Genomic DNA, 52368 nt, shown 5'->3' on the forward strand with positions numbered 1-52368 from the left:
CATCTTCGGCCCGGTGACGCGCGAACTGCGCACCGAGAAGTTCATGAAGATCGTGTCGCTGGCGCCCGAAGTCCTCTAAGGAATCCGCCATGAACAAGATCCGCAAGGGCGACGAGGTCATCGTGCTGGCCGGCCGCGACAAGGGCAAGCGCGGCAAGGTCTCGCTGCGCAAGGATGCCGACTACCTGATCGTCGACGGCATCAACCTGGTGAAGAAGCACACCAAGCCGAACCCGATGAAGGGCACCACCGGCGGCATCGTGGAAAAGGCCATGCCCATCCACCAGTCCAACGTGGCTATCTACAACCCCGCCACCGGCAAGGCCGATCGCGTGGGCATCAAGGTCGATGGCGACAACCGCTCGCGCGTGTTCAAGTCGTCCGGCGAAGACATCAAGGTGGCATGACCATGGCAGACAAGCAAGCGAAAGCCGAGAAGCCGGCGAAAGCGGAGTCGCAGAAGCAGGCGGGCGGACGGCCCGAGAAGTCCGGCGTCCCGGCGCGGCTGCAGCAGCACTATCGCGAGAAGGTGGCCAAGGAGCTGAGCGAGAAGTTCGGCTACAAGTCCCCGATGCAGGTGCCCCGCATCACCAAGATCACGCTGAACATGGGTGTGAGCGAGGCGGTCGCCGATAAGAAGGTCATGGACAACGCCGTGGGCGACCTGACCAAGATCGCCGGCCAGAAGCCCGTGGTGACCAAGGCCAAGAAGGCCATCGCCGGCTTCAAGATCCGCGAAGGCCAGGCCATCGGCGCCATGGTCACGCTGCGCGGCGCGCGCATGTACGAATTCCTCGATCGCTTCGTCACCGTGGCCCTGCCCCGCGTGCGCGACTTCCGCGGTGTGTCCGCCCGTGCCTTCGACGGCCGCGGCAACTACAACATCGGCGTGAAAGAGCAGATCATCTTTCCCGAGATCGAGTACGACAAGGTCGACGCCATTCGCGGCCTGAACATCTCCATCACCACCACGGCCAAGACGGACGAAGAGTGCAAGGCGCTCCTCGCCGGCTTCCGTTTCCCGTTCAAGAACTGAAGGTGCATCGTGGCTAAAACTGCTTTGATCCAGCGCGAACTCAAGCGCGAGAAGCTGGTCGCCAAGTACGCGAAGAAGTACGAGGAATACAAGACCATCGCCAACGATGCCAAGCGCAGCGACGAAGAGCGTGCAGCCGCGCGCGATTCGCTGCAGAAGCTGCCGCGCAACGCGAACCCCACGCGCCAGCGCAATCGTTGCGAAATCACCGGCCGGCCGCGCGGAACGTTCCGCCAGTTCGGTCTGGCCCGCAGCAAGATCCGCGAGATGGCCTTCACCGGCGACATCCCGGGCGTGACCAAGGCCAGCTGGTAAGCCGGCAGGAGACACAAACATGAGCATGAGTGATCCCATTGCCGACCTGCTGACGCGCATTCGCAACGCGCAGATGGTCGCCAAGGCCACGGTGACGGTGCCCTCCTCCAAGGTGAAGGTCGCCATCGCCCAGGTCCTGAAGGACGAGGGCTACATCGACGGATTCCAGGTGAAGACCGAGGGCAACAAGAGCGAACTCGAAATCGCCCTCAAGTACTACGCCGGCCGTCCCGTGATCGAGCGCATCGAGCGCGTGAGCCGTCCCGGCCTGCGCGTCTACAAGGGCCGCGACGACATTCCCCAGGTGCAGAACGGCCTGGGCGTCGCGATCGTGACCACCCCCAAGGGCGTGATGACGGACCGCAAGGCGCGCGCAAGCGGCGTCGGCGGCGAAGTCCTCTGCTACGTTGCCTGATCGGGAGGAAATAGCATATGTCCCGAGTCGGAAAAATGCCGGTCGCCGTCCCCCAGGGCGTCGACGTGGCGATCAAGGATGACCAGATCAGCGTCAAGGGCGCCGGCGGCACGCTGTCGCTCGCCACGAACACGCTGGTGAAGGTGACGAACGAAGACGGCAAGTTGACGTTCACCCCCATCGACGAGTCCCGCGAAGCCAATGCCATGAGCGGCACCATGCGCCAGCTGGTGAACAACATGGTCGTGGGCGTGACCAAGGGCTTCGAGAAGAAGCTCAGCCTGGTCGGTGTCGGCTACAAGGCCGCGATGCAAGGCAACAAGCTGAACCTCGCGGTCGGCTATTCGCACCCCGTCAACGTCGACATGCCCGCAGGCATCAAGTTCGAGACGCCCACGCCGACGGAAATCGTCGTCAAGGGCGCCGACCGCCAGCGTGTTGGCCAGCTGGCCGCCGAGATCCGTGCCGTCCGCCCGCCCGAGCCCTACAAAGGCAAGGGCATTCGCTACGCGAACGAGCGGATCACGATCAAAGAGACGAAGAAGAAGTAAGGAGCATGACGATGTTGACGAAGAAAGAGCAGCGTCTGCGCCGTGCGCGCCAGACCCGCATCCGCATCGCCACGCAAGGCACGGCTCGCCTGATGGTGAACCGCACCAACCTGCACATCTACGCCAGCGTGGTATCCGGCGACGGCACGCAGGTCCTGGCCTCGGCCTCGACCGTCGAAACCGACATCCGCAAGGAGCTGGGTGCCACGGGCAAGGGCGCAACGACCGCCGCTGCCGCCGCGATCGGCAAGCGCATCGCCGAGAAGGCGAAGGCCGCCGGCGTCGAGAAGGTCGCGTTCGACCGCTCGGGCTTCGCCTACCACGGCCGCGTCAAGGCGCTTGCCGATGCGGCCCGTGAAGCCGGCTTGCAGTTCTAACGGACCAGGAATCTGAAAATGGCAAAGATCCAAGCGAAGACGCAGGGTGACGGTCCGGAAGACGGCCTCAAGGAAAAGATGATCGCGGTGAACCGCGTCACCAAGGTGGTGAAGGGCGGCCGAATCCTGGGCTTCGCCGCACTGACCGTGGTTGGCGACGGCGATGGCCGCGTCGGCATGGGCAAGGGCAAGTCGAAGGAAGTGCCGCTGGCCGTGCAGAAGGCGATGGAAGAAGCGCGCCGCGGCATGACCAAGGTGTCGCTCAAGAACGGCACGATCCACCACGCGGTGCATGGCCACCACGGCGCGGCTCGCGTCATGATGGCGCCGGCTCCCAAGGGCACGGGCATCATCGCCGGCGGCCCGATGCGCGCCGTGTTCGAAGTCATGGGCATCACCGACATCGTGGCCAAGAGCCACGGTTCGACGAACCCGTACAACATGGTCCGCGCCACGTTCGACGCGCTGAAGAACTCCACGACCCCCGCGGAAGTGGCGGCCAAGCGCGGCAAGTCGGTCGAAGAGCTCTTCTCGGCCTAAGGAGTACGCAAATGGCGAACGAACAACAGAAGAAGGTCAAGGTGCAGCTCGTGCGCAGCCCGATCGGCACCAAGTCCGATCACCGCGCCACGGTGCGCGGCCTCGGCCTGCGCAAGCTGAATTCCGTGAGCGAGCTCGAGGACACCCCGGCCGTGCGCGGAATGATCAACAAGATCGACTACCTCATCCGGGTGATCTGACATGGAACTCAATTCGATTCAACCCGGCGAAGGCTCCAAGAAGCCGCGCCGCCGCGTCGGTCGCGGCATCGGCTCCGGCCTCGGCAAGACCGCCGGCCGTGGCCACAAGGGTCAGAAGTCCCGCGCGGGCGGCTATCACAAGGTCGGCTTCGAGGGCGGCCAGATGCCGCTGCAGCGTCGCCTGCCCAAGCGTGGCTTCAAGTCGCAGAACCTCAAGTTCAACGGCGAAGTGACGCTGGCCCAGCTCGAGAAGCTCGGGGCGGCGGAGGTCGACCTGCTCGCGCTGAAGCAAGCCAAGCTCGTGGCCCAGATCGTGAAGAACGTGAAGGTCGTGAAGTCGGGCGAGCTGACCAAGGCCGTGAAGCTCACGGGCATCGGCGCGACCGCCGGCGCCAAGGCCGCGATCGAAGCGGCGGGCGGCAGCCTCAACTGAGCCGGATGGCTTTGACCCTCACGAAGGACTCGAGTGGCAACTAGCGCTGCACAAATCGCGAAGACCGGCAAGTACGGCGACCTGCGTCGCCGGCTGGTCTTCCTGCTGCTCGCTCTGGTGGTCTATCGCATCGGCGCGCACATCCCCGTCCCCGGCATCAACCCGGAGCAGCTCGCACAGCTGTTCAAGGGCCAGCAGGGCGGCATCCTGAGCCTGTTCAACATGTTCTCGGGCGGCGCGCTGTCGCGGTTCACGGTGTTCGCGCTGGGCATCATGCCGTACATCTCGGCCTCGATCATCATGCAGCTGCTCACCTACGTGGTCCCCACGTTCGAGCAGATGAAGAAAGAGGGCGAGGCGGGCCGGCGCAAGATCACGCAGTACACCCGCTACGGCACCTTGGGCCTGGCGATCTTCCAGTCGCTCGGCATCGCCATGGCGCTCGAAGGATCGCCGGGTCTGGTGATCAATCCGGGATTCGGCTTCCGCATGAGCGCGATGGTCAGCCTCACGGCCGGCACGATGTTCCTGATGTGGCTGGGCGAGCAGATCACCGAGCGTGGGCTGGGCAACGGGATCTCGATCTTGATCTTCGCCGGCATCGCGGCCGGACTGCCTTCGGCCATCGGCGGCCTGCTCGAACTCGTGCGCACCGGCGCGATGGGTCCCCTTACCGCGATCGCGATCGTGCTGGTCGTGGCGGCGGTGACCTACTTCGTGGTGTTCGTGGAGCGCGGCCAGCGCAAGATCCTCGTCAACTATGCGCGGCGGCAGGTCGGCAACAAGGTGTATGGCGGCCAGTCGTCCCACCTGCCCCTGAAGCTGAACATGGCTGGCGTGATCCCGCCGATCTTCGCGTCGTCGATCATCCTGCTGCCGGCCACGGTGGTGAGCTGGTTCTCGACGGGCGACGGCATGCGGTGGCTCAAGGACATCGCGTCCACGCTGACGCCGGGACAGCCGATCTACGTGCTGCTGTACGCCGCTGCCATCGTGTTCTTCTGCTTCTTCTACACGGCGCTCGTGTTCAACAGCCGCGAGACCGCCGACAACCTGAAGAAGAGCGGCGCATTCATCCCCGGGATCCGTCCCGGCGACCAGACGGCGCGCTACATCGACAAGATCCTGGTGCGGCTCACGCTGGCCGGCGCGGTGTACATCACCTTCGTTTGCCTGCTGCCCGAGTTCCTGATCCTGAAATACAACGTCCCCTTCTACTTCGGCGGCACCTCGCTGCTGATCATCGTGGTGGTGACGATGGACTTCATGGCCCAGGTGCAGAACTACCTCATGAGCCAGCAGTACGAATCGCTGCTCAAGAAAGCCAACTTCAAGACGTCGCCGGGCGGCTGAGAAGAATTCGCGCCGCGCAGGCGAAAGAGATTTAGGAGAGATAGCAATGAGAGTTTCGGCTTCCGTGAAGAAGATCTGCCGCAACTGCAAGATCATCCGCCGCAAGGGTGTTGTCCGCGTGATCTGCACCGATCCGCGCCACAAGCAGCGGCAAGGCTAAGTTTTAGAGGACGAACATGGCACGTATCGCTGGCATCAACATTCCGCCGCACCAACACGCCGAGATCGGCCTGACGGCGATCTTCGGCATCGGCCGCACGCGCGCTCGCAAGATCTGCGAAGCCTGCGGCATCGCGTACTCGAAGAAGATCAAGGACCTGACCGACGCCGAGATGGAGAAGATCCGCGAGCAGATCGGCCAGTTCACGATCGAGGGCGACTTGCGCCGCGAGACCACGATGAACATCAAGCGTCTGATGGACATCGGGTGCTATCGCGGTTTCCGCCATCGCCGCGGCCTGCCCATGCGAGGCCAGCGCACGCGCACCAATGCCCGCACTCGCAAGGGTCCGCGCAAGGCCGCCCAGGCGCTGAAGAAATAATCAGGAAGATAAGACATGGCCAAGGCTCCCGCCAATAACGCCGCGCAGCGCGTCCGCAAGAAGGTCCGGAAGAACGTTTCGGGCGGCATCTGCCACGTGCATGCGTCGTTCAACAACACGATCATCACGATCACCGACCGGCAGGGCAACGCGCTCTCCTGGGCCTCCTCCGGCGGCCAGGGGTTCAAGGGCTCGCGCAAGTCGACGCCGTTCGCGGCGCAGGTCGCCTCGGAGGTCGCCGGCCGCGCCGCGATCGACCAGGGCATCAAGAACCTCGACGTCGAGATCAAGGGCCCTGGCCCGGGTCGCGAGTCGTCGGTGCGCGCGCTGGCCGCGCTCGGTATCCGCATCACCTCGATCTCCGATGTGACGCCGGTTCCGCACAACGGCTGCCGCCCGCAGAAGCGCCGCCGTATCTGAGCCTGTCCCTGCGCGTGCAGGGATCCAGGGCTCGTTTTCGAAGCCCACCGCCGGCGGCGCATGCGCCACCGGCTCCCCCGGCACGAGGCCGGGGTAGTCATTCAAGGAAAGCAAAGTGGCACGTTATCTCGGCCCCAAGGCCAAACTCTCCCGCCGTGAAGGCACCGACCTGTTCCTGAAGAGCGCCCGCCGCTCGATCAGCGACAAGGCCAAGTTCGACTCCAAGCCCGGCCAGCACGGCCGCACCTCGGGCCAGCGCACCAGCGACTTCGGCCTGCAGCTGCGCGAGAAGCAGAAGGTCAAGCGCATGTACGGCGTGCTCGAGAAGCAGTTCCGCCGCTACTTCGAAGAAGCCGAGCGCCGCAAGGGCAACACCGGCGCCAACCTGCTTTTCCTGCTCGAGTCGCGCCTCGACAACGTCGTCTACCGCATGGGCTTCGGCTCCACGCGTGCGGAAGCCCGCCAGCTGGTGAGCCATTGCGCGATCACGGTCAACGGCAAGCCGGTGAACATCCCCTCGTACCTGGTGAAGGCCGGCGACCTGGTGGCGGTTCGCGACAAGTCGAAGAAGCAGAACCGCGTGGTCGAAGCGCTCCAGCTCGCAGCGCAGGTCGGCATGCCCGCATGGGTCGAAGTGAGTGCCGACAAGGCCGAAGGCACCTTCAAGAAGGTGCCCGATCGCGACGAATTCGGCGCCGACATCAACGAATCGCTGATCGTCGAACTGTATTCGCGTTGATTTTTCTTTAGTCCACCAGCCTTACCGGTGTAACGAGCCGGGGGTATTGAGAGGAAGCCCTGCATGCAGACCAATTTGCTGAAACCCAAAGCCATCAACGTGGAGCAACTCGGCGCCAACCGCGCCAAGGTGACCCTGGAGCCGTTCGAGCGAGGCTACGGCCACACGCTCGGCAACGCGCTGCGCCGGGTGCTGCTCTCGTCGATGGTCGGGTATGCGGCCACCGAGGTGACCATCGCCGGCGTGCTGCACGAGTATTCGTCGATCGACGGGGTGCAGGAAGACGTCGTCGGCATCCTGCTGAACCTGAAGGGTGTGGTGTTCAAGCTCCACAACCGTGACGAAGTGACGCTTTCGCTGCGCAAGGATGGCGAAGGCGTCGTGACCGCGGCCGACATCCAGACGCCGCACGACGTCGAGATCATCAACCCCGAGCATGTCATCGCCAACCTGTCCCAGGGCGGCAAGATCGACATGCAGATCAAGGTCGAGAAGGGCCGCGGCTACGTGCCCGGCACGATGCGCCGCTACGGCGACGAGCCGACCAAGTCGATCGGCCGCATCGTCCTCGACGCGTCGTTCTCGCCCGTCAAGCGCGTGAGCTACACCGTCGAGAGCGCCCGCGTCGAGCAGCGCACCGACCTCGACAAGCTGGTGATGGAGATCGAGACCAACGGCGCGATCACTGCCGAAGACGCCGTGCGCGCTTCGGCCAAGATCCTCGTCGAGCAGCTCGCCGTGTTCGCTCAGCTCGAGGGCAGCGAGCTCGCCGCCTTCGACCAGCCGGTCCAGCGTTCGAGCCAGCAGTTCGATCCGATCCTGCTGCGTCCGGTCGACGAGCTCGAGCTCACGGTTCGCTCCGCGAACTGCCTGAAGGCCGAGAACATCTACTACATCGGCGACCTGATCCAGCGCACGGAAAACGAGCTGCTCAAGACGCCGAACCTGGGCCGCAAGTCGCTCAACGAAATCAAGGAAGTGCTGGCTTCGCGCGGGCTCACGCTCGGCATGAAGCTGGAGTCCTGGCCGCCCGCCGGCCTCGACAAGCGTTAATCGATCGAATCTGAAATGGTGAACTGGCAGTACCTGACACGGCTGCCTTTGAAATAAGGAAAGGAACACACCATGCGCCACGGACACGGCCTCCGCAAACTCAACCGCACCAGCGAGCATCGCCAGGCGATGCTGCGCAACATGATGAACTCGCTGCTCCAGCACGAGGCGATCAAGACCACGGTCCCGAAGGCCAAGGAACTCCGCCGCGTCGTCGAGCCGATGATCACGCTGGCCAAGGAGCCGACGGTCGCCAACAAGCGCCTCGCCTTCGACCGCCTGCGCGACCGCGACATCGTCACGAAGCTGTTCGGCGAGCTCGGCCCGCGCTACAAGGCGCGTCCCGGCGGCTACACCCGCATCCTGAAGATCGGCTTCCGCGTCGGCGACAACGCGCCGATGGCGCTGGTCGAACTGGTGGATCGCCCCGATCCGGACGCGACGCCTGCCGCCGGCGAGCAAAGCGAAGCCTGATCGCGCTATAATCAACCTCTTGACGCGCGGTGGAGCAGCCTGGTAGCTCGTTGGGCTCATAACCCAAAGGTCGCAAGTTCAAATCTTGCCCGCGCAACCAAAAATTGGAAACGCCTACACGATCGTGTAGGCGTTTTTTTTTGCCTTCGGATAGGGGAAATCCTGCCGCATCGGTGTTGCCGGATCGGACGTGCATCGATACGATGACCCCCGGTCAGTATCAGAGGTAACAGTGATGGGGATGCAGCGAGCGAATGCGGCCGCCGGCCTGGGGTCGAGCGATGGAGGGCCGGCAGCATGGCTTCGGGTGCTGCTCGTTTTCGCCCTGTGCCAGATGTTCGGCGCCGCCCTGGCGCAAGCACCGGCTGCGCCCGCGGCGGCTCCCCGGCTTGCCGCTTCCGCCACGGCGGCCGCGCCAACGGCGGTTCCCATGGCCGCATCCTCGGCCATGCCGCTCGGCGGCCTCGTGCGCGTCGCCGATGGCCGCATGCTCGCACCGGACATCGCGCGCATCGTGCAGCGCGGCGAGCTCGTCGTGGCAATGCTCGGCGTCGACACACCCCCCTTTTTCTACGAGCGCAACGGCGAACTCGTCGGCGTCGAGGTGGACCTCGCGAAAGCCATCGCCAAGGAGATGGGGGTCAACCTCAAGTTCAATCGCCAGGCCAAGACGTTCAACGGCGTCGTCGACATCGTGGCCAAGGGCGAGGCCGACATGGGCCTGTCGAAGCTGTCGCGCACCCTGGCCCGGGCGCAGGTCATCAGCTTCACGCAGCCCTATCTGGTCATGAACCACGCGCTCATCCTCAACCGGGTGAAGTTCGCCGCGTTCGCGCGCGATCGTGCCTTGCCGGAGGTCATCCGCGGGTTCAAGGGGTCGATCGGGGTGATCGCGCGCTCGTCGTTCTCGGACTATGCGCGCCGCAACTTCCCGAGCGCAAAGGTCATCGAGTATCCCGGCTGGCCGGACGTGCTCAAGGCGCTCGACCGCGGCGAGATCATCGGCGCGTATCGCGACGAGTTCGAGGTCAAGCGCATCCTGAAGGCAGACTCCACGGCATCACTCGTGCTGCGCACGGTCACCTTCAAGGACCTCGAGGACACCCTCGGCATCGCGGTGGGCATCAACGACCACGTGCTGCTTGCGTTCCTGAACGAGTTCCTGTCCCAGCGGGCCGAGAAGCTCACCGTCAACAAAGTGCTGTCGGCACTCGAGAAATAGCCATCGGAGGGCCGTCGACATGGACGCCAAGAAAATCTACGCTTTCGTCCTGAACCCCTGGGTCATCATCGGCAGTCTGGGCTTGGGATTCCTCGTCGGCACGCTTTGGCCGCAGCAGGCCATCGGCCTCGGCGTGTTCGGCGACATCTACGTCGACCTGCTCAAGATGATCACGCTGCCCTTCATGGTGTCCGCGGTCATCTTCAGCCTCCAGCGGCTGTTCCGCGAAGGGGGCACCGGCCAGCTGCTCGGACGGCTCGCGGGTGTGTTCCTCGCGTTCTCGATCGCGGTCGCGATCATCGGCGCGCTGACGCTGCTGATTGTTCGGCCCGGTGAGAACCTGTCGAGCGAGACGATGAAGACCTTCGGTGAGATCGTGGGCAACGACCTCGCGTCGAGCGACACCGCGATGAGCCTGAAGGGGACGGACGAGCCGCGCAAGCAGGTCACCTTCTCCGAAGTGCTGCTGAGCCTCGTGCCTGCCAACATCTTCTCCGCACTCGCCAGCGGGGATACGCTGAAGGCGCTCGTGTTCGCGATGCTTTTCGGGCTCGCGGTCGGCCATGTGCCATCTCGCATTTCCGATGGCCTCACGCACTCGCTGGAGACGATCTACCACTCGTGCCAGACGCTCGTGCGCTGGCTGAATTTTCCCCTGCCGCTGGTGCTGTTCTGCATGAGCGCGGCCCAGTTGGGTAAGACGGGCGTCGGGCCGCTGCAGGCCATGATGCAGTTCGTGGTCGCCTTCTTCATCGCCTCCGTCATCATCATCGTCGCGGCCGCCATCATCATCTGGCGGCGCTCGAACAACTCATTCGGCCAGACGCTCGACGCCTTGCGCGGACCGTTCGCGCTGGCGCTCGCCACGCGCAGCAGCGCAACCTGCATGCCGGTGATGATCGAGAGCCTGGCCGACAGGCTGGGCTTCGCGCGCTCCCGCGTCGAGCTGCTCGTGCCGCTGTCCGTGTCGCTGCTTCGCGTCGGCCCGGTGGTGTACTACGTGTGCGCGACGCTCTTCATCGCTCAACTCTATGGCCGCGATCTCACCTTCGCGGACGTGTCGATCGTCATGGGCGCTTCGGTCCTTGCCGGATTCGCATCGGCGGGCATGACCGGCCTGGTCACGGTGTCGCTGGTCGGCATGACCTGTGCCTACCTCGGCCTGCCGTTCGAGGCGGCCTTCATCCTGTTCCTCGCGGTCGACCCGATCTGCGACATGCTGCGCACGCTGGTGCTCGTCATCGGCAACACCGCGGCCGTCTCGCTCATCTGTCCCAAGCCGCTGAAGATCTGACGCAACGCCAAAGGAGTCCCCATGTCCCGTATCGGAGTGTTCGGCGGCATGGGCCCGGCGGCCACCGTCGACTTCATGGACAAGCTGGTGCAACTCACGCCGGCTCGGCGTGACCAGGACCATCTGCCCGTCATCGTGGCGAGCCTGCCCCACGTCCATGACCGCTCGCGCGCCATCCTCGGCACCGGCAAGGATCCCTTGCCGCAACTGCTCGAGGGCATCGACTTCCTCAACCGAGCCGAAGTCGGCGTCATCGCGATCCCCTGCAATTCCTCGCACCACTGGTACCGGGAGATGAGCGAGCGCAGCAAGGTGCCAATCCTGCACATCGCGCGCGCCTGCGTGGCCGCGATTCCGCGCGAGGCCGCGGGCAAGGTCGCGGTGCTCGCGACACAGGGCGCGCTCGTGTCCGGCTTCTACCAGTCAGCGCTCGACGAGCGCGGCATTCCCTACGGCGTCCCCGACCAGGACACGCAGCCCTTCGTCAACGACTGCATTCGCCAGATCAAGGCGGGCGACATGAAGGACGGCGGCGAGAGCCTGGGCAAGGCGCTGGCCGTCGTGAAGGCGCAAGGGGCGACGGCGGTCATCATGGGCTGCACCGAGATCCCGCTCGCGGCACGCTACACCGACGCGCTGGGCCTGCATCTCATGGACAGCTCGCTGGAGCTCGCGCGCGCGACGGTGAACTACGCCCTCGAACGCGGTTGGCAGCGTACCGGCTGGGACGCCTGAGCGCGCCTGCGCCGACGCGTCAGCCCGACAGCCAGCGAGCCGGGACGGTCACCAGCGCCGGGAAGAGGGTCATCAAGAAGAGGATCGCGAACTCCGCGGCCATGAAGGGCAGCACGCCCCGGGTCACGTCGTCCAGCTTCATGCGTCCCACGCCGGCGACCACGTTCAGCACCGTGCCGACCGGCGGCGTCACGAGGCCGATGGAGTTGTTGATGATGAACATCACGCCGAAATAGACCGGGTCGATCCCGGCGGCCTTCACCACGGGCATCAGCACCGGAGTAAGGATCAGGATCGTGGGCGTCATGTCCAGGGCGGTGCCCACGACCATCACCAGCAGCATGATGGCCATCATCAGAATGATGGGACTGCCCAGGAGCGGCCGAAGCAGTTCGGTCACCATGCCGGGAAGGTTGGCGACGGTGATCAGCCAGGCGCTCACCATCGCGGCGGCAATCAGGAACATCACGACCGCGCTCGTCTTTGCCGCGGCCACGAACACGGGATAGAGGTCGCGCAGCTTCAGTTCGCGGTAGATGACGGTGGAGACGAACAGGGCGTAGACGGCCGCCACGACCGCGGCCTCGGTCGGGGTGAACACGCCCATGCGCAGGCCGACGAGAATGATCAGCGGCAGCAGCAGCGCCCAGCCGGCGCCCCGCGCGGCGGCCCAGACCTCCGCCGTGGACTTGCGCGGCGCCGGCTCGATCTTCTCCGCGCGAACGAGCCAGGCCCACGTGACCCACAGTGCGCCGCCGATCAGCAGCCCGGGCACGATGGCCGCGAGAAACAGCTTGGAAATCGACACGTTCGCCGCCACCCCGAAGATCACGAGTCCGATGCTCGGCGGGATCACCGGACCGATCACGCCGGTGGCGGCGATGAGCCCGGCGGCACGTTTGCGATCGTGCCCGGCCTTGACCATCATCGGCAGGAGAAGCGCGGTCAGCGCCGCCGCGTCCGCGACGGCGGAGCCCGACAGGGCCGACAAAAGGCACCCTGCCATGATCGTCACGTAGCCGAGGCCGCCGCGGATGTGTCCCACCATCGCGAGCGCCAGGTCGACGATGCGCCGCGACAGGCCGCCGACGTTCATCACCTCGCCGGCCAGCATGAAGAACGGAACGGCAAGGAGCGGGAAGCTGTCGGCCCCGCCGATCAGGTTCTGCGCGAGGATCTGGAAATCCAGCATGTCCAGGTGCCACATCAGCGCGACACCGCTCGCGAGCAGCGCGAAGGCGATCGGCATGCCGATGGACATGGCCGCCAGCAGCGCGCCGACGAAGACGACCAGCGTCATGGGCGGGTCCCCGGTCCGACGATGTCGCGCAACTGCGCGCTCTCCTCGGACTCTTGCACCATGACCAGTTCATCGTCGGCGAGCCGGCCGGTGAACAGGCGCGCCATGTCCGCGAGCAGGATCAGGCCCGCGACCGCGGCGAACACGACGGAAGCCGAATGCACGATCGCCATCGACCAGCCGGTGGTGGGGGCGCTCACGTCCCAGTTGATCTTGACCTGCTCCCAGCCGCCCCTGCCGAGCATGGCGACGATCGCGAGCATGAGCGCGTGGCTGAGAACCAGGCACACCTTCTTGCCGGCCGGCGGCAGCTTGCTCACGACCATGTCCATGCCCAGATGGCCGTGCTGGCGCAGCGCGACCAGCGCACCGAGGAAGGTGCCCCAGATGAACAGCCACCGCGACAACTCCTCCGACACGCCGATGCCGGAATTGAAGCCGTAGCGCATCACCACGTTGCCGAAGACGAGAACCACCATCAGGGCCAAGGCGGCGGCGATCGCCGCTTCCAGGACGCGGCACAGGGCGTCGATCAGGCGCTGCACGCGGCCCTCAGCCCTTCTCGCCGGCCAGGGCGGCCAGGGCCCGCAGTCCCATCAGATAGGAGTGCGGCCCGAGCCCCTGGATCGTGGCCTTGACGGCCGGCGAGATGATCGAATGCACGCGCCAGGCTTCCCGCGCGGCGATGTTGGACATATGCACCTCGATCACCGGGAACGGCATGGCCTTGATGGCGTCGTGCAGCGGCACGCCATGCTGGGTGAGCCCCGCCGGATTGACGAGCGCCCCCTGGGCCTCGTCGATGTAGCGATGCAGGAAGTCCACCAGCGCGCCTTCATGGTTGGACTGGATCGTCTCGAGCTGCACCCCGAGCTCCCGCGCGAGATCGGCGAGCCGCGCATCGATCTCGGCCAGGGTGGTGTGGCCGTAGATGTGGGGCTCGCGGCGTCCGAACAGGTTCAGGTTCGGACCGTGCAGGACGAGGAATTTCACGGGCGCCGGGTCGTGCATCAGAGCTTGGACACGCGTTCCAGTTCGGCCCGGAAGAGCGTCACCAGGGTCGGGTCGTAGGCCGCGGCGAACTTGTCGTAGACCGGGCGCACCGCGGCGCGCATCTTCGCGAGTTCGGCGGGCGCGATGTCGTTGTAGACCATGCCCTTGGCCGTCAGCTCGCCCAGCGCCTTGCTGGAGACTTCGCGGCTCACCACGCGCTGCCAGTTCTGCGCTTCGATGGCGGCGTCCTGCAGGATCTTCCGCTCCTGCGCGGAGAGGCGATCCCAGAAGCGCTTGCTGATCTGCACGGGGTTGGTCGCGTAGACGTGATTGGTGCCGCTCACGAACTTCTGCACCTCGAAGAACTTGCTCGATGCGATCACGGCGAACGGATTCTCCTGGCCATCGACCGCCTTGCTCTCGAGCGCGCCGTACAGTTCGGCGAACGGCATCGGCAGCGGGTTCGCGTTGAAGGTCTTGAAGGTCTCCAGGAACACCGGGTTGGGGATCACGCGAAGCTTCAGGCCCTCCAGGTCGGAACCCTTCGTGATCGGCCGCTTGCTGTTGGTCACGTTGCGAAAACCGAGGTCGAAGAAGGCCAGCACGATGACGCCCTTTTCCGGCAGCTTGGCGGCGAGCGCCTTGCCGAGCGGGCCGTCGACCATCGCGTCCGCCTGCTTCGCATTCGCGAACAGGAAGGGGAAGTCGAGCATGCCGAACTCCTTGACGATGCCGTTCAGCGAGGTCGTGGAGGCGACCAGCATTTCCTGCACCCCGCCTTGCAGCGCGGACTGCTGCTGCAGTTCGTTGCCCAGCTGCGACGCGGCGAATTCCTGCACCTTGATCTTGCCGCCGCTCTTGGCGGCCACGAGCTCGGCGAACTTCTGCACGCCCAGGCTGGTGGGATGGCCGACGTTGTTCAGGTGGCCGAACTTGATCGTGCGTTCCTGCACTTGCGCGCTGGCGCCGACGGCGGCGAAGAGGAAGGCGAAGGCGGCAAGGCCGCGGCGGGTCATCGGGGTCACGCGTGTCTCCTGGAGTTGTCTGTCGAAACGTCGGGCATGATAATTGGCATGTCAGAACACTGTTCCGAACTGGAAACCATTTTCATATGACGAACTCGAGCGCCGTTCTCTCGGGCACCGTCGATCGCACGCTGCGCATCCTGGAGACACTGGCGTCGCAACCCGAGGGCCTGCCGCTGACGGCGCTCGCCGACGAACTCAACCTGCCGCGCAGCGCTTGCCATCGGCTGTTGGCGGATCTGGTGCGTTGCGGCTACGTGCGCCAGTTGCGCGCGATGGGCGACTACGCGCTGACCACGCGCCTGCCCGCGCTGGGCTTGAGTTTTCTGGGCGCAGCCGGCATCCTCGACATCGCCCAGCCCATCATCGACCGGCTCGCGGAGGAGTGCGGCGAACTCGTGCGTCTCGCGCTCGTCGACGAAGACCGTCTCACTTTCGTCGCCAAGGCGCAAGGCGCGCGCGCGGGCCTGCGCTACGACCCCGACATGGGCATCGACGTGCCCCTGTCGTGTACCGCGGCCGGCCATGCCTGGCTGATGACCCTGGACGAGGAGCGCGCGACGGAACTCGTCGCGCGGCAAGGCTTCGGCACGCCGCGCGAGTACGGCCCCAAGGCGCCCACCACGTTCAAGGCGTTGATGAAGATCCTGGAGGAAGACCGCCGGCGCGGCTTCAGCATGATGGTGGAAATGTATGCGCCGGGCATGAGCGCCATGGCGGCGCCCGTGCAGGGAAGCGGCCGGGAAGTCGCCGGCGTCATCACCATCGCCGGGCCGATGCAGCGGCTGACGACCGCGGTCATGCAGGAGCTCGGCCGCCCGCTCGTCGAGGCGGCCGACGAACTGGCGGTCGCGGCGAAGAGCTCGCCTCTGCTTCGCCGACGCTCGGCGCGCGGCTGACCCCTCGCCTGCGCGACCGCATCAGTAGCGCAGCCGCGCGACGTCGCGCAGCCGATCCGCGGTGGTCGTCGGGAAGCCGAAGAACTCCAGGTACGGCGGAATCATTTCGAACAGCATGTCCGTGCCGACCTGCACGCGGCAGCCCCGGTCGCCCGCGGCACGCAGGAATTCGGTGACTTCCGCGCTCATCACGACATCGCCGACGAACGTGCTCGCGGCCAGGCGCGACACGTCGAGCGGCAGCGGATCGCCCGGGTTCATCCCGAGCGCCGTGGCGTTGACGACGAGGTCGAAGCCGGCCGGATCGTTGCTGCCGGTCGCCACGCGCACCCGCGGGAAGTGCTTGGCGAGGCGCTGGGCGAGCGCGCGTTCGGAATCCTTTTCGATGTCGTAGAGGGCAACTTCCTCCGCACCGGCCCCCGCGAGCGCCGCGGCGATGGCCGAGCCGACGCCCCCGCAGCCGACGACGAGCGCACGCGCGCCCTGCGTCGACAGCCCTTTGCTCCGCATGCCGCGCACGAAACCTTCGCCATCGAACTGCTCGCCCATCAGGCGCCCGTCCGCCAGGCGCTTGACTGCGTTGCACGCGCCCGCCACCTCGACGGCCGGAGAGGCAACGTCCAGCAGGCCGACGACGCTCACCTTGTGCGGCATCGTCACCAGCGCGCCCCGTGCGTTCTCCAGTCGGAAGAAGCTTCGCAGCACGTCCTCGAACGCTTGCGGCCTGCACCCCATCGGCACCACCACCGCATTGACGCCCGCCGACTCGAAGTACGGGTTGTAGATGAGTGGCGCCTTGAAGGCATGGGTCGGCCATCCCAGGTGGGCGATCAGCCCGGTGTTGCCGTCGATGTTCATGGCGCGTCACCCACGCCGCGACGACCCGCCCGCGGCGCGGGGAGTGCGCTCATGCGATGTCCGCGGGGACCGCGGCGTAGGCGAGCTGGTAGCGCCCGTGCAGGGCGCCCGCCGAGGCGCCGAGCGCCTCGAGCGCGGCGGCGCCGAGCTCGCCCCCCGCCAGCTCTTCGAGGGCAGCGAACTCGTAGCCGGTGATCACCAGCACCCAGTCCGCATACGAGTCGTTGCCGCGAATCTTCTGCTCGGCGGTCGCGGCGATCTGCGGAGGACTGTGCTTCAGCAGGTGCGCGCCGCCCACGCCCGGGCGATGCGGCAACGCCTCGAGCAGGGGCGCGAGTCCCTGCAACAGCGCCTCCCCCCGCGCCTCGGCGGGCGAGAGCCGCACGGTCAGCGCGTGCCGCGCCGTCACGCCTCCGTGCGAGACCAGTACGGTGCACTGGCTGCGCACCATGTTCCGATGGTGGGGCATCATCCGCGTCGACCACGGCGTCGGCGCGTTGAGGCGCGCCAGGTAGGCATCCGAGGAAAGCACGGCGTGCGTATCGAGCTCGTACAGCTGGAAGATGCCTTCGCCGCCCGTGGCGTCGCGCCACCGGCTCGCCCGCAGAAAGCCGGGAATGCCCAGCCGCTCCGGATAGTGTTCGTGCGTGTGCCAGTGCTCGAACTCCGGGCGTTGCGCCGGGGCCATGTCCCACCACATCGCAAGCGCAGCGTGTCCGAGCATCGGCGGATGATGCCAGAAGCTCAGCGCGGATTCGCGCCGATGCCGGCCATCCACAGGACGAGGGGGATGTAGAACACCGCGAACACGGTGGACTGGAGGACGACCGAGGCGGCTTCCGCGGGCCGGAGCCTGAGCTGCGCCGCGAATGCGACGACGTTCGCGGCCATGGGGACGATTCCGAAGATGAGGAGCAGGGTATGCACGCGGGGCTCGAAGAGCCCCAGCACTTCGCGGTCCAGCAAGGCCAGGCCCCACGTGCAGGCGGGCCACAGCAGGAATTTCACGCCCAGCATCACCCCCGTTAGCCTTGCGGAGGCTTTCCATACGCCGGCCTGGCTCAGTGCGGCACCGATCAGCATCATGCCGACGATGATCCATGCACCCGTCAGCCGCTGCCACCAGGTCAGCGCCGCCGCAGGCAGCGGAAAGTCGAGCGCGTTCCACGCCAGTCCGAGGATGACCGCATAGTTCGCGGGCAGCGACAGCACGCGCTTGACGCTGTCGCGTACGCTGAAGGTGCTCCGCGCGCCGAGGTAGTAGCCGACCGTCGATTCGGACAAGGAGATGCCGACGTTGCCGAGCAGATAGATCCCGGCGGCATCCGGCCCGGCGACGGCGAGGACGACGGGAAGGCCGAAATACCCGGTATTGGCGGTGGACGCCGCCATCGCGACGAGATTGCGCCGGCTGTCGGTGAAGATGCGCGCCGTCGCGGCATAGACGAAGACGCTGATGCAGCTTCCGACCGCCAGGAGCAGCAGCGGAAGGAGCAGGTACGAGGGACGGAAATCGAGCTGGGCCATCGCGCCGAACGTGACGGAGGGCGCGAGGAAATAGATGCCCAGCTTCGCAAGCGTGAGCGAGTCGACCTGCATCCAGCGGCCCGCGACGTAGCCGAGCCCGATGAGGAGGAGCAGCGGCAAGAGGCTGCCGAAGAGGAGTTCAGGGAACATGGCGGTGCCGGGCAAGCATCCCTGGCGAGAGACGAAACCTGGCGCGGCTGGCGGGGATCGAACCCACGACCCTTGGCTTCGGAGGCCAATACTCTATCCACTGAGCTACAGCCGCTTCGCATTCGGAAAGCGAGGCGCGATTATCCCTCATGTAAGCGGCCGCGCCCGGCTGCGGTGCGCGGCGGGGCGCGTCGAAGAGGGCAAAAGGGCGCCGTCTATAATCGAAGGTTGATTTTCGAATAGCCCGCGAACTCCGAGGACGTCATGAGCGACAGCACGCACGAAGAAGCCCACACCGGCCCGATCAAGACACCCAAGCAGTTGTTGATCGCGGTCTTCTTCTCCTTCTTCGTCCCGGTCTTCGCCATCATCGCGCTCGTGGCCTACGTCGTCGCCGACAACAAGCCCGCGGGCAGCACCGACGTCGCGAAGTACGCCCTCGGCGGCGTGACGGCGCAGGATATCGAGCGCGGCACGGTCGAGCGCATCCGCAAGGTGGGCACGGTCGAAATTCGCGATGCCAATCGCCCGCTCAAGAGCGGCGAAGAGGTCTACAAGGCGCAATGCACGTCCTGCCACACGGCCGGCGTGGCCGGCGCCCCCAAGCTCGGCGACGCGCCGTCGTGGGCCAACCGCCTCGCGACCGGCTTCGACGCCCTCGTCGCCTCGGCCATCAAGGGCAAGGGCGCCATGCCGGCGCAAGCCGGTGGCGACTTCGAAGATCTGGAAATCGCACGCGCGGTCGCCTACCTGGCCAATGCCGCCGGCGGCAAGTTCGCCGAGCCGCAGCGCCCCGCCGCGGCAGCCGCCACCGCGCAGGCCGGCCCATCCGCGCCCGCATCCGCGCCCGTCGCTGCGGCCGCAGCTGCAACCGCGCCGGTCGCCAGCGCCGCGCCCGTCGCGGTGGCCGCGGCGGCAGCGCCTGCACCCGCCGCCGCTGCCGCGGGCGGCGCCGGCGAAGCGCTCTACAAGACCGCCTGCGCGGTTTGCCATGCGGCTGGCGTGGCCAACGCCCCGAAGTTCGGCGACAAGGCCGGCTGGGCTCCGCGGCTCGCGGCCGGCGTGCCGGCGCTCTACGAGTCGGCGATCAAGGGCAAGGGCGCGATGCCGCCCAAGGGCGGGTCGACCGCCCCCGACGCCGATGTGCGCGCCGCCGTCGACTTCATGGTGAAGTCGGTGCGCTGACCGTTCGCCGTCCACTCTCGAAAAGCCGCTCACCGAGCGGCTTTTTTCATGGCGCGGTGCGAGCCGAGGCGTTTTCCGCGGCGGGGCTGGTGACGAAACCGAACCGCGAAGGGAGTTCCGCCGACGACACGGGCAGCGGCGTCCACCGCCCGTCCTCGATCGCATCGGCGGCCAGCGCCATGTCGAGCGTGTGCACGAGGCCGATGCCCAGGTCGGTGTCGAGATAGACCCGCCCCGCTTCGTCCGTGAAGCAGGCACGCGGCTGCGCCAGGGGCCCTGTGTGCGATGTCACCGCGCCATCGGCGGCGATGCGCCACACATGCGGCGTGCATTCGAGTTCGATGTAGACGCGCTGCGGCCCGTTCTGGAAATACCAGCGCCCCGCATCGTCGCGATCGTAGTTGCGGTGGATGAAGTCGACGAGCTTCTCGTGCCGCAGCATCGAGCCCTTGTGTGCTGGGAAGGGCCCCAGCGCCTGCACGCGGTCGTCGCGCATGTACCAGTTGCCGCGCGCATCGAGCGCGAGCCAGCCGTAGCAATGCGGAACGTTGGGCCACTTGGCCATGGCCTGGCGCACGATGTCGTCCATGCGGCCATTATCGGGCGGGCCGCCTTGCTGCGGGGGCAGGAGGACGGTTGCGTTCCGGCCTACGCATGCAAGCGGCGGCCAGCGCCCCGCTGGCGGCGGCGCTGCGCCACAATCCAATGCATGACGACGCTCAGCCTGATCGGCGCGCCGACCGATGTCGGGGCCAGCGTCCGCGGCGCAGGGATGGGACCCGACGCTTTGCGCGTGGCCGGGCTGGTGGAAGCGCTGCGGGCCTGCCGCTACGACGTGGTGGACCGCGGCAACCTCGCGGGTCCGCCCAACCCCTGGCAGCCGCCATCGCAGGGCCTGCGCCATCTCGACGAGGTCGTGGCATGGAATCGCGCCGTGTACGACTCGGTGACCGCGATCCTCGGTGACGGCCAGGTGCCCGTCGTCATGGGGGGCGACCACAGCATCGCCATCGGCTCCATCAGCGCGATCGCGCGGCATTGCCGCGCGCAGCGCAGGAAGCTGCGCGTGATCTGGCTCGACGCGCACTCCGACGTCAACACGGAAGCGATCAGTCCCAGCGGCAACATGCACGGCATGCCGGTGGCCTGCCTGCTCGGTCATGGCCCGGACGCGCTGGTCGGCTGGAGCGGCGAACGCGCGGCGCTGGGCCCCCACGACATCGACTTCATCGGCATCCGAAGCGTCGACGTCGAGGAGAAGGAGGCGATACGCCAGCTCGACCTCCAGGTGTTCGACATGCGGCACATCGACGAGCACGGAATGCGCAACACGATGACCCAGGCGCTCCATGCCGTGGACGAGGACACCCACCTCCACGTGAGCTTCGACCTCGATTGCCTCGACCCCCTCGACGCGCCCGGCGTGGGGACGGGCGTGCGCGGCGGGCCGACCTATCGCGAGATGCAGCTCTGCATGGAAATGATCGCGGACACCGGACAGCTGGGCTCGGTCGACATCGTCGAGATCAACCCGGCGCTCGACGTCCGTAACCGCACCGCCGAGCTGGCGGTCGAGTTCGTCCGCAGCCTGTTCGGGGCGAGCACCCTCGCGCGCTGAGCTCTGACCCGTTCGCGTCGGATCTTCAGCCGGTGGCGATCGACGCTCGCCGCCTGCTAGGCGACATGCTCATGCGCCCTAGTCGAAATCCCTAAAGGGCATGCGGGGCCGCGATCGAAACTTCACTCCATCGAACGCCGCAGCCTGGAGAGAACATGAACACCGCTCACATCGACCTCGACCGCGATCCCATCGACCTCGTGTGGGGCGAGCGTCCCAAGACCATCGTCCTTGCCTCCGTGCATCGCCCGACATTCACGCAGCAGCTCACCGTGCTGCGCGACAGCCTGCCGCAGGACCGGGCCCTCGGCACCGTCATATTGCCGAAGCCGCGCATCCGCGCCGTCAATCTCGCCTGACGCCGCGTCAGGCGGATGGTGCTCAGGCGCGCGGAAGAGCGAGCTCGAAGCACACACCGCCGGACACGTTGCGCGCCACGATGGTCCCGCCCATCTTGACCATGTAGGTCCGCGCGACGAAGAGGCCCTGGCCGCGACGCTCGCCCGAGGGTCCGTCGCGAAGCTCGCCGGCCTCCCCCGCCTCGCCCGCCTCGCTGCCTCCCACGCCATAGTCGAAGATGCGATCCAGCAGGGCGTTGTCGATCGGCGGACCCGCATTGCGGATGCCGGCCACGGCCCGGCCTTCGTGCAAGGACAGCGCGATCTCGATGGCGGAGCCCGGTGTGCGGTGGCGCTCGGCATTGCGCAGCACGTGCGTCACGACATCCTCCAGCGCGAACTCGTCCGCCCGCACCATGACGGACCTGTCGGCGCCCGCATACCGAACGTCGGCGATGCCCGCGAATCCCGCGTTCTGCGCGACGTGGCGCAGGAACGCATCGAGGTCCAGCGGCGCGACGTCGATTCGCGCCGCCGCCAGCGCCTCGCTCGGCGAAGCCTGTCCGTAGAGCACGCGCACGGCCTGCTGCATGCGCTGCACGTAGCGGTGTGCCGGGTCGTCGGCATGAGGATGCAGCACCATCAGCGACTGCAGCGGCGACAGGATCTCGTGGCCCACGGCCTGGAGCATGTCGCGCTCCTGCCCCGCGCGGCGCTGCTCGCGCTGCACGTCGTCCTTCACGCGCTGCAGCAGGTCGGCAAGGCCGCCGGCCAGCAGGCCGAGCTCGTCGTTGCCGCGCAGGTCGGACACGTCGAGCCGGCCGATGCGCTCCCCGCCGCGCGCGTCGTGCTGTACGTCGTGCGACACCGCCGCGGCGCGCTTCGCGAGCACCGCGATGCGCCGGATGAGCCCCACCTCGATCACGAGCCAGGCGAGCGCGATGGCGCCCAGCATGGCCGCGACGTACCACGACAGGCGCGTCGCGATCGCGCCGAGGTTGCGGTCGATGCCGCGTGCGTCCGAGGCGAGGCGCACGTCGTACGAGCCGAGCGGTGTCGCGATCGTCTCTCGCGCCTGCATGGGCGGGGGCCGCGTCGCCACCGGCAGGCGGTCGATGAGGCGCACGATGAGCGGAGAGCTCGGCTCCGTCGCTGTCGCGCCCTTGAGCACGACGGACGGCTGCGCCGAATCCATCGCGCGCACGGTGAGCGTCTCGCCCGGCAGCAGCGATCGCGCGAACTGCTCCAGCGGGGCCGCGCCTTCCGCGCCCGGCGCATTGCTGTCGAAAAGCGGCGGGCCATCGCCGGGCGCGAGCATCTGCACGTGGATGCGCGACTGCCGCAGGTCCGGCGGCGGCCACGCGGTGCGGGTGCCTTCGCGCAAGGCATCCAGCGGCAGGCGCATCGCATAGAACACGCTGCGCGCGCAGTCGGGAGGCTCGCCGCCCGCCGAGCAGGTCGCGCTCTGCCACAGCCAGCCGCGGAAATCCCGCACGGGCCGGGCCGACGCGAGGGTGGGATCGCCGGTCGTCTCGAAAGCGCTCAGCCGCCCGCGCACGAGCGGCTCGCCGCGCATCGACAACCGCTCGAACGGTGCGATCCACGAGCGCACCTCGCCGCGCATCTCGACGCGCACGCGGGCGCGGTGCGAGGCTTCGATGTCGAGCTCGCCGCCCTCGCGGCCCGCCAGTTCGCCCGAGCGGAAACTCCCGACGAGATAGAGGAAGCCGCCGGCCACCGCGCTGCTGCCCACGCCCGCGCAGAGCGTGCCGCCGTCCGGGTAGCGCACGGCGCAGCCCGCCGCGTCGACGGCCTGCTGCGCCCGGTTCGGATCGTCGAAATCGAGCGAGGGATACGGCAGCACCTTCGGCCGCAGCGGCGTCGCCTCGGACGCCTCGCTGGAATCGCCGGCATTCAGCAAGGCGAACAGGCCCGCCGGCTGCTTGAGGCGCGCGAGCAGGTCGGCCTGCGTGCGGCGCAGGGACTGCTCGTAGCTGCGGTAGCTGCGGTCCTTTTCGTCCTGCAGCAGCACGACGGCGAAAGCGATCGTCGCCAGGGCGAGCAACAGGAAGACGCCGCGAAAGAGGATGCGCAGGCGAAACGAGGCGAGCCCGAGACGGAGCCTCGGTCGCTCGAGTCCGCGCGTCATGCGCCGCCGCGCCGCGCGTCCCCGCGGGGCCCGCCGACCCAGCGGAAGCCGCGCATCGGCACGTTCTCGATCCCGTCGAAGGCGGCGTCGACCTCGCGGAACGCGTCGCGGATCGTGCTCACGTGCTTGCGCACGTTGTCGCGGTTGCGCCCGCTCTTGACGACCTCGAACAGGTCGTCGTAGCTCACGACTTCCCCGTGCCGCTGGTACAGCGTGGCGAGGATGCGCTGTGCGGTCAGCGGCAGGTTGATGCGCTGGCCCCGCCACATCGGCGTGCGCTGCCAGAGCGGGTCGAGCGAAAGCTCGCCGGGCGCATCGCCACGCGGCGCGGCTTCCTTCGCTTTGCGCTCGCGCGCGACCCGCAGCAACTCGAGGAAAGTCTCGATGAAGTCGGCCTCCTCGAACGTGGTCTTCTGCAGGTAGTCCCACGCGTCGAGCGCCTTCATGATTCCGCGGTAGATCGTCGCGGGCATCGCGGAGACGACGAGGACCGGCGTGCCCCGGCCTTGCTTGTTGATGGCATTGATGAGCGCCACGCCGGCATGACGCTCGCGCCCGAGCTCGATGTCGAGCAGGACGACGTCGTAGCTCTTGCGCGCGAGGGCGGCCTCGGCGTCGTCGCGCGTGAACCACTGGTCGACCTCGATGCCCTCGCGCACCGATCGGATCCAGCCGGCCAGCTGGTCGCTGGTGGGCGGGTCGTCCTCGATCACGGCGACACGCGTCATGCGGACGATTATCGGCGGCGTCCGCGCGGGTCCGCGTGAGGATTTCTTCCGGGGCGTGAACGAAGCCGCCCGGCGCGCGCATTGTTCGCTCCGGGCGGAATTCGAAGAATGGGTTCATCGCACACAAAAGGAGAAATGCGATGAACGCGATGAATGGGATGAACGCGAACCGCCCCCTGCGCCAGTTCTCGCTCGCCTGCGCCGGTGCGGCGCTTGCCGCCACGACCTGGGCCTGCGGCCTGAACGAGGCGGGCCTGTCGCTCGACGCGCGGCTCTGGCGCGAGGAGGCCGTCGCCAACGACGTGGCGTCGGGCGACGAGGGCTGGTATCGGCTTGCGGTCCATGGCGATGCGATCGACGTCCGACTGGCGCGCCCCGAGTGCGGGGACGAGGACGTGCCGGCCGGCACGATGTACGTGCAGCTGCCCGACGCGACGATCCTCGAGGGCACGCGCGTCAACCACCTGTTCCCGCAGGGCGCCTTCCATCCGCGCGTCGGCGACGCGTACCGGCTCGCACTTGGCAGGACCGAGGTGGAATTCCACGTCGAGAGCAGCGGCCGTGGCACCGAATACGTGATCCGCTATGGCGGGATCGATCACCGCTACGTGCTCGGCCGGCCCGCATCCGCCACGCGCCTGCATGCGGTGGCGGACCTCGACGGCGACCGCCTACCCGACTTCCTGGTGGAAGTCGGCGGCGTTACCTTCCTGCTGCTGTCGAGTCACGCCCGTGCCGGCACGAATTTCCCGAGCGCGCAGCTCTGGGCGGCGGGTTGAGCCGTCGGCGCCGCGCGTGCTGACGCGTGCCGGCTCACGCTGCCTGTCGCGGCCGGTGGCGTTGAACGTACTCCGGCAGGAAGGCGCGCCGCGTCCCGTCCGCGAATGCCACGGTCACCTGCAGCGCGGTCGCTTCCTCCACGATGCCGCGACCGTAGCGCTTGACCTTCACGATGTCGCCGCGCGCCAGGCCCGGCGCACCGGTGCCGGTTACGGGCTCGTCGTTCGCCGCCGATTCACGCGCGAGATGCTCCACCACCTTCTCGTGCGCGGCGATGCGACGGCAGTTGTCGCAATGCTCGCACCGGTCGAAGGGCGAGGTGCCGTCCAGATGTTCGAGGATGAGGCGCCAGCGGCACGTCCCCGCCTGTGCGTAGAACACCATGCGCTCCAGCCCTTCGCGGTCGAGGTCGCGCTTCTCGCCATACGCTTCCATGAGCGCCTCGATCTCCTGCGCGGTCAGCTGCCGCTTCGCAAGCCTCAGCGAGCCGTCGATCCCCGCTTCCACGATTTTCTGCCGGCGCAGCAGGCCCACGGCGACCTGCAGCTTGTTGCGCGGCCGCGCGAGGCGTCCCTGCAGCAGCGGCAGCGTCCAGGCCATGCCGTCCGGTGGAGGCTCGTGCAGCGCTTCGAGCAGCGCGACCGCATCCTGCCCCGTCGGATAGCGCCCGGCCAGGAAGAACTGCTGCACCGCCTTGTCCCCGCGCAGGAAGATCAGCGTGCAGCGCGCCGCTTCCCCGTCGCGGCCCGCGCGTCCGGCTTCCTGGTAGTACGCCTCCAGCGTCGGCGGCAGCTGGAAGTGCAGCACGAACCGGATGTCGGGCTTGTCGATGCCGAGGCCGAACGCGTTGGTGGCCACCATCACGCGCTGCGCGCCGCTCATGAACCCTTCCTGCGCCGCATGCCGCTCGGCCGCGGGCAACTTGCCGTGGTACAGGCCCGCGGATTCACCGGCGGCGTGCAGGGCTTCATGCACGGCAGTCGCGGCCTTGATCGTCGCGCAATACACCATGCCGCTGCCGTCGAGCGTGCGCACCTGCTGGACGCAGCGCTCGAGCTTCTCGTCTTCCGTCGCCACCGCTTCGACGCGCAGGTCGAGGTTGGGGCGGTGCGCGCTGGCGTTGACCACACCGGCGGCCGGGATGTCGAGCTGCGCGCAGATGTCCCGGGCCACCTCGTCGTGCGCGGTCGCGGTAAGCGCCAGCACCGTCGGCTTGCCCAGGCGCGGCAGCACCGTGCCGACGTCGAGGAAGGCGGGGCGGAAATCGTGGCCCCACTGCGAGATGCAGTGCGCCTCGTCGACCGCGAGCAGGCTCACGGGATGGCGCAGGAGCAGCTCGAGGAACTCGGCGTCGGCGAGCCGCTCCGGCGTCGTCATCACGATGCGCGCCGTGCCGTCGGCGATGGCGGCTTCGGCGCTGCGGGTCTCTTCCGAGTCGAGTGCGCTGTGCAACTGCACGGCCTCGATGCCGTGGTCGCGGAGGGACTCGCACTGGTCCTTCATGAGCGCGATCAGGGGCGAGACCACCACCGTGCGGCCCGGAAGCAGCACCGCCGGCAACTGGTAGCACAGCGACTTGCCGGCGCCCGTGGGCATCACCGCCAGGGTCGGCAGGCCGCGCATGACGCGGTCGATCACCGCCTGCTGGCCGGGCGTGAGGCGCGAGAAGCCGAACTGCTCCCGCAGCACGGCGCGGATGCGCCGGGCGTCGGGTGCGGCCGCGGCAACGCCGGAGCGGCGGGCGGCGGTCAGCGGTCCGCCTCTTCGTCTTCGATGTCGTCGGATGCGCCGAGGCCGGAAGCGTCGAGGTCGGTGAGCGCCATGCCGTCGGCTTCGTCGGCCGCGAAGACTTCGCCGTCGGCGAGGTTCACGATGCGGTCCGGCGCGATGTCGGCGCCTTCGCGCATGTCGGCCCCCGCGACCGCGCCGCGCTCGCCCGTGCCGCGCGAGTCGCTGTCCGCATGCTCCTCGTACGTGCCGATGGTGTCGCTGCCGCTGTCGGAGTTGTCGCTCGGGCCCAGGAGGTCCGCGCCGCGGCCGATGGGTTGCTCGGGCGCGGTGTCGCCGCCCAGGATGCTGCTGTACGCCATGAGATATGTCCTGTGGTTCCGTTCGCGCCAGTGTGCGGACGCTGGCGTTGCCGCCGCGTAGTCGCTCTCGGTCCCCGGCTGTCGGACGGCTCCGGCGCGGCCGGCTCAGGCTTTCGCCGGCCGCCCGCCGAAGATCGCGGTGCCCACCCGCACCATCGTGCTGCCCGCGTGGATCGCGGCCTCGAGGTCGGCCGTCATTCCCATCGACAGGGTGTCGAGCGCGAGCCCGCTGCCCTTGAGCTGCTCGAAGAGTGCGCGCGCCTTCGCATGCACGGCCATATGCGCCGCGAAATCCTCCTGCGGCTCGGGGATCGACATCAGGCCGCGCAGCCTCAGCCGGGGCAGTGCCGCGATCTCGCGCGCGAGGGCGAGCGTTTCCCCGGGAGCCACCCCCGATTTGGACGCGCCGCCGTCGATGTTGACCTGGATGCAGACGTCCAGCGGCGGCTGCTCGTCCGTGCGCTGCTCCGACAGGCGCTGCGCGATCTTGAGCCGGTCCACCGAATGGGCCCAGGCGAAATGCGCCGCCACCAGGCGCGTCTTGTTGCTCTGGATCGGGCCGATGCAGTGCCACTCCAGCGGGAGGTCCGCCAGGAGCGCCATTTTCTCGACGGCTTCCTGGATGTAGTTCTCGCCGAAAGCGCGCTGCCCCGCCGCATAGGCCTCCCGCACGGCCTCGGGCCCGAACGTCTTGGCGACGGCGAGCAGCGCCACGTCGGCCACGGGGCGTCCGGCGTCCGCGCAGGCCGCGGCGATGCGGGCATGGACGCTCTGGAGGTTGGCGGCAATCGTGGTCATAATGGAACGGCCACTTCGACAAGCAGAACAAAGAGGGATCCGTGGATATTACCCAGCTGCTCGCATTCAGCGTCAAGAACAAGGCGTCCGACCTGCACCTCTCCGCAGGCCTGCCGCCCATGATCCGGGTTCACGGCGACGTGCGCCGCATCAACGTCGACCCGATGGACCACAAGCAGGTCCATTCCATGGTGTACGACATCATGAACGATACGCAACGCAAGAACTACGAAGAGTTCCTCGAGTGCGACTTTTCGTTCGAGATCGAGGGCCTGGCCCGCTTCCGGGTGAATGCGTTCAACCAGAACCGCGGCGCGGCCGCCGTGTTCCGCACGATTCCGTCGAAGATCCTCACGCTCGAGCAGCTCAACTGTCCGAAGATCTTCGCCGACCTCGCCATGAAGCCGCGCGGCATGGTGCTCGTCACCGGCCCCACGGGCTCGGGCAAGTCGACCACGCTCGCGGCGATGGTCAATCACCTGAACGAGACCGAGTACGGCCACATCCTCACCGTGGAAGACCCGATCGAGTTCGTCCACGACTCCAAGAAGTGCCTGGTGAACCAGCGCGAAGTGGGGCCGATGACGCTCTCGTTCGCGGCCGCGCTCAAGTCGGCGCTGCGCGAAGACCCGGACTGCATCCTGGTCGGCGAAATGCGCGACCTCGAGACGATCCGGCTCGCGATGACCGCGGCGGAAACCGGCCACCTCGTGTTCGGCACGCTGCATACCTCGAGCGCCGCCAAGACCATCGACCGGATCATCGACGTGTTCCCCGCGGACGAGAAGGAAATGGTTCGCGCGATGCTCTCGGAGTCGCTGCAGGCCGTGATCTCGCAGACGCTGTGCAAGACCAAGGACGGCACCGGCCGCGTCGCCGCGCATGAAATCATGCTGGGGACCTCGGCCATCCGGAACCTGATCCGCGAAGCGAAGGTCGCGCAGATGTATTCGGCGATCCAGACCGGCAACAGCTTCGGCATGCAGACGCTCGACCAGAACCTCGCCGATCTCGTGAAGCGCAACATGATCAGCCCGGCCGAGGCGCGGGGCAAGGCGAAGATCCCCGAGAACTTCCCTGGATAAGAGTTGTAAAGGACCATCATGGAACGCGACCAGGCGAGCAAGTTCATCAACGACCTGCTGAAGCTGATGATCAGCCGCAACGGCAGCGACCTGTTCATCACGGCCGACTTCCCGCCCGCGATCAAGGTCGACGGCAAGGTCACCAAGGTCTCGCCGCAGCCGCTCAATGCCGGGCACACGCTCGCGCTGGCGCGCTCGATCATGAACGACAAGCAGGCGGCCGAGTTCGAGCGGACGAAGGAATGCAACTTCGCCATCTCGCCGCCCGGCGTCGGCCGCTTCCGCGTCAACGCGTTCGTGCAGCAGGGCAAGGTCGGCATGGTGCTGCGGGTGATTCCGATGACGCTGCCCACGATCGACAAGCTCGGGGTGCCGACCGTGCTCAAGGACGTGGTGATGTCCAAGCGCGGCCTCGTCGTGCTCGTGGGCGCCACGGGCTCCGGCAAGTCCACGACGCTCGCGGCCATGATCGACTGGCGCAACGAGCAGAGCTACGGGCACATCATCACGATCGAGGACCCGGTCGAGTTCGTGCATCCGCACAAGAACTGCGTGGTGACGCAGCGCGAGGTGGGACTGGACACGGACAATTGGGAGGCCGCGCTCAAGAACACGCTGCGGCAGGCGCCGGACGTCATCCTGATGGGCGAGGTGCGCGACCGCGAGACGATGGAGCACGCCATCGCCTTCGCCGAGACCGGCCATCTGTGCATGGCCACGCTGCATGCCAACAGCGCCAACCAGGCGCTCGACCGCGTGATCAACTTCTTTCCCGAGGAGCGGCGCGCGCAGCTGCTCATGGACCTGTCGCTCAACCTCAAGGCCTTCATCTCGCAGCGGCTCGTGCCCAAGCAGGACGGCAAGGGCCGGCAGGCGGCGGTCGAGGTGCTGCTGAATTCGCCGCTGATCTCCGACCTGATCTTCAAGGGTGAAGTCTCCGAGATCAAGGAGATCATGAAGAAGAGCCGCAACCTGGGCATGCAGACCTTCGACCAGGCGCTCTTCGACCTCTACGAGACCAACGTCATCAGCTACGAGGACGCGCTGCGCAACGCCGACTCGGTGAACGACCTGCGCCTTCAGATCAAGCTCAATTCGCAGCGTGCGAAGACGCAGGACCTGTCGGCGGGCACCGAGCATCTGGCGATCGTTTGACCCTCCCCGAAGCCACACCGAAAGATTGAAGCGAACGCCATGGCAAGTACGAATCCAAGAACCTACGAAGCGTCGGAGTCGCGCAAGGTGGCCTTCCTCGGCCTCGGCGTGATGGGCTTTCCGATGGCCGGGCACCTCGCGCTCGCCGGCCACAAGGTCACCGTCTACAACCGCAGCCCCGAGAAGGCGCTGGCCTGGTGCAAGGAATTCACCGGCGGCTATGCGCCGACGCCCCGCGAAGCCGTGGCGGGCTGCGAGCTCGTCTACGCCTGCGTGGGCAACGACGACGACCTGCGCGCCATCGTGCTCGGACCGGACGGCGCATTCGCCGGCATGAAGCCCGGCGCGATCTTCGTGGACCACACGACCGCATCGGCCAACGTCGCGCGCGAGCTGCACGCCGAAGCGAAGAAGCGCGGCCTGTCCTTCATCGACGCGCCCGTGTCGGGCGGGCAAGCCGGCGCGCAGAACGGCATGCTCACCGTCATGTGCGGCGGCGACAAGGAAGCGTTCGATGCGGCGCGTCCGGCGGCCATGGCGTTCTCGCGCGCCTGCACGCTGCTGGGCGAGAGCGGTGCCGGCCAGCTCGCGAAGATGGTCAACCAGATCGCCATCGCCGGGCTCGTGCAAGGGCTGTCGGAAGCCATCGCCTTCGGCCAGAAGGCGGGACTCGACATGAACCTCGTGCTCGACGTGATCGGCAAGGGCGCGGCTCAGAGCTGGCAGATGGACAACCGCGGCAAGACGATGATCGAAGACAAGTTCGACTTCGGCTTCGCGGTCGCGTGGATGCGCAAGGACCTGGGCATCGCGCTCGACGAGGCCAAGCGCAACGGCGCGCAGCTACCGGTGACGGCGCTGGTCGACCAGTTCTATGCCGACATCAAGATCCGCGGCGGCGCGCGCTGGGACACGTCGAGCCTGATCCGCCGGCTGCGCTGAGCGCGGCGGACGCGCCGCGCATGCGGCGCGCGGTCAGCGCGCCTGCATGCGCTTGAGCTCGTCTTCCGTCAGGTATTCGAACACGCGCACGACGCGCTGGACGCCGCTGACCGTGCGCGCGATCTGCGTCGCCTTGTCGGCCTCCCGCTGCGTCACGCGGCCGAGCAGGTACACCGTGCCGCGCTCGGTGATCACCTTGAACGCATTGATCTGCAGGTCGGCCGCATCGACGATCGACGCTTTCACCTTGCCGGTCACGAGCGTGTCCGACGAGCGCTGCGAGAGCGTGGTGATGCCGATCACGCCCAGTTCGTTCACGATCGACTTCACGTTCTCGACCCGCGACACGATCTGCTCGGCCTGCTGCTTGGCCTGCTCGCTCGGGACCTCGCCGGTCAGGAGCACGACGCGGTTGTAGCTGTTCACGTTGACGTGCGCACGGTCGCCGAAGGCCTCGCGCAGGCGCGCACCCGCGCGCAGCTCGATGCCCTCGTCCTCGATCTGGATGCCCGAGGTGCGGCGGTCGGTGTACATGAGCGCGCCGCCGGCGGCCGCGCCGGCCACGAGCAGGGGCGCGCAGGCCGAGAGGGTGAGGGCGGCCGCGCAGGCGGCGAGGACAATGCGTGCAGTGCGTTTCATGCGGGACTTTCCTGGTCGCCCAGCAACTGCGAATCGACGCCGTCGCAGATGCAGTGCAGGGCAAGGATGTGGACTTCCTGGATGCGTGCGGTGCGCTCGTGCGGCACGCAGACGTGGACATCGGTCTCGCGCAGCACGGCGCCGATGCGGCCGCCGCCGCGCCCCGTGAGCGCGACGACGGTCATCTCGCGCTCGTGCGCGGCCTCGATGGCGGCGAGGACGTTCGCCGAGTTGCCGCTCGTGGAGAGCGCGAGCAGCACGTCGCCGGACTGGCCGAGCGCGCGCACCTGCTTGGAGAAGATGCGGTTGTAGTCGTAGTCGTTGGCGATCGCGGTGAGGATCGAGCTGTCGGTGGTGAGCGCGATCGCGCCGAGTTCGGGCCGCTCGCGTTCGAAGCGGCCCACGAACTCCGCCGAGAAGTGCTGCGCGTCCGCGGCCGAGCCGCCGTTGCCGCAGGCCAGCACCTTGCCGCCGCTCGTGACGCAGGCGAGCACGGCCTGCACCGCAGCCGCGAGCGGCTTGCTCAGCGTCTGCGCGGCCTGATACTTCAGGTCGGCGCTGTCGATGAAGTTCTGCTGTATGCGTTGCTCGAGCATGATCGCCGAATGATAACGGCCCGATGCGAACGGCCAGCAAAGCTGGCTCTGCAGCAAGCGGCCGCGATCCGGTGCGCCACCGTGAGGCCCAACGGGATGTAGGCGAACGACCGACGCCCCGGCGGGCGCGGAACGACACGAGGTGCCGCATGAGGCTGACTCCGCGCAAGCGTGGCGCAACTAATCTACACGAAGCAGGCAGGAGCCCGCTTTCATCAATCAGCGAATACGCTCAAGGAGAAGTTGCAATGGCCATGAAAAAAATTGCCGGTCTGATCGCCGGTGTCGCCTCCGTCGCCGTCATCGGTGTCGCCGTCGCCCAAGGCGTTCCGCCCAACCCGTACGTGACGAACCATGCCCTCGGCGCGGGCCAGCAAAGCACGCACATGACGTCGATGGGCGAGACCGGCGTCCCCGGCTTCGTGGACAGCACCGTGACGGCCACCGTCATCACCGAGCAGCCCGTCGCCGTGGCGCCCGCGCCCGTGATCGTGGAAGAGCGCGTGGCGATCGCCGAGCCGGCCCCGGTCGTGGTGGAGCAGCAGCAGATGGGTGCCTCCCCGGCGCCTGCCGCCGAGCCGGCACCGATGCCCGCGCCCCGTCGCGACCGCGGCTGATCGCGCGATCGACCTCGGTTGAGGACCGGACGGCTTAGGCGGACCGGTTCGCATCGACCTTTGGGCCGAGGGCGCTGCCCTCAGCCCGCATCGAAGGCGGCACGGAGCCATTGCAGCGTGCCGCCTTCGATGCTCACGACGTCGAATCGACAGGCGGGCGTGCGTCCGAGGCGCATGAGCCAATGACGCGCCGCCAGCACGATGCGCCGTCGCTTCGCCAAGCCGATGCTCGCGGCCGCGCCTCCGAAGGCGCGGCTTGCGCGCTTGCGCACTTCGACGAAGACGAGCGTGCCGTCGCGCTCGCGCATGATGAGATCCACCTCGCCGCCGCCGCGTCCCGGCGTGCGGTAGTTGCGCGCGACCAGTTGCAGCCCTTCGGCGACGAGGAAACGCAGCGCCTCGTCCTCGCCCGCGTCGCCGCGGGCCTTGGTGGTAGCCTCGGGCGCTGGGGCTTTTCTGCCGGGGACCTGCATTGAGCGCATCTTTCGCTTCCGCCTTGATCGCCGCGCGAGAGGCGGCGGCCGCGCAGCATTATCCGCAAGGCGCGCTGTACGTCCTCGCGACGCCGATCGGCAATCTCGCCGACATCTCCCTGCGCGCATTGCACGTCCTTCAGATCGCGGATGCGATCGCCTGCGAGGACACGCGCCACACGCAGGCGCTGCTGCGCGCCTACGGCATCGAGCAGTCCGCCGGCCGTTGGCTCGCGGTCCACCGGCACAACGAGACGGCGTCGGCCGATGCGGTCATCGAGCGCCTGCGCGCGGGCGAGCGCGTCGTGTATGCGAGCGATGCCGGCACGCCCGCGGTCAGCGACCCGGGCGCGCGACTGGTGGCCGCGGTGCGCGAAGCCGGCTTCGCCGCCGTGCCGCTGCCGGGGGCGAGCAGCGTCACGGCCTTGATGAGCGTCGCGGGCGCGGCCTCGGACGATCCTTCCTTCGTGTTCGCGGGCTTTGTTCCGGCGAAGGCCGGCGAGCGCGATGCGCTCGTGCAGGCGCTCGCGGCCGAGCCGCGCGCGGTCGTGCTGCTGGAGGCGCCGCATCGCATCGAAGCCGCCGCGAAGGCGCTGGCCGCGCTGGGCGAGCGACCCCTGGCTGTCGGGCGCGAGTTGACGAAGCAGTTCGAGGAGATCGCGGTGATGCCGTGCGCCGCATTCAGCGACTGGCTGGCGGCGCAGCCGCAGCGCCTGCGCGGCGAGTACGTGCTCATGCTTCATCCGGTGCCGCAGGTGCGCAGCCCGGACGAAGGCTTGCGCGTGCTGAAGCTTCTGCTCCAGGAACTGCCCGTGAAGACGGCCGTGAAGCTCGCGGCCGAAATCAGCGGCGCGCCGCGCAACGAGTTGTACGAAGCGGCGCTCGCGCTTCGTCGCGGCTAGATCGCCAGCGGATCGACGTCGACCGCCCAGCGGATCAGCCCCTTCGTGCGCAATTCGTACAAGGGCCAGTTCGCGAGAAAGCGCTGGAGTGCGACGCGCGATGCGCTTTCCACCAGCATCTGCGCCCGCTCGACGTTCGCCACGCGCTGCACCGTCATCGGCACCGGCGAATACACGGTCACGTGCTCCCCCGCCTCGACGCCATCCGCCGCCTCCGCCGCCGCGGCGAGGAAGGCCTGCGCCGCCTCCTGCGTCCGCGCGTCGGCACGCAGCAGGGCCTGCGACACGAAGGGCGGCATGCCGGCCTGTTCGCGCTCCTTCAGCTGCCGCTCGGCGAATGCGGGGAAATCGTGCGCCTTCAGCGCCGCAAACAGCGCATGTTCGGGATTGAAGGTCTGGATCCACATCTCGCTCGCATCCGCCTGCGCCGCGTCGCGGCCGGCGCGGCCCGCGGCCTGCATCAGCAGGCTGAACAAGCGCTCGGGCGCACGGAAGTCGCTCGCGTAGAGCGCGGAATCGGCGTTGACCGCGGCCACGAGCGTCATGCGCCGGAAGTCGTGGCCCTTGGTCACCATCTGCGTGCCCACGAGCACGTCGACCTCCCCCGCATGGACCTCCGCGAGCTGGCGCTCGAGCGCGCCCTTGAGCCGCGTCGTGTCGGCGTCCATGCGGCCGATCCGCGCGGGCTCGCCGTCGGGCCGCCGCGCATCGCCGAGCAACTCGATCAACTGCTCTTCGATGCGTTCCGTGCCGCGTCCAACCGGCGCGATGTCGACGTTGCCGCACGCGGGACACGCGCGCGGCACGCGCTCGGCGAAGCCGCAGTGGTGGCAGCGCAGCGTGCGGTCGATCTTGTGGAACACGCGATACGCGCTGCAGTTCGGGCAATCGCTCTTCCACTCGCAGGCGCCGCAGGCAAGCACGGGCGCGTAGCCGCGGCGATTCAGGAACACGAGCGACTGCTCGCCGCGCGCGATGCGCTCGCGCAGCGCCGCCACCAGCGGCGGTGAGAACACCGTGCCGCGCGGCTGCTTCGTCATGTCGACCACGCGCACCTTCGGCAGCACGCCGGCGCCCACGCGCGAGGGCATGTGCAGACGCGTGTAGCGGCCGCGGTTCGCGCCCTGCCAGCTCTCCAGCGACGGCGTCGCGGAGCCGAGCAGCACCTTCGCGCCTTCGAGCTTGCCGCGATAGACCGCGAGGTCGCGCGCGGAGTAGCGCGCCCCCTCCTGCTGCTTGTAGCTCGGGTCGTGCTCTTCGTCGACGACGATCAGGCGCAGGTGCGGCATCGAGGCGAACACCGCCATGCGCGTGCCGAGCACGATACGCGCTTCGCCCGCATGCGCGGCGAGCCAGGACTTCAGGCGCTGCGCCGGCGTCATGCCGCTGTGCATCGCCACGACCGCGGCCTCGCCGAAACGCTCGACGAAGCGCGCGTGAAGCTGCGGTGTGAGGTTGATTTCGGGCACGAGAACCAGCGCCTGCGCATCGGGCTGCGCCTCGAGCGCGCACGCCACCGCACGCAGGTAAACCTCCGTCTTGCCGCTGCCGGTGGCGCCGAAGAGCAGGAACGGGCCTTCCCCCCTGCCGATATCGTCAACGGCTGCCTGCTGCTCCGGGGTCAGGGGCGGCGCAGGATGGACTTCGGAGGGGTTAGCCGCCGCGCTGCGCCGCTTCAGCCGCCGCGCCAGCTGAGCCGGCACGAGGTCGCGCAGCTGCGGCGGCACGGCGGCGAGCGCCACTTCGCCCAGACCGCGACGGTAATAGTTGGCCGTGAAGGTAACCAGCTGTCGCCAAGGGGCAGCGAGTGGCGTGAGGCCGCTGAGCACGGCCGAGATGGGCCTGAGCTCCATGCCTGCGCCGGGCGCATCGTCCGCATCGTCGTCCCAGACGATCCCGAGCAACTCCCGGCGGCCGAGCGGCACGCGCACCAAGGTACCGGGCGCAAGTGGCAACTCACTTAGATAGGTGAGGGGGCCTGCGAGCGTGCTGTGGGCGGGCGTGGGCACCACCGTCCGGACGAAATGGCTCATCGATTTCGGCTCGCTTAGCCCGGTCTTTTCATGCGATCTTGCGAAAACGGCGTTAAGTCTTTGATTGAAAACAAGAAACCGAACGACCCCCGTTTTTTGTGGATAACTTTGTTGATAGGTGCGCGGCGACCCCTTGCAAGCCCAGCAAAATCAAGGGCTTGGCTACATTGCCCGGAAAGGTGGCATTTGCAATACCCAAATAAAATCAACAACTTGCGAGCGCTACGGGTTTCATAGCGCGCCCGGCCGCGGCGGCGAAAAATGCGTTCCCCGCAACATGTTTTCTGTGTACAAGTCAAGCACGCCCGAAGTGAATTGCTGGGCTTGGACCTAGGGAACACCCGGATGACGACGCGCCGCCACCTCGATCAAGCATTCCGGAGGCGGCGGGAATGTGCATGGACCTCGTCGACCAGGGCGTCGACGCTTTCGGGGGGCGTGTGCTGATTGATGCCATGACCCAGGTTGAAGATGTGGGTGGGTCCCGGGCCCGCGCCGGCATGCGGCGTGCCGAAGTCGTCCAGCACCCGGCGCGCCTCGGCGCGCACGGCCTCGGCCGGCGCGAACAGCGCGGCCGGGTCGAGATTGCCCTGGAGGGCGACGCGCGCGCCGACCTGCGCGCGCGCCCGCGCCAGGCTCACGGTCCAGTCGACCCCGAGCACGTCGCACGCGAGCGAATCGGCCATGTCGCCGAGCCACAGCCCGCCGCCCTTGGTGAACACGATGCGCGGGATGCGCACGCCTTCGTGTTCCCGCTTCACGGCCGCGAGCACGCGAGCGGTGTACGCGAGACTGAATGCGCGGAAGGCGTCGTCCGAAAGCGCGCCGCCCCAGCTGTCGAAGATCATCACGGCCTGCGCGCCCGCGTCGATCTGCGCGTTCAGGTAGGCGGCGACCGCTTGCGCGTTCACGGCCAGGATGCGGTGCATCAGGTCGGGACGCGCGTACATCAGGCTCTTCACGCGCCGCCAGTCGTCGCCCGAGCCCGCGCCCTCGACCATGTAGCAGCCGAGCGTCCATGGGCTGCCCGAGAAGCCGATGAGGGGGACGCGCCCGTCGAGCGCGCGGCGGATCGAGGTCACGGCATCGAACACGTAGCGCAGCTTCTCCAGGTCGGGCGGCGCGAGCGCGGCCACGGCCGCCTCGTCGCGCACGGGCGAAGCGAAGCGGGGCCCTTCGCCTTCGGCGAAGGTGAGGCCCAGGCCCATCGCGTCGGGCACGGTGAGGATGTCGGAGAACAGGATGGCGGCATCGAGCGGGAAGCGTTCGAGCGGCTGCAGCGTGACTTCGGTCGCGTAGTCGACGTTCGTCGCCAGGCCCATGAAGCTGCCCGCGCGGGCGCGCGTCGCGCGGTATTCCGGCAGGTAGCGGCCGGCCTGGCGCATCAGCCAGACGGGCGTGTACGGCGTGGGCTCGCGCAGGCACGCGCGCAGGAAAGTGTCGTTGCGCAGGGGGGCGAAAGGCATGGGGCGATTCTCGCAGGGCAGGCCCTATGATCCCACGGATGCCAGTCCCCACGCCCGTCGCCTCGTGTCCTGTGCCGCTCGGGCGATCGTCTGCCTTCACACGACGGCTGGGCCGAGGCTGAATGTCGGACGCGAATTTCAGGCAGGCCCGCGAGTTCTTCCTTTCGGGTCTCGCCCACTACCAGGCCGGCCGCTTCGTGGAGGCGGAGCGCGACTTCGCCGCATCGCTGTCGCTCGTGCCCGGGCGTCCCTCGACGCTCACCAACCTCGGCGCGACCCGCCTGAAGCTCGGGCGTTTCGAGGAGGCGGTGGCGATGCTCGACCAGGCGATCGCCGCCGAGCCCGACAACGTCGAGGCGCTCGGCCATCGCGCCACCGGGCTCGCGGAGATGGGGCTGCTGCGCGAGGCGCTCGCGGACTTCGACCGCGTCGTCGCCATCACGCCCGACGCGGCGGCGGCGTGGACGTTGCGGGGCTCCGTGCTCAACGACCTCGGGCGGCAGGCGGAGGCCGCCGACTCGTACCGCGAGTCGCTGCGGCTCGGCGGCGATGCCGAGCTCAACCGCTACTACCTCGCGGCGGCCGCGCGCGGCGAGGCGCCTCGCACCGCGCCGCGCTTCTATGTCGAATCGCTCTTCGACAACTATGCACTGGGCTTCGACGAACAGCTGGTGGCGTCGCTGCGCTACCGCGCGCCGCAGATTCTCGTCGCCGGCTTGCAGCGGGAGAAGCGGATCTTCGCCAGCGCCATCGACCTGGGCTGCGGCACGGGCCTGTGCGGGCCGCTGCTGAAGCCCCTGTGCGCGCGGCTGGAAGGTGTCGACCTCTCCCGTGGCATGCTCGCGAAGGCCGAGGCGCTGGGCGTGTACGACGCGCTCGCGCACGCCGATCTGCTGGATGCGCTGCGCGCGTCGGCGCAGCCGTGCGATCTCGCCGTCGCGGCCGATGTGTTCATCTACGTGGGCGCGCTCGATGCGGTGTTCGAGGCGCTGGCGCGGCGCATGCCGGCGGGCGGCATGTTCTGCTTCTCGCTCGAGGAGTCCGAAGGCGGCGAGGCGTTGCAACTGCGCCAGAGCCGCCGCTATGCGCACTCGGAGAACTACGTTCGCGAACTCGCGGCGAGGACCGGCTTCGAGGTACGTGCGCTCGAGCGCGCGCCGGTGCGCGAGGAGCAGCGCGTGCCGATCCCCGGCCTCTATTTCTGGCTGGCGCGCAAGGACTGAAGCGCCGGTCCGGTGCGCGGCCGACTCAGGCGTCGTTCTTGTACTTCACCGAACAGCCGTAGGCGCGCGTGGTGGCCGCGCTGATCGGCTTGCCCGCCATCGCCTCGGCGAGGCCCTGCTTCACGTAGTTCACGGCCTTGCCGATGTCCGCGGGATTGCTCGACGCAATGCTGTCGATGCCGCCTGCGTAGACGAGCTGCCCCCGCGGATCGACGATGTACATGTGCGGCGTGGTGCGCGCGCCGTAGGCCTTGCCGGCCACGCCGTCCTCGTCCATCAGCACGGCGCTCGGCCTGGACTTGCGCTCGTTCTTCCAGGCCACGAGCTTCGCGGGCGCCATGTAGTCGTAGGCATCCTTGGCGGTGGAGTTGATGGAGAGCCACACCGCGCCCTTGCCCACCGCGTCGGCCTGCGTCGCCGGCATGTTGCCGCTGTCGTAGTGCTTGCGCACGTAGGGACAGCCGGGGTTGGTCCACTCGAGCACGACGTACTTCCCGCGGAAGTCGCTCAGCTTCACGGTCTTGCCGCTCGCGTCCTTCAACGCGAAGTCGGGCGCGGCCTGCCCCACGGAAGGCGCGGCGTGCGAAGCGGCCGCGAAGACGAGGGCACAGCAGGTCAACAGGGTACGGCGCATCAACATGGACATCACTCCTAGAGTTTGGCGATCGCGGAACGGACTTCCTCCACCCCCAGCACTTCGGACAGCACGACCGGCGCGCTGCCCGCGCGGTAGAACACGTAGACCGGCACGCCGCTGCGGCCGAGGCCGGCGAGCGCGGCGGTGATGGCGGGGTCGCGCCGGGTCCAGTCGGCACGCAGCAAGGCTACGTTCCTGGTCCGCAGATCGGCAAGCACATCCCGATGCGCGAGCGTGGTCTTCTTGTTGAACTGGCAGGTGACGCACCAGGCGGCGGTGAAATCGACGAAGACCGGCTGGCCCTGCGCGACCAACTGTTCCACGCGCTCGGCCGACCAGGGTTGCCAGAGGGCGTCGCTCGCGGCCACGCGCTCGGGCGGGGTCGGCGTGGCGATGGCGGGGCCCACGCCCCAGGCCAGCGCGGCGGCGCTGGCGATCGATACCGCCCCGATGATCGCGCGCGAGCGCCCGCGCAGCGTCGCCGCCCAGATCACCATGGCGAGCGCGACCAGCAGCGCGAGCAGCGCGCCCGCGCCGTCGATGCCGGCCTGCTGGCCGATCACCCACACCAGCCACGCGACCGTGGCGAACATCGGGAAGGCCATCAGCCTGCGGAACGTGTCCATCCACGGACCCGGCCGCGGCAGGAGGCGCGCCACCGCGGGGATCCAGCTGGCCAGGAGATAGGGCAGCGCCATGCCGGCCCCGATGGCTGCGAACACCGCGAGCGCTTCATGCGCGGGCAGTCCGATGGCGAAGCCGAGCGAGGCGCCCATGAAGGGCGCGGTACAGGGCGATGCGATCGCGACGGCGAGGACGCCGGACAGGAAGGAATTCGCCACGGGATGTTTCGCTTCGAGCGACGCGACGGCCGAAGGCAGCAGGCTGCGGAATTCGAACAATCCCGCGAGGTTGAGGCCGATGACCGTGAACAGCGCTGCAAGTCCGGCCACGAAAATCGGCGACTGCAACTGGAAGCCCCATCCCAGTTGCTCGCCCGCCGCGCGCAGCGCGAGCATGAGCGCCCCGAGGCCGATGAAGGAGAGCACCACGCCGGCGCCGTAGGCGAGGCCGGCGATGCGGTGGCCGCGGCGGTCGTCCGCGTGCTTCGTGAAGCCCACCACCTTGATCGTGAGCACCGGGAACACGCAGGGCATGAGGTTGAGAATGATGCCGCCGAGGAAGGCGCCGAGGATCGCGGCAAGCAGCGTGAGCGACGGCGTGGCCGGTGCCGGCGAAGAACCGCCTGCGTTGCGCAGCGCCTGCTGCAATGCGGGCGTGAGCGTGGCCGACGCCGCCGTGCCCGCAGCCTTCGGCCATTCGCCCCGCACCGGCGCTTCGATGCGCCAGCCATCGCCGCCCGAGGCGAGCACCACCGGCATCACCGACGGACTTTGCGCGCGCTGCGCCGCGAGGGGCACGGAAGCCGTCCACACCTCGCCCTTCCAGGCCTGCGTCCACTTCGCGCCGGTCTCGATGACTTCGCCCTGCTCCGGGAAGAATTCGAGCGTCTTGCCGCGCACCGCGACGGGCAGGCCCGGAACGCTGACTTGAAGCGCGTTGCCTTCGATGCGAACCTCGCCGCCGTCCTTCAAGGCCTTCGGCTGCGAAGCCAGCGCCTTCGAGAAGGCGGGTCCGTTGAGCGCCGTGCTGCCGCGAGCCGGCAGTTTCAGCACGAATTCGCCCTCCTCGGGAATGCACTCCTTCCTGCAGACGAGCCAGTTCGCCTTGAGCCGGATCTCGGCGTCGCCCACGAGCGGCGCCTTGAACTCGGGCGTGACCGTCAGCGGCACGGGCAGCAGCACCGTGTCCTCGTAGCCGTAGTTCGCGAGATGGCCGATGGGAATCTTCTTCGGCACGGGCCAGGCGATGTCGCCGGCCTCGATGCCGCGCGGCAGCGTCCATTGCAGCTGCGTCGGCAGGCCGGAGTCGCCGGAGTTCTTCCAGTAGGTATGCCACTCGGGCTGGTGCGTGAGTTGCAGCCCGACCCAGGCCGTCTTGCCGGCTTCGAGGCCCTCGGGCGCATGCGCCATGACTTCGGCGCGAACGCGCTCGGAGGTAACGACCGTCTTGACAGCGGACTGCGCGGAGACGGTCGACGGGAACAGGCCGCCGAACAGGGCGGCCGAGAGCAGGATGCGCAGGAAATTCGTCATCGCCACGGTCGGAGCTCTGCCATACCGCGAAAGTTCCATCGGGTTCACGCGAAGCCGAGGACGACTCGGCGCGTGCTCGCGCTTTTCTTCTCGATCTTCGTCACCACCACGGCCCCGATCTCGCGCGTGTTCGCGACGTGCGTGCCGCCGCAGGGCTGGTAGTCGACCTCATCGCCGATCCGGATCGTGCGGATGCGGCCCGTGCCGCGCGGAGGCTGCACCGACATGCTTTTCACGAGCGCCGGGTTCGCGTCGAGCTCGGCGTCGCCGATCGCGCCAATGGCCACCGGATGCGCCGCTGCGACGAGTCCGGCGATGCCCTGGGTCAGCGCGTCCTTGTCGAGCGGATCGGTCATGTTGAAGTCGAGCCGCGCGTAGTCCGCCGTGATCGAGCAGCCATTGACTAGCTGCGGCACCAGCTTGCACAGCAGGTGCGTGGCCGTGTGGAAGCGCATGTGGCGAAAACGCCGCGCCCAGTCGATGCGTGCCGTCACCTCGTCGCCGGCGCGCAGTGCCGCCAGCACGGCCTCCTGGCCGGTCGCGGGAACATGAAGGATGCCCGCCGTGGGCCGGCCTTCGGCGTCCTTGCATTTGCGGGTGTCGGCGATGGCGAGGGTGCGGCCGTCGGCCAGCACGAGCTCGCCCGCATCGCCCGCCTGCCCGCCGCCCAGCGGATAGAACACCGTGCGGTCGAGCACGACGCCGGCCTCGTCCGCCGACACGACGCGGGCCGCGCACTCGCGCAGGTAGGAGTCTTCGCGGAACAGCTCTTGGGTCATGCCCGCATTGTCCGCATTCCGGGGAGACGACGCTGCCGCGGGGTCGGCGGGGGTCAGCGGGCGACGACTTCCCAGACCACCTTGGGCTTCTCGTAGCGGAAGATCGTGCGTTCGACGCAGGACAGCACCTTCCAGCCCTCGAACATCTCCAGCACCTCGTCCTTGTCGAAGAAGCGCTTGCGGCTGCTGTAGGTGTCGTGGACTTCGTAGAAATGCCGCTCGATCGCTCGGCCGCCCGAGTCGGCGCCGTGCAGCACGTCCCGCGTCGAGTTGAGCCGGCACAGCATCACGCCCCAGGGCGGGCGCAGCACGCGGCGGATCTCCTGCATGGCCGCCATGGTTTCCGCCCACGGGAAGTAGTGCAGCGACAGGCTCGCGATCACGGCGCCGAACGTGCCGTCGGCGAACGGCAGCGGGTGGCGCAGGTCGTGGCGGATCAGGCCGACGCCGGGTGCGGCGGAAGCGCAGACGCGCAGCGCGTCCATCGATACGTCGGTGGCCACCACGCGGAAACCCTGAGCCTCCAGCCATGCCGTGTCGCGCCCGTTGGCGCAGCCTATTTCGAGCACGCGCCCGTTGCCGCCGGCAGCCTTCAACAGCTTCATCCAGCGGTCGATCCAGAGGTCTTCGCGGTCGATCACCATGGCGTGCATTGTGACTCGACTTCGCGCGGCTCGATGCCGCGCGGCTCAGGACGCGAGCAGGTCGGCGTAGTCCGGATGCTTGGCGATCCAGCCCGCGATGAATTCGCACCGGGCCTCCACCTTGCGGCCCTGCGCGCGCACGTCGTCGAGCGCGGCCCTGGCAAGGCGCGAGCCCACGCCCTTGCCTTCGAAGGCGGGCTCCACCTTGGTGTGCGTGAAGACGACCCGGTCGCCCTCCTCGCGGTATTCGGCAATGCCGGCAAGTGTCTCGCCCTGGCGCAGTTCGAACCTGTGCTGCGCGGCGTTGCGGGCGAATTGGAAGTCGGATGAAGTCATGGAACGAGTGTCCCACCGTTGACGGGGCGCGTGCGGCCCCGCGGGCGAGTTCAGCCGCCGCCGCCCCCGACCTTCTGCCTCAGCCGTTCTTCCTGCTCGCGCAGCTCGGGCGTGAGTTCGGCGCCGAAATCCTCCGTATCGAACACCTGGCGGATCTCGATCTCGGACTCGGTGAGCATCGGGTTCGGGCACTTCTTCACCCACTCGATCGCCTCCTGGAGCGACGCGCACTTCCAGAGCCAGAAGCCGGCGATGAGTTCCTTGGTCTCGGTGAACGGGCCGTCGATCACGGTGCGGTTCGCGCCGGAAAAGCGAACTCGCGCGCCCTTCGAGCTCGGGTGCAGGCCCTCGCCCGCCTGCATCACGCCGGCATTGACCAGCTGTTCGTTGAACTGGCCCATCTGGGTGAGCATTTCGGTGCTGGGCATGACGCCCGCTTCGCTGTCGGCGGTGGCCTTGACGATGACCATGAAGCGCATGGTTTTCTCCTGGTTGGCGATTCGGAAGGTTGGCGTTCTATCACCCCGACGTTTCCGCCCGCGCGAAATCGACATTCCGCGCGGGAAAGATTTCGCGCGAATCAGGCCGCCGTCGCCAGTCGCGGCCTTCGGATCGCCGAGAAGCTCACGGCGGCCACCAGGCACATCACGCCCGCCGCCAGGAAGGCCGGCGCATAGGTGCCGAGCTGGTCGCGCGTGACGCCCGCCGCGAACAGCATGAGGCCCGCGGCGACGTGGTGCGAGGCGAAGATCCACGCGAACACCGCCGGGCCGAGGTCGGCGCCGAAGGTCTGCACGGTCAGGCGCACCGTGGGTGGCAGGGTCGCGATGAAGTCCAGGCCATAGATGACCGCGAAGACCATCAGCGCGAACACCGACACGTTGGCAGACACCAGCCAGATCAGCGCCAGGCCGCGCAGGGCGAAGTAGCCCGCGAGCAGCCAGCGATTGTCGTAGCGGTCGCACAGCCAGCCGGAGCCGATGGTGCCCACCATGTCGAAGACCGCGATCACGGCCAGCAGCCATGCCGACATGCCGAGGGGAATGCCCATGTCGCCGCAGAAGGGCACGAGGTGCGACTGCGTGAGGCCGAAGCTCGAGACGCCGCAGATCGCGAACGTGAAGGCGAGCAGCCAGAAGGTGCGCGTCTTCGCGCCGGCCGCCAGCGCGGCGACGCTCAGCTGCAGGAAGTTCGCCGTCGGCCGCGGCGGCACCGGCACGGGCGCGGTCGCGCCCACGGGCTGCAGCCCGATGTCCTGCGGACGGTCGCGGGCAAGCCAAAGGAAAAGCAGCCACGACACCAGCACCCCCGCCGAGGGGATCATCAGCGCCAGGCGCCAGCCCCAATGCTGGCTGACCCACGCCGCCAGGGGCATGAAGATCAGGGTGCCGGTGGCCACGGCCGATCCGAGCAGGCCGATGGCGAGGCCGCGATGCGCCACAAACCAGCGCGCGGGTACCACGGCCGTGAGTTGCATCGCGGTGATGCCGGGCGCGAGCCCGAGCAGGATGCCCATGCCGAGCCACAACTCCCACTTCGTCGTCATGTTGGCCGACATCAGGAGTCCGACCATCAGCAAGGCCCCCGAGATGGCGACCATGCGGCGCGGACCGTAGCGCAGCATGAGGCCGCCCGCGAGCGGCGCGCACAGGCCGAACAGCGCCAGGCGCAGACCCTGCGGGGCGGACAGCTCGCCGATGCTCCAGCCGAGGTCCTGCGACATCGGCACGATGAGCACGGCGGGCACGCCGAGCGCCGATGCCGAGAAGAGCGCGAAGGTGAAGGCCAGGGCAAGCATGACCCACCCGTAGTGGACTTGCGAGCCGGCGAAGGGCGCGGGGATCCGGGCGACCGGATCGGGGAGGTCGGACGGGGTGGTCATCGCCGCAGCATATCGGCCGCGCTGCAGACCATCGGTCGAAGGGGCATTGCGGGCGCCGCATTCGGCGCGGGTATGCTGCGCGCAGTTAACGGAAGGGTTCCATGCGACGTTTCACCTGCGGCTGGCTCGTGCCGCTCTTCGGTGCGCTGCTGCCGTTCGGCGCGGCCGCGCAGGACTGCGAGCCGCGCCACGCGAAGTCGGCGCAGGCGGCGGGCGAATGCAGGTTCCAGAATCCGCCGAACCCGATGGCGAAGCCGCACCGCTCCAGCTGGGACATCTGGTCGCGCATGCTGCTCGAGAAGAAGCACGGCACGGTGCCCGTCGATCCCGTGCCGGTGCGCAGGCAGGATCGCGCGGCGCTCGATGCGCTCGATGTGTCCGCGAACCACATCATCCGGCTGGGACATTCCTCGCACCTGCTGAAGCTGCGCGGCAAGTGGTGGCTGATCGACCCCGTCTTCGGCCCGCGCGCCTCGCCCGTCACCTGGGCCGGCCCGAAGCGCTTCCACGAGCCGCCGGTGGCGCTCGCGGACGTGCCGCAGATCGAAGGCCTGATCCTGTCGCACGACCACTACGACCACCTCGACGTGCCGACCATCGAGGCGCTGAAGGACCGCGTGCAGCGCTACTTCGTGCCGCTCGGCGTGGGCGCCCGGCTGCGCGAGTTCGGCGTGGCCGCCGACCGCATCGAGGAGTTCGACTGGTGGGAGGAACGCAAGCACGGCGAGATCACGATCACGGCCGCGCCCGCGCAGCATTTTTCCGGGCGCACACTGTGGGACCGCAACAAGACGCTGTGGGCATCGTGGTCGATCCGCAGCGGCAACGAGCGCATCTTCTACAGCGGCGACACGGGCTACTTCCCGGGCTTCAAGGACATCGGCCAGCGGCTCGGCCCCTTCGATGTCGCGCTGATGGAAAACGGCGCCTACGATTCGTACTGGCCCACCGTCCACATGACGCCCGAGGAGACCGTGCAGGGCTTCCAGGACGTCGGCGCCCGCATGCTCTACCTCGTTCACAACAGCACCTTCGACCTCGCCTTCCACACCTGGCAGGAGCCGCTGCAGCGCGTCGCGGCGCTGGCGGAGCAAAAAGGCATCGTGCTCGCCACGCCCGAGATCGGCGAGGCGCTCACGCTCGGCAAGCCGCGCGCCAACAAGAAGTGGTGGGAGGGCATGAAATGATCGTCGTCCACCATCTGAACCTGTCGCGCTCGCATCGCGTGCTCTGGCTGCTCGAGGAGCTGGGCCTGCCCTACGAAGTGCGCAACTACGAGCGCGACGAGAAGACGCTGCTCGCGCCGCCCGAACTGCGGCAGGTGCATCCGCTCGGCCGCTCGCCCGTCATCACCGACGGCGAGCTCACGCTCGCGGAGTCGGGGGCGATCCTCGAATACCTTGCCGAACGCGAGGCTTCGCCCTTGTCGCCCCTGCCCGGCTCGCCGGAGCGTTCGCGCTACCTGTACTGGTTGCATTACGCCGAGGGCTCGCTGATGCCGCCGCTTTTCGTCAAGCTGCTGTTCGACCGCATCGAGACGACGCCGGTGCCCTTCTTCGTCAGGCCGATCACGCGCCGCATCGCGCAGCAGGGTCGCGACTCCTATGTGGTGCCGACCTTGACGCGGCACATGGATTACATCGAGGCCGAGCTCGGCGAGCATGCCTGGTTCGCGGGGGAGCACTTCACCGCGGCCGACATCCAGATGAGTTATCCGCTGGAGGCCGCGCGGCGTCGCCTCGGCCTGGAGCGCTATCCGCGCGTGCGCGAATTCCTGGAGCAGGCGCGCTCGCGCCCCGCGTTCCAGCGCGCCGTGGCCCGTGGAGGAGAATTCGGGATTCCCGCGTTCAAGAAGAAATAGGTTTCCCGTGGTGATGGACGATGCGTTGCGCGACGCCATGCGGCAGCGCCTTCAGGCTTTCGAAGTACACCGTGCCGCGCATGGCGCCAACAGCCATGCGGCCGTGGCGCTGGCGGTGGCCGAGGAGGGCCTGGGCGCAGGCCTTCCCGGCTTGTCGTCGCCCGCCGGGTGGAGCCGCGAGGCGGCGCTCATCCTCACGCGGCGCGCCCGGACGCTGAGCCGCCATGCCGGCCAATGGGCGCTGCCCGGCGGCCGCGTCGATACCGGCGAGTCGGACGAGGCAGCGGCCCTGCGCGAACTCGCCGAGGAGGTCGACCTGCATCTGGAAGCCAGCGCGATCCTGGGCCGCCTCGACGACTACGTCACGCGCTCCGGATTCGTGATCTCTCCGGTGGTGGTCTGGGCCGGCGCCGCGCGCGAACTCAAGCCGAACCCGGGGGAGGTGGCGAGCATCCACCGCATCCGGCTGCAGGAATTCATGCGCGCCGACGCGCCGATGCTCGAAGCCGGCGACGACCCCGCGCGCCCGATCATGCGCATGCCCCTCGGCGCCGACTGGATCGCGGCGCCGACCGCGGCCCTGATCTATCAGTTGCGCGAACTGCTGGCGGGACGCGTGACGCGGGTGGGGCATTTCGACCAGCCCGAATTCGCGCGGCGGTAAGCGGTCGCCCGCCTCTCGCGTCACTGCTTGTTCTTCAGCTTTCCCTTGGGCATCACCGTCGTCATCGGCGGCATCGGCCGGTCGGACTTGTTCTCCGTCGGCGGCGAGGTGTCCTTCTTCGGTTTCTTGGCCAGCTTGTTGCTGCGTTGTTCGCCTTTGGGCATGTCGATCTCCGTCCTGTGTTCGGGCTGCATTTTCTTCGCGCGCCGCCCGATTGCAAGCGTTTTCGGCCTGCATGCCGGCTTTACACTGACCGGATGACGCTGCCGTCCCGCTATTGGGCCGATCTCGCCACCACGGATTTCGCCTCGCTCGACGTCGATGCGACCGTGGCCGTGCTTCCCGTCGGCGCGACGGAGCAGCACGGGCCGCACCTGCCGCTGCGCGTGGACCAGGCGCTGGTCGACGCGATGGTGCAGGCCGCGCTTGCGCACCTGGCGCCCGGGCTGCCGGTGCTCGTGTTGCCGACGCAGCAGGTCGGCTACAGCCCGGAGCATTCACGCTTCGCGGGGACCCTCACGCTGTCGTCTTCGACCGTCGCGGCGACATGGATCGAAATCGGCGAGTCGGTCGCGCGTGCCGGCGTGCGCAAGCTGCTCGTTTTCAACGCGCATGGCGGGCAGGCGAGCCTGCTCGACATCGTGGCGCGCGAACTCCGCACGCGAGCGAACATGATCGTCTACGGCTGCAACTGGTGGAACCTGCCGCTCGGCGAAGCGGTCGAGGGCCTGTTTTCCGCCGAGGAGCACCGCTTCGGCGTGCATGCGGGCGAGATCGAGACCTCGCTGATGCTCGCCATCGACCCGCGACGCGTCGCAATGCAGCGCGCGAAGCATTTCCATTCGACCTCGCAGGACCGTGCGGCCGCGCATTCGATCCTGGGCAACGGCCGCAGCGCCAAGCTCGGCTGGCACATGCAGGATTACAACGCGCAGGGTGCGGCCGGCAATGCCGCCGCCGCCACCGCCGAGAAGGGCCGCGCCGTGCTCGACGCCACGGGTCGCCAGCTCGCGGCGTTGCTGGCCGAGATATCCTCGCTCCCCATGTCGACACTGGTCGACCTTCCCGCTTCCTGAGGGCGCCGATCGGCGTACCGACGAACGTCGAGAGGCTGGCGGCTCGTCCGTGCATTAATCCGTTGCCGGTGTGCCACACGCAGGGCGCTTTGTGCGTTCCGTCACAGCGCTTTCACCTGAGCTTGCCTAGACTGCAAATCACAGGTGACCACCATGCGCTATTTCTCCATCTTCTCCGACAAGGCATCGCCGGATCAGCCGGTGGAGCCGAAGCGCCTCGACGCTTCGGGGGAGCCGGAGCGCTGGCGCACGCAGCTGCCCCCAGCCAGCTCGGCCAGGGCGGGCGAGCCGCCCGACGATCTCGACCAGCGCGTGCGCCTGGTGGGCGAGTGGTGAAGTGAAAAAAGGGCGCCCGGGCGCCCTTTTTCAATTGCGCGTGAGCGCTCTTGCCGCTGGTGGCCGGTTCAGTGCGACCCGCCGGAATTGCTCGCGTGGCTGGTGCCGGTGTCCGAGGAATTGCTCATGTTGCCGGCGATACCGGAACTCGCGGATCCGCCCGACGCGCTGCCCTGCATCGCGGCCTTGCGGTTCGCGCTGCGCGCCTGGCCGCCCTTGCGGCCCGCCTCGCGCGCCTCTTCGGACGTGAACTCATGGGCCGTGCCCTTTTCATGAGCGGCGCGGCCGCCTTCGCTGGCAATCTCGCGCTGGCGCTGCGGGTCCATGGATGCGAAGCCGCGGTTGCTCTTGCCGCTCTTGCCGCCCGGATTGCCTTGATTGTCGGAAGCCATGGTCTCGATCTCCTTCGAAAAGCTGGATTGGAAGTACTGGCCCCTTGCTCTTGGGCCATGGTCCGATTGAGCTTGTGGGCGCTCGCCTCGCTCGTCAGGCGCGAAACCCGTCCGTTGTAGGACGCCGGCTTGCGCCTCTAGAGGTTGGCGGCTGGCACAGCCTGTACGCGCAGCCTCTGCAGCAGGGCCTGTGCAGCCGGCGAGAGCGTGCCCCCCGCGTGCGCCTCGGTCTGGAGCGAACCGAGGAGGCGGGCAAGCTGGGCAGCCGAAGGCGCGATGGGTCCGAGGAAACGAGCCTCGTCGCCCCGCGCGACAAGAACGGTGGGAAAGGTCTCGATGTCGACGTCCCCCATCGCATCGGCCTCGTCCTCGACGTCGACCCAGGCGAAGCGCACGTCGGGATGCGCGCGGGCGGCCGACTCGAATTGCGCGCGCCAGTCCCGGCACACGCCGCACCAGCCTGCGCACAGGCAGATCACCCACCACGCTTCATGCATGACCCAGTCTACTCACTGGGGCCGGCAGGCCGCGTAGGCATCGAGCGAAGAGTCGTAGACGGTGGTGCGCACGTCGAGCACGCCGAGCACGGAATGAAAGTAGTGGTCGTGCGACAGCCGCACGTCGCGCCTATGCTGCAGGCAGTCCGACGCGATGCCGGTGCGCTGTTCGAACGCGGGCGAGAACCAGCTTACCCAGGGGACCTGCAGCTGGACCCGTGGTGCGATGGCGCGCGGCAGGCCGTGCAGGTACAGATTGTTCTCGCCCAGCGATTCGCCATGGTCGGCCACATAGAGCATCGCCGTGTCGAAGCCGGCCGAACGCTCGCGCAGCCAGCCGATGGTCGACGAGAGCAGATGGTCGACGTAGGCGATGGAGTTGTCGTAGGCGTTGACGATGGCGGCGCGGTCGCAGTCCGTCAGACGGTTGCTGACGCATTCGGGCTGAAAGCGCTTGAAGCCGGCCGGCGAGCGCCGGCTGTAGGCAGGCCCATGGCTGCCCATGGGGTGCAGCACGACGACGACGCCGCGCTCGCGGGCGGCAGCGGGCAGCGCCGCGATGCGCGCGTCCAGCCGGCGCAGCAGGATCTCGTCCTGGCATTCGCCGTCGCGGCAGAGGTCGGCGTCGGTCTCGCCGACCGTGCTGGCCTGGGAGATCCGGTCGCACACGCCCTTGCAGCCGCCCTGGTTGTCGACCCACAGCACGGCGAGGCCCGCATGCTGCAGGACGTCGAGCAGGTTTTCGTGCTCGGCGTCGCGCGCGGCGAAGCGCTCGCGGCCCAGGTGCGAGAACATGCAAGGCACCGATGCCGCCGTGCTCGTGCCGCAGGACTCGACGTCGCGGAAGCTCGCAACGCCGACTGCCGCGAGTTCGGGCGTCGTGTTGCGCGGGTAGCCGTTGAGCCCGAAGTTGCCGGCACGCGCCGTCTCCCCGAGCACGAGGACGAGAAGCGGCGGCCGCTGCCCGGTCGCGCCGAGGCGGGCGTCGCGTCCGAGCGGCTCGAGCCGGCGCGCGTCGCGTCGCAGGGGTTTGACCGCCAGCTGTCCCACGGCGTACACCGTGTTCAGCGGATTCATCAGGTAGCGCAACTGCTTGTGGTTGCGCATGGCGGAGGCGAGCGGCTGGAAGCAGGCCATGACGACCACGGTGCCGAGCAGGAGCGCCGCCAGGGCCGAGGCGACGTTGCGAAATATCCGCTGCCGGTCGAATGTGAGGTCGAGCGGCGTGCGCCACACCAGCCACGCCGGCAGCGCAGCGCCCCAGATAGCCGAGAACGCGAGCCCCGGGCCCAGCAGGTCGGCGGATTCGCGGCGATCGCTCTGAAGGGCGTTGAGCAGCATGCCGCTGTCGATCACCACGTGGTACTGCAGCATGAAATGGACGCCGATGGCGCTGGCGAACAGCAGCAGCCACATGGCCGGCTTCAGCCAGCCACGCCAGGCGAGCAGGCTCAGGAGCGCGACGAGCACCGCCGCGATGACGAGGGCGAGCGCCCCCGCCAGCGCCCAGCCCGACGCATCGTCGAAGAACGCGAGCTCGCCGAACTCGCGCCAGAGCGGCACATTGCCCACCGTCGCCATCCACAGGCTGCAGACGACGACCAGCGCAAGCGGCCGGGCGAGAAAGCGGTCGATGCGCTTCATGCGCGTTGCGCCTTGCGCGTGCGCACGATTTCGTCGATGACCCAGGCGAGGGTGAAGCAAAGCCACGCGGTCCACAGCGTGTGGCTCATGAAGTGAGCGCCTCGCGCCTGCTGCGCGAGGCCGAAGACCAGCCCCGCCCCCAGCGCCGCAGCCAGCCATCGGCGCGCCATGCGCGCGTCGATGTCGCGGAAGACGA

The 52368-nt window shown here is 68.1% G+C and carries 66 protein-coding genes and 2 tRNA genes (1 of these 68 only partly in view); 37 read left to right on the forward strand and 31 right to left on the reverse strand.

The window, feature by feature from the left end:
* The 21 genes from AB7E83_RS17340 to AB7E83_RS17440 form a co-directional block, all read left to right on the forward strand.
* A partial coding sequence (locus AB7E83_RS17340) for an uL14 family ribosomal protein (protein WP_428571783.1) occupies positions 1-79 on the forward strand: 79 nt, incomplete at its 5' end.
* 10 nt (positions 80-89) lie between these two features.
* Positions 90-407 carry a 50S ribosomal protein L24 gene (rplX, locus tag AB7E83_RS17345; RefSeq protein ID WP_428571660.1) on the forward strand — a complete coding sequence of 106 codons (318 nt, stop codon included), beginning with the start codon at positions 90-92 and terminating at the stop codon, positions 405-407.
* 2 nt (positions 408-409) lie between these two features.
* Positions 410-1036, forward strand: coding sequence for a 50S ribosomal protein L5 (rplE, locus tag AB7E83_RS17350; RefSeq protein WP_428571662.1), 627 nt, complete (start codon positions 410-412; stop codon positions 1034-1036).
* A 9-nt stretch (positions 1037-1045) separates the two neighbouring features.
* Positions 1046-1351 (forward strand): 30S ribosomal protein S14, encoded by a 306-nt coding sequence (rpsN, locus tag AB7E83_RS17355; protein WP_428571664.1) that lies wholly within the window; start codon positions 1046-1048, stop codon positions 1349-1351.
* A 19-nt stretch (positions 1352-1370) separates the two neighbouring features.
* Positions 1371-1766, forward strand: coding sequence for a 30S ribosomal protein S8 (gene rpsH / locus AB7E83_RS17360; RefSeq protein WP_428571666.1), 396 nt, complete (start codon positions 1371-1373; stop codon positions 1764-1766).
* 17 nt (positions 1767-1783) lie between these two features.
* Positions 1784-2317, forward strand: a complete 534-nt coding sequence (rplF, locus tag AB7E83_RS17365) for a 50S ribosomal protein L6 (RefSeq protein WP_428571668.1) — start codon at positions 1784-1786, stop codon at positions 2315-2317.
* An 11-nt stretch (positions 2318-2328) separates the two neighbouring features.
* Positions 2329-2694 (forward strand): 50S ribosomal protein L18, encoded by a 366-nt coding sequence (rplR, locus tag AB7E83_RS17370; RefSeq protein WP_428571670.1) that lies wholly within the window; start codon positions 2329-2331, stop codon positions 2692-2694.
* 18 nt (positions 2695-2712) lie between these two features.
* Complete coding sequence (gene rpsE / locus AB7E83_RS17375; RefSeq protein ID WP_428571672.1) at positions 2713-3234, forward strand: 30S ribosomal protein S5; 522 nt, start codon at positions 2713-2715, stop codon at positions 3232-3234.
* A gap of 11 nt (positions 3235-3245) precedes the next feature.
* The gene (gene rpmD / locus AB7E83_RS17380; RefSeq protein WP_428571674.1) at positions 3246-3434 is read left to right on the forward strand and encodes a 50S ribosomal protein L30; all 189 of its coding nucleotides are present in this window, start codon (positions 3246-3248) and stop codon (positions 3432-3434) included.
* A gap of 1 nt (position 3435) precedes the next feature.
* Positions 3436-3867 carry a 50S ribosomal protein L15 gene (rplO, locus tag AB7E83_RS17385; RefSeq protein WP_428571676.1) on the forward strand — a complete coding sequence of 144 codons (432 nt, stop codon included), beginning with the start codon at positions 3436-3438 and terminating at the stop codon, positions 3865-3867.
* A 33-nt stretch (positions 3868-3900) separates the two neighbouring features.
* Positions 3901-5220 (forward strand): preprotein translocase subunit SecY, encoded by a 1320-nt coding sequence (gene secY, locus AB7E83_RS17390; RefSeq protein ID WP_428571677.1) that lies wholly within the window; start codon positions 3901-3903, stop codon positions 5218-5220.
* Between the two features lie 46 nt (positions 5221-5266).
* The gene (gene rpmJ, locus AB7E83_RS17395; RefSeq protein ID WP_011481465.1) at positions 5267-5380 is read left to right on the forward strand and encodes a 50S ribosomal protein L36; all 114 of its coding nucleotides are present in this window, start codon (positions 5267-5269) and stop codon (positions 5378-5380) included.
* Positions 5381-5396: 16 nt separating this feature from the next.
* Positions 5397-5762: a 30S ribosomal protein S13 gene (gene rpsM / locus AB7E83_RS17400; RefSeq protein WP_428571679.1), complete on the forward strand. Its 366-nt coding sequence runs from the start codon at positions 5397-5399 to the stop codon at positions 5760-5762.
* Positions 5763-5777: 15 nt separating this feature from the next.
* The gene (gene rpsK, locus AB7E83_RS17405) at positions 5778-6182 is read left to right on the forward strand and encodes a 30S ribosomal protein S11 (protein ID WP_428571680.1); all 405 of its coding nucleotides are present in this window, start codon (positions 5778-5780) and stop codon (positions 6180-6182) included.
* 115 nt (positions 6183-6297) lie between these two features.
* Complete coding sequence (gene rpsD, locus AB7E83_RS17410; RefSeq protein ID WP_428571682.1) at positions 6298-6921, forward strand: 30S ribosomal protein S4; 624 nt, start codon at positions 6298-6300, stop codon at positions 6919-6921.
* Between the two features lie 63 nt (positions 6922-6984).
* Positions 6985-7974, forward strand: a complete 990-nt coding sequence (locus tag AB7E83_RS17415) for a DNA-directed RNA polymerase subunit alpha (protein WP_428571684.1) — start codon at positions 6985-6987, stop codon at positions 7972-7974.
* 72 nt (positions 7975-8046) lie between these two features.
* Entirely contained in the window at positions 8047-8448 is a 402-nt protein-coding gene (gene rplQ, locus AB7E83_RS17420) for a 50S ribosomal protein L17 (RefSeq protein WP_428571685.1), read from the forward strand.
* 23 nt (positions 8449-8471) lie between these two features.
* Positions 8472-8548 (forward strand) — tRNA-Met (locus AB7E83_RS17425).
* A gap of 330 nt (positions 8549-8878) precedes the next feature.
* On the forward strand, positions 8879-9670 hold the full coding sequence (locus AB7E83_RS17430) for a substrate-binding periplasmic protein (protein WP_428571686.1): 792 nt from the start codon (positions 8879-8881) through the stop codon (positions 9668-9670).
* A 19-nt stretch (positions 9671-9689) separates the two neighbouring features.
* Positions 9690-10964, forward strand: a complete 1275-nt coding sequence (locus AB7E83_RS17435) for a dicarboxylate/amino acid:cation symporter (RefSeq protein WP_428571687.1) — start codon at positions 9690-9692, stop codon at positions 10962-10964.
* A 21-nt stretch (positions 10965-10985) separates the two neighbouring features.
* Positions 10986-11699 carry an aspartate/glutamate racemase family protein gene (locus tag AB7E83_RS17440; RefSeq protein WP_428571689.1) on the forward strand — a complete coding sequence of 238 codons (714 nt, stop codon included), beginning with the start codon at positions 10986-10988 and terminating at the stop codon, positions 11697-11699.
* 19 nt (positions 11700-11718) lie between these two features.
* Here AB7E83_RS17440 and AB7E83_RS17445 read toward each other — a convergent pair whose 3' ends face one another.
* From AB7E83_RS17445 to AB7E83_RS17460, 4 genes are read right to left on the reverse strand one after another with little or no spacing between them, the layout of a single operon-like run.
* Positions 11719-12999 carry a TRAP transporter large permease subunit gene (locus tag AB7E83_RS17445; RefSeq protein WP_428571690.1) on the reverse strand — a complete coding sequence of 427 codons (1281 nt, stop codon included), beginning with the start codon at positions 12997-12999 and terminating at the stop codon, positions 11719-11721.
* The gene (locus AB7E83_RS17450) at positions 12996-13544 is read right to left on the reverse strand and encodes a TRAP transporter small permease (RefSeq protein WP_428571692.1); all 549 of its coding nucleotides are present in this window, start codon (positions 13542-13544) and stop codon (positions 12996-12998) included. The genes AB7E83_RS17445 and AB7E83_RS17450 overlap by 4 nt, the downstream gene beginning before the upstream one ends.
* 7 nt (positions 13545-13551) lie before the next feature.
* A complete protein-coding gene (locus AB7E83_RS17455) occupies positions 13552-13992 on the reverse strand; it encodes a type II 3-dehydroquinate dehydratase (RefSeq protein ID WP_428571694.1) in 441 nt (146 codons plus the stop codon).
* A gap of 17 nt (positions 13993-14009) precedes the next feature.
* Positions 14010-15008, reverse strand: coding sequence for a TRAP transporter substrate-binding protein (locus tag AB7E83_RS17460; RefSeq protein WP_428571785.1), 999 nt, complete (start codon positions 15006-15008; stop codon positions 14010-14012).
* A 95-nt stretch (positions 15009-15103) separates the two neighbouring features.
* Between AB7E83_RS17460 and AB7E83_RS17465 the strand changes: the two genes are divergently transcribed.
* Positions 15104-15916, forward strand: a complete 813-nt coding sequence (locus AB7E83_RS17465; protein WP_428571696.1) for an IclR family transcriptional regulator — start codon at positions 15104-15106, stop codon at positions 15914-15916.
* Between the two features lie 21 nt (positions 15917-15937).
* On the opposite strand, the gene AB7E83_RS17470 is transcribed toward AB7E83_RS17465, so the two are convergent.
* From AB7E83_RS17470 to AB7E83_RS17485, 4 genes are all read right to left on the reverse strand, one after another.
* Complete coding sequence (locus AB7E83_RS17470) at positions 15938-16774, reverse strand: shikimate dehydrogenase family protein (protein WP_428571697.1); 837 nt, start codon at positions 16772-16774, stop codon at positions 15938-15940.
* A gap of 49 nt (positions 16775-16823) precedes the next feature.
* Positions 16824-17498, reverse strand: a complete 675-nt coding sequence (locus AB7E83_RS17475; protein WP_428571699.1) for a hypothetical protein — start codon at positions 17496-17498, stop codon at positions 16824-16826.
* Between the two features lie 20 nt (positions 17499-17518).
* On the reverse strand, positions 17519-18451 hold the full coding sequence (locus tag AB7E83_RS17480) for an AEC family transporter (RefSeq protein WP_428571701.1): 933 nt from the start codon (positions 18449-18451) through the stop codon (positions 17519-17521).
* A gap of 39 nt (positions 18452-18490) precedes the next feature.
* A tRNA-Arg gene (locus AB7E83_RS17485) sits at positions 18491-18566 on the reverse strand.
* 149 nt (positions 18567-18715) lie between these two features.
* Here AB7E83_RS17485 and AB7E83_RS17490 point away from each other — a divergent pair.
* Positions 18716-19636 carry a c-type cytochrome gene (locus tag AB7E83_RS17490; RefSeq protein WP_428571702.1) on the forward strand — a complete coding sequence of 307 codons (921 nt, stop codon included), beginning with the start codon at positions 18716-18718 and terminating at the stop codon, positions 19634-19636.
* Between the two features lie 46 nt (positions 19637-19682).
* Here the strand turns inward: AB7E83_RS17490 and AB7E83_RS17495 are convergent, their stop codons facing one another.
* Positions 19683-20225 carry a DUF2946 family protein gene (locus tag AB7E83_RS17495; protein WP_428571704.1) on the reverse strand — a complete coding sequence of 181 codons (543 nt, stop codon included), beginning with the start codon at positions 20223-20225 and terminating at the stop codon, positions 19683-19685.
* Between the two features lie 120 nt (positions 20226-20345).
* Here AB7E83_RS17495 and rocF point away from each other — a divergent pair, with 120 nt between their 5' ends.
* Both rocF and AB7E83_RS17505 read left to right on the forward strand, forming a co-directional pair.
* Positions 20346-21254: an arginase gene (gene rocF / locus AB7E83_RS17500; protein ID WP_428571706.1), complete on the forward strand. Its 909-nt coding sequence runs from the start codon at positions 20346-20348 to the stop codon at positions 21252-21254.
* A 155-nt stretch (positions 21255-21409) separates the two neighbouring features.
* Positions 21410-21613: a hypothetical protein gene (locus AB7E83_RS17505; protein WP_428571707.1), complete on the forward strand. Its 204-nt coding sequence runs from the start codon at positions 21410-21412 to the stop codon at positions 21611-21613.
* A gap of 22 nt (positions 21614-21635) precedes the next feature.
* Here the strand turns inward: AB7E83_RS17505 and AB7E83_RS17510 are convergent, their stop codons facing one another.
* Positions 21636-23741, reverse strand: a complete 2106-nt coding sequence (locus tag AB7E83_RS17510) for a sensor histidine kinase (RefSeq protein WP_428571709.1) — start codon at positions 23739-23741, stop codon at positions 21636-21638.
* Positions 23738-24469: a response regulator transcription factor gene (locus AB7E83_RS17515; RefSeq protein WP_428571711.1), complete on the reverse strand. Its 732-nt coding sequence runs from the start codon at positions 24467-24469 to the stop codon at positions 23738-23740. The genes AB7E83_RS17510 and AB7E83_RS17515 overlap by 4 nt, the downstream gene beginning before the upstream one ends.
* A 140-nt stretch (positions 24470-24609) precedes the next feature.
* On the opposite strand from AB7E83_RS17515, the gene AB7E83_RS17520 reads away from it, so the two are divergent.
* On the forward strand, positions 24610-25248 hold the full coding sequence (locus AB7E83_RS17520; RefSeq protein WP_428571712.1) for a hypothetical protein: 639 nt from the start codon (positions 24610-24612) through the stop codon (positions 25246-25248).
* A gap of 34 nt (positions 25249-25282) precedes the next feature.
* Here AB7E83_RS17520 and AB7E83_RS17525 read toward each other — a convergent pair whose 3' ends face one another.
* The 3 genes from AB7E83_RS17525 to AB7E83_RS17535 form a co-directional block, all read right to left on the reverse strand.
* Positions 25283-26938 carry a RecQ family ATP-dependent DNA helicase gene (locus AB7E83_RS17525; RefSeq protein ID WP_428571713.1) on the reverse strand — a complete coding sequence of 552 codons (1656 nt, stop codon included), beginning with the start codon at positions 26936-26938 and terminating at the stop codon, positions 25283-25285.
* A gap of 59 nt (positions 26939-26997) precedes the next feature.
* Complete coding sequence (locus AB7E83_RS17530; RefSeq protein WP_428571714.1) at positions 26998-27339, reverse strand: hypothetical protein; 342 nt, start codon at positions 27337-27339, stop codon at positions 26998-27000.
* A 105-nt stretch (positions 27340-27444) separates the two neighbouring features.
* On the reverse strand, positions 27445-28137 hold the full coding sequence (locus AB7E83_RS17535; protein ID WP_428571716.1) for a YggS family pyridoxal phosphate-dependent enzyme: 693 nt from the start codon (positions 28135-28137) through the stop codon (positions 27445-27447).
* 41 nt (positions 28138-28178) lie between these two features.
* Between AB7E83_RS17535 and AB7E83_RS17540 the strand changes: the two genes are divergently transcribed.
* Genes AB7E83_RS17540 through AB7E83_RS17550 form a run of 3 tightly spaced genes read left to right on the forward strand, consistent with a single transcriptional unit; the run spans position 28179 to position 31319 of the window.
* Positions 28179-29222, forward strand: a complete 1044-nt coding sequence (locus tag AB7E83_RS17540; protein WP_428571718.1) for a type IV pilus twitching motility protein PilT — start codon at positions 28179-28181, stop codon at positions 29220-29222.
* Positions 29223-29240: 18 nt separating this feature from the next.
* Positions 29241-30377, forward strand: a complete 1137-nt coding sequence (locus AB7E83_RS17545; protein ID WP_428571719.1) for a PilT/PilU family type 4a pilus ATPase — start codon at positions 29241-29243, stop codon at positions 30375-30377.
* Between the two features lie 39 nt (positions 30378-30416).
* Positions 30417-31319: an NAD(P)-dependent oxidoreductase gene (locus AB7E83_RS17550; RefSeq protein WP_428571721.1), complete on the forward strand. Its 903-nt coding sequence runs from the start codon at positions 30417-30419 to the stop codon at positions 31317-31319.
* 33 nt (positions 31320-31352) lie between these two features.
* Here AB7E83_RS17550 and AB7E83_RS17555 read toward each other — a convergent pair whose 3' ends face one another.
* Positions 31353-31958, reverse strand: a complete 606-nt coding sequence (locus tag AB7E83_RS17555; protein WP_428571723.1) for a BON domain-containing protein — start codon at positions 31956-31958, stop codon at positions 31353-31355.
* Positions 31955-32554 (reverse strand): phosphoheptose isomerase, encoded by a 600-nt coding sequence (locus AB7E83_RS17560; RefSeq protein ID WP_428571724.1) that lies wholly within the window; start codon positions 32552-32554, stop codon positions 31955-31957. Before AB7E83_RS17560 ends, AB7E83_RS17555 begins: the two co-directional genes overlap by 4 nt.
* Positions 32555-32802: 248 nt before the next feature.
* Here AB7E83_RS17560 and AB7E83_RS17565 point away from each other — a divergent pair, with 248 nt between their 5' ends.
* Positions 32803-33171 (forward strand): hypothetical protein, encoded by a 369-nt coding sequence (locus AB7E83_RS17565; protein WP_428571726.1) that lies wholly within the window; start codon positions 32803-32805, stop codon positions 33169-33171.
* An 80-nt stretch (positions 33172-33251) separates the two neighbouring features.
* On the opposite strand, the gene AB7E83_RS17570 is transcribed toward AB7E83_RS17565, so the two are convergent.
* A complete protein-coding gene (locus tag AB7E83_RS17570) occupies positions 33252-33644 on the reverse strand; it encodes a YraN family protein (protein WP_428571728.1) in 393 nt (130 codons plus the stop codon).
* Here AB7E83_RS17570 and rsmI point away from each other — a divergent pair.
* The gene (gene rsmI / locus AB7E83_RS17575) at positions 33644-34546 is read left to right on the forward strand and encodes a 16S rRNA (cytidine(1402)-2'-O)-methyltransferase (RefSeq protein ID WP_428571730.1); all 903 of its coding nucleotides are present in this window, start codon (positions 33644-33646) and stop codon (positions 34544-34546) included. The genes AB7E83_RS17570 and rsmI overlap by 1 nt on opposite strands.
* Here rsmI and priA read toward each other — a convergent pair.
* Together priA and hemE are read right to left on the reverse strand one after the other, a co-directional pair.
* On the reverse strand, positions 34543-36579 hold the full coding sequence (priA, locus tag AB7E83_RS17580) for a replication restart helicase PriA (RefSeq protein ID WP_428571732.1): 2037 nt from the start codon (positions 36577-36579) through the stop codon (positions 34543-34545). The two genes, rsmI and priA, sit on opposite strands and share 4 nt — an antisense overlap.
* A gap of 368 nt (positions 36580-36947) precedes the next feature.
* Positions 36948-38045 carry a uroporphyrinogen decarboxylase gene (hemE, locus tag AB7E83_RS17585; protein ID WP_428571734.1) on the reverse strand — a complete coding sequence of 366 codons (1098 nt, stop codon included), beginning with the start codon at positions 38043-38045 and terminating at the stop codon, positions 36948-36950.
* 122 nt (positions 38046-38167) lie between these two features.
* On the opposite strand from hemE, the gene AB7E83_RS17590 reads away from it, so the two are divergent.
* Positions 38168-39268 carry a tetratricopeptide repeat protein gene (locus AB7E83_RS17590; protein WP_428571736.1) on the forward strand — a complete coding sequence of 367 codons (1101 nt, stop codon included), beginning with the start codon at positions 38168-38170 and terminating at the stop codon, positions 39266-39268.
* A gap of 25 nt (positions 39269-39293) precedes the next feature.
* On the opposite strand, the gene AB7E83_RS17595 is transcribed toward AB7E83_RS17590, so the two are convergent.
* The 7 genes from AB7E83_RS17595 to AB7E83_RS17625 form a co-directional block, all read right to left on the reverse strand.
* A complete protein-coding gene (locus tag AB7E83_RS17595) occupies positions 39294-39908 on the reverse strand; it encodes a thioredoxin family protein (RefSeq protein ID WP_428571738.1) in 615 nt (204 codons plus the stop codon).
* Between the two features lie 11 nt (positions 39909-39919).
* Complete coding sequence (locus AB7E83_RS17600; RefSeq protein WP_428571787.1) at positions 39920-42061, reverse strand: protein-disulfide reductase DsbD family protein; 2142 nt, start codon at positions 42059-42061, stop codon at positions 39920-39922.
* Positions 42062-42105: 44 nt separating this feature from the next.
* Positions 42106-42840 (reverse strand): alanyl-tRNA editing protein, encoded by a 735-nt coding sequence (locus AB7E83_RS17605; protein WP_428571740.1) that lies wholly within the window; start codon positions 42838-42840, stop codon positions 42106-42108.
* Between the two features lie 53 nt (positions 42841-42893).
* Positions 42894-43484, reverse strand: a complete 591-nt coding sequence (locus tag AB7E83_RS17610; protein ID WP_428571741.1) for a class I SAM-dependent methyltransferase — start codon at positions 43482-43484, stop codon at positions 42894-42896.
* Positions 43485-43529: 45 nt separating this feature from the next.
* Positions 43530-43874 carry a GNAT family N-acetyltransferase gene (locus AB7E83_RS17615; protein WP_428571789.1) on the reverse strand — a complete coding sequence of 115 codons (345 nt, stop codon included), beginning with the start codon at positions 43872-43874 and terminating at the stop codon, positions 43530-43532.
* Entirely contained in the window at positions 43871-44299 is a 429-nt protein-coding gene (locus tag AB7E83_RS17620) for a YciI family protein (RefSeq protein ID WP_428571743.1), read from the reverse strand. Before AB7E83_RS17620 ends, AB7E83_RS17615 begins: the two co-directional genes overlap by 4 nt.
* A 101-nt stretch (positions 44300-44400) precedes the next feature.
* Positions 44401-45702, reverse strand: a complete 1302-nt coding sequence (locus AB7E83_RS17625) for an MFS transporter (RefSeq protein WP_428571745.1) — start codon at positions 45700-45702, stop codon at positions 44401-44403.
* A 101-nt stretch (positions 45703-45803) separates the two neighbouring features.
* Here AB7E83_RS17625 and AB7E83_RS17630 point away from each other — a divergent pair, with 101 nt between their 5' ends.
* Genes AB7E83_RS17630 through AB7E83_RS17640 form a run of 3 tightly spaced genes read left to right on the forward strand, consistent with a single transcriptional unit; the run spans position 45804 to position 48227 of the window.
* Positions 45804-46889, forward strand: a complete 1086-nt coding sequence (locus AB7E83_RS17630; RefSeq protein WP_428571746.1) for an MBL fold metallo-hydrolase — start codon at positions 45804-45806, stop codon at positions 46887-46889.
* The gene (locus AB7E83_RS17635; RefSeq protein ID WP_428571748.1) at positions 46886-47563 is read left to right on the forward strand and encodes a glutathione S-transferase family protein; all 678 of its coding nucleotides are present in this window, start codon (positions 46886-46888) and stop codon (positions 47561-47563) included. Before AB7E83_RS17630 ends, AB7E83_RS17635 begins: the two co-directional genes overlap by 4 nt.
* A gap of 13 nt (positions 47564-47576) precedes the next feature.
* Positions 47577-48227, forward strand: a complete 651-nt coding sequence (locus AB7E83_RS17640) for an NUDIX hydrolase (RefSeq protein ID WP_428571791.1) — start codon at positions 47577-47579, stop codon at positions 48225-48227.
* Between the two features lie 20 nt (positions 48228-48247).
* On the opposite strand, the gene AB7E83_RS17645 is transcribed toward AB7E83_RS17640, so the two are convergent.
* Positions 48248-48391 (reverse strand): hypothetical protein, encoded by a 144-nt coding sequence (locus AB7E83_RS17645; protein WP_428571750.1) that lies wholly within the window; start codon positions 48389-48391, stop codon positions 48248-48250.
* Positions 48392-48484: 93 nt separating this feature from the next.
* Here AB7E83_RS17645 and AB7E83_RS17650 point away from each other — a divergent pair, with 93 nt between their 5' ends.
* The gene (locus AB7E83_RS17650) at positions 48485-49303 is read left to right on the forward strand and encodes a creatininase family protein (RefSeq protein WP_428571752.1); all 819 of its coding nucleotides are present in this window, start codon (positions 48485-48487) and stop codon (positions 49301-49303) included.
* A 153-nt stretch (positions 49304-49456) separates the two neighbouring features.
* Entirely contained in the window at positions 49457-49639 is a 183-nt protein-coding gene (locus tag AB7E83_RS17655) for a hypothetical protein (RefSeq protein ID WP_428571754.1), read from the forward strand.
* Positions 49640-49707: 68 nt separating this feature from the next.
* Here the strand turns inward: AB7E83_RS17655 and AB7E83_RS17660 are convergent, their stop codons facing one another.
* From AB7E83_RS17660 to AB7E83_RS17675, 4 genes are all read right to left on the reverse strand, one after another.
* Positions 49708-50031: a KGG domain-containing protein gene (locus AB7E83_RS17660; protein ID WP_428571756.1), complete on the reverse strand. Its 324-nt coding sequence runs from the start codon at positions 50029-50031 to the stop codon at positions 49708-49710.
* Between the two features lie 137 nt (positions 50032-50168).
* Positions 50169-50528, reverse strand: coding sequence for a thioredoxin family protein (locus AB7E83_RS17665; protein ID WP_428571758.1), 360 nt, complete (start codon positions 50526-50528; stop codon positions 50169-50171).
* A 12-nt stretch (positions 50529-50540) separates the two neighbouring features.
* Positions 50541-52172 (reverse strand): phosphoethanolamine transferase, encoded by a 1632-nt coding sequence (locus AB7E83_RS17670; RefSeq protein ID WP_428571760.1) that lies wholly within the window; start codon positions 52170-52172, stop codon positions 50541-50543.
* Positions 52169-52368: the final stretch of a phosphatase PAP2 family protein gene (locus tag AB7E83_RS17675; protein WP_428571761.1), read on the reverse strand. Its footprint extends 466 nt past the window's final position; 200 of the gene's 666 nt are visible here — the last part of the coding sequence; its start codon lies beyond the right edge, outside the window — the gene reads right to left on this strand; its stop codon occupies positions 52169-52171. Before AB7E83_RS17675 ends, AB7E83_RS17670 begins: the two co-directional genes overlap by 4 nt.

Origin of the sequence: Ramlibacter sp., from assembly GCF_050250995.1 — a bacterium.
Classification (GTDB): domain Bacteria; phylum Pseudomonadota; class Gammaproteobacteria; order Burkholderiales; family Burkholderiaceae_C; genus Ramlibacter.

Bases quoted from the DNA above. Each gene is read 5' to 3' on its own strand.
- priA (WP_428571732.1), bottom strand. From the start codon at position 36,579: ATGAGCCATTTCGTCCGGACGGTGGTGCCCACGCCCGCCCACAGCACG.
- rpsH (WP_428571666.1), top strand. From the start codon at position 1,371: ATGAGCATGAGTGATCCCATTGCCGACCTGCTGACGCGCATTCGCAAC.
- hemE (WP_428571734.1), bottom strand. From the start codon at position 38,045: ATGCCTTTCGCCCCCCTGCGCAACGACACTTTCCTGCGCGCGTGCCTG.
- AB7E83_RS17495 (WP_428571704.1), bottom strand. From the start codon at position 20,225: ATGGACGACATCGTGCGCCAGGCCATGGCCAAGTGGCCCAACGTTCCG.
- rpmJ (WP_011481465.1), top strand. From the start codon at position 5,267: ATGAGAGTTTCGGCTTCCGTGAAGAAGATCTGCCGCAACTGCAAGATC.
- AB7E83_RS17490 (WP_428571702.1), top strand. From the start codon at position 18,716: ATGAGCGACAGCACGCACGAAGAAGCCCACACCGGCCCGATCAAGACA.
- rplO (WP_428571676.1), top strand. From the start codon at position 3,436: ATGGAACTCAATTCGATTCAACCCGGCGAAGGCTCCAAGAAGCCGCGC.
- AB7E83_RS17620 (WP_428571743.1), bottom strand. From the start codon at position 44,299: ATGCGCTTCATGGTCATCGTCAAGGCCACCGCCGACAGCGAAGCGGGC.
- rplR (WP_428571670.1), top strand. From the start codon at position 2,329: ATGTTGACGAAGAAAGAGCAGCGTCTGCGCCGTGCGCGCCAGACCCGC.
- AB7E83_RS17625 (WP_428571745.1), bottom strand. From the start codon at position 45,702: ATGACCACCCCGTCCGACCTCCCCGATCCGGTCGCCCGGATCCCCGCG.
- rplX (WP_428571660.1), top strand. From the start codon at position 90: ATGAACAAGATCCGCAAGGGCGACGAGGTCATCGTGCTGGCCGGCCGC.
- AB7E83_RS17665 (WP_428571758.1), bottom strand. From the start codon at position 50,528: ATGCATGAAGCGTGGTGGGTGATCTGCCTGTGCGCAGGCTGGTGCGGC.
- AB7E83_RS17535 (WP_428571716.1), bottom strand. From the start codon at position 28,137: ATGACCACGATTGCCGCCAACCTCCAGAGCGTCCATGCCCGCATCGCC.
- AB7E83_RS17480 (WP_428571701.1), bottom strand. From the start codon at position 18,451: ATGTTCCCTGAACTCCTCTTCGGCAGCCTCTTGCCGCTGCTCCTCCTC.
- AB7E83_RS17660 (WP_428571756.1), bottom strand. From the start codon at position 50,031: ATGGCTTCCGACAATCAAGGCAATCCGGGCGGCAAGAGCGGCAAGAGC.
- AB7E83_RS17475 (WP_428571699.1), bottom strand. From the start codon at position 17,498: ATGCTCGGACACGCTGCGCTTGCGATGTGGTGGGACATGGCCCCGGCG.
- AB7E83_RS17545 (WP_428571719.1), top strand. From the start codon at position 29,241: ATGGAACGCGACCAGGCGAGCAAGTTCATCAACGACCTGCTGAAGCTG.
- AB7E83_RS17595 (WP_428571738.1), bottom strand. From the start codon at position 39,908: ATGTTGATGCGCCGTACCCTGTTGACCTGCTGTGCCCTCGTCTTCGCG.
- rpsE (WP_428571672.1), top strand. From the start codon at position 2,713: ATGGCAAAGATCCAAGCGAAGACGCAGGGTGACGGTCCGGAAGACGGC.
- AB7E83_RS17445 (WP_428571690.1), bottom strand. From the start codon at position 12,999: ATGACGCTGGTCGTCTTCGTCGGCGCGCTGCTGGCGGCCATGTCCATC.
- rpsK (WP_428571680.1), top strand. From the start codon at position 5,778: ATGGCCAAGGCTCCCGCCAATAACGCCGCGCAGCGCGTCCGCAAGAAG.
- AB7E83_RS17565 (WP_428571726.1), top strand. From the start codon at position 32,803: ATGGCCATGAAAAAAATTGCCGGTCTGATCGCCGGTGTCGCCTCCGTC.
- AB7E83_RS17560 (WP_428571724.1), bottom strand. From the start codon at position 32,554: ATGCTCGAGCAACGCATACAGCAGAACTTCATCGACAGCGCCGACCTG.
- AB7E83_RS17590 (WP_428571736.1), top strand. From the start codon at position 38,168: ATGTCGGACGCGAATTTCAGGCAGGCCCGCGAGTTCTTCCTTTCGGGT.
- AB7E83_RS17460 (WP_428571785.1), bottom strand. From the start codon at position 15,008: ATGACCCGCCGCGGCCTTGCCGCCTTCGCCTTCCTCTTCGCCGCCGTC.
- AB7E83_RS17440 (WP_428571689.1), top strand. From the start codon at position 10,986: ATGTCCCGTATCGGAGTGTTCGGCGGCATGGGCCCGGCGGCCACCGTC.
- AB7E83_RS17635 (WP_428571748.1), top strand. From the start codon at position 46,886: ATGATCGTCGTCCACCATCTGAACCTGTCGCGCTCGCATCGCGTGCTC.
- AB7E83_RS17555 (WP_428571723.1), bottom strand. From the start codon at position 31,958: ATGAAACGCACTGCACGCATTGTCCTCGCCGCCTGCGCGGCCGCCCTC.
- AB7E83_RS17670 (WP_428571760.1), bottom strand. From the start codon at position 52,172: ATGAAGCGCATCGACCGCTTTCTCGCCCGGCCGCTTGCGCTGGTCGTC.
- AB7E83_RS17600 (WP_428571787.1), bottom strand. From the start codon at position 42,061: ATGACGAATTTCCTGCGCATCCTGCTCTCGGCCGCCCTGTTCGGCGGC.
- rpmD (WP_428571674.1), top strand. From the start codon at position 3,246: ATGGCGAACGAACAACAGAAGAAGGTCAAGGTGCAGCTCGTGCGCAGC.
- AB7E83_RS17515 (WP_428571711.1), bottom strand. From the start codon at position 24,469: ATGACGCGTGTCGCCGTGATCGAGGACGACCCGCCCACCAGCGACCAG.
- AB7E83_RS17435 (WP_428571687.1), top strand. From the start codon at position 9,690: ATGGACGCCAAGAAAATCTACGCTTTCGTCCTGAACCCCTGGGTCATC.
- rplQ (WP_428571685.1), top strand. From the start codon at position 8,047: ATGCGCCACGGACACGGCCTCCGCAAACTCAACCGCACCAGCGAGCAT.
- AB7E83_RS17650 (WP_428571752.1), top strand. From the start codon at position 48,485: ATGACGCTGCCGTCCCGCTATTGGGCCGATCTCGCCACCACGGATTTC.
- rpsM (WP_428571679.1), top strand. From the start codon at position 5,397: ATGGCACGTATCGCTGGCATCAACATTCCGCCGCACCAACACGCCGAG.
- AB7E83_RS17655 (WP_428571754.1), top strand. From the start codon at position 49,457: ATGCGCTATTTCTCCATCTTCTCCGACAAGGCATCGCCGGATCAGCCG.
- AB7E83_RS17645 (WP_428571750.1), bottom strand. From the start codon at position 48,391: ATGCCCAAAGGCGAACAACGCAGCAACAAGCTGGCCAAGAAACCGAAG.
- AB7E83_RS17505 (WP_428571707.1), top strand. From the start codon at position 21,410: ATGAACACCGCTCACATCGACCTCGACCGCGATCCCATCGACCTCGTG.
- AB7E83_RS17530 (WP_428571714.1), bottom strand. From the start codon at position 27,339: ATGGCGTACAGCAGCATCCTGGGCGGCGACACCGCGCCCGAGCAACCC.
- rplF (WP_428571668.1), top strand. From the start codon at position 1,784: ATGTCCCGAGTCGGAAAAATGCCGGTCGCCGTCCCCCAGGGCGTCGAC.
- AB7E83_RS17570 (WP_428571728.1), bottom strand. From the start codon at position 33,644: ATGCAGGTCCCCGGCAGAAAAGCCCCAGCGCCCGAGGCTACCACCAAG.
- AB7E83_RS17640 (WP_428571791.1), top strand. From the start codon at position 47,577: ATGGACGATGCGTTGCGCGACGCCATGCGGCAGCGCCTTCAGGCTTTC.
- AB7E83_RS17470 (WP_428571697.1), bottom strand. From the start codon at position 16,774: ATGAACATCGACGGCAACACCGGGCTGATCGCCCACCTGGGATGGCCG.
- AB7E83_RS17510 (WP_428571709.1), bottom strand. From the start codon at position 23,741: ATGACGCGCGGACTCGAGCGACCGAGGCTCCGTCTCGGGCTCGCCTCG.
- AB7E83_RS17630 (WP_428571746.1), top strand. From the start codon at position 45,804: ATGCGACGTTTCACCTGCGGCTGGCTCGTGCCGCTCTTCGGTGCGCTG.
- AB7E83_RS17610 (WP_428571741.1), bottom strand. From the start codon at position 43,484: ATGGTGATCGACCGCGAAGACCTCTGGATCGACCGCTGGATGAAGCTG.
- AB7E83_RS17415 (WP_428571684.1), top strand. From the start codon at position 6,985: ATGCAGACCAATTTGCTGAAACCCAAAGCCATCAACGTGGAGCAACTC.
- AB7E83_RS17520 (WP_428571712.1), top strand. From the start codon at position 24,610: ATGAACGCGATGAATGGGATGAACGCGAACCGCCCCCTGCGCCAGTTC.
- AB7E83_RS17430 (WP_428571686.1), top strand. From the start codon at position 8,879: ATGGCCGCATCCTCGGCCATGCCGCTCGGCGGCCTCGTGCGCGTCGCC.
- AB7E83_RS17605 (WP_428571740.1), bottom strand. From the start codon at position 42,840: ATGACCCAAGAGCTGTTCCGCGAAGACTCCTACCTGCGCGAGTGCGCG.
- rplE (WP_428571662.1), top strand. From the start codon at position 410: ATGGCAGACAAGCAAGCGAAAGCCGAGAAGCCGGCGAAAGCGGAGTCG.
- rocF (WP_428571706.1), top strand. From the start codon at position 20,346: ATGACGACGCTCAGCCTGATCGGCGCGCCGACCGATGTCGGGGCCAGC.
- AB7E83_RS17550 (WP_428571721.1), top strand. From the start codon at position 30,417: ATGGCAAGTACGAATCCAAGAACCTACGAAGCGTCGGAGTCGCGCAAG.
- AB7E83_RS17465 (WP_428571696.1), top strand. From the start codon at position 15,104: ATGACGAACTCGAGCGCCGTTCTCTCGGGCACCGTCGATCGCACGCTG.